This is a genomic window from Bacillus massilinigeriensis (assembly GCF_900111815.1).
Classification (GTDB): Bacteria; Bacillota; Bacilli; order Bacillales; family Cytobacillaceae; genus Mesobacillus_C; species Mesobacillus_C mediterraneensis.
The window spans coordinates 2,990,570-3,045,374 of the sequence record NZ_LT630004.1; the positions used below are offsets into that span (position 1 = coordinate 2,990,570).

General features: G+C 43.7%; 48 protein-coding genes, 4 tRNA genes and 1 rRNA gene. 12 read left to right on the top strand and 41 right to left on the bottom strand.

The window, feature by feature from the left end; all coding sequences use genetic code 11:
- Positions 1 to 362 precede the first annotated feature (362 nt).
- The 3 genes from BQ5796_RS15455 to BQ5796_RS15465 form a co-directional block, all read right to left on the bottom strand.
- On the bottom strand, positions 363 to 1,163 hold the full coding sequence (locus tag BQ5796_RS15455) for an ExeA family protein (RefSeq protein ID WP_071460621.1): 801 nt from the start codon (positions 1,161 to 1,163) through the stop codon (positions 363 to 365).
- Entirely contained in the window at positions 1,160 to 2,539 is a 1,380-nt protein-coding gene (locus tag BQ5796_RS15460) for a DDE-type integrase/transposase/recombinase (RefSeq protein WP_071460622.1), read from the bottom strand. The genes BQ5796_RS15455 and BQ5796_RS15460 overlap by 4 nt, the downstream gene beginning before the upstream one ends.
- Positions 2,540 to 2,738: 199 nt before the next feature.
- Positions 2,739 to 3,416 (bottom strand): DUF6431 domain-containing protein, encoded by a 678-nt coding sequence (locus tag BQ5796_RS15465; RefSeq protein ID WP_071458604.1) that lies wholly within the window; start codon positions 3,414 to 3,416, stop codon positions 2,739 to 2,741.
- 191 nt (positions 3,417 to 3,607) lie between these two features.
- Between BQ5796_RS15465 and BQ5796_RS15470 the strand changes: the two genes are divergently transcribed.
- Positions 3,608 to 4,009: a 23S rRNA (pseudouridine(1915)-N(3))-methyltransferase RlmH gene (locus BQ5796_RS15470; protein WP_071461035.1), complete on the top strand. Its 402-nt coding sequence runs from the start codon at positions 3,608 to 3,610 to the stop codon at positions 4,007 to 4,009.
- Between the two features lie 36 nt (positions 4,010 to 4,045).
- On the opposite strand, the gene BQ5796_RS15475 is transcribed toward BQ5796_RS15470, so the two are convergent.
- The 27 genes from BQ5796_RS15475 to BQ5796_RS15605 form a co-directional block, all read right to left on the bottom strand.
- Positions 4,046 to 5,662: a DUF2326 domain-containing protein gene (locus BQ5796_RS15475; protein WP_071461036.1), complete on the bottom strand. Its 1,617-nt coding sequence runs from the start codon at positions 5,660 to 5,662 to the stop codon at positions 4,046 to 4,048.
- Positions 5,646 to 5,879: an ABC-three component system middle component 7 gene (locus tag BQ5796_RS15480; RefSeq protein WP_071461037.1), complete on the bottom strand. Its 234-nt coding sequence runs from the start codon at positions 5,877 to 5,879 to the stop codon at positions 5,646 to 5,648. Before BQ5796_RS15480 ends, BQ5796_RS15475 begins: the two co-directional genes overlap by 17 nt.
- Positions 5,879 to 6,637, bottom strand: a complete 759-nt coding sequence (locus BQ5796_RS15485) for an ABC-three component system protein (protein WP_071461038.1) — start codon at positions 6,635 to 6,637, stop codon at positions 5,879 to 5,881. Before BQ5796_RS15485 ends, BQ5796_RS15480 begins: the two co-directional genes overlap by 1 nt.
- A gap of 246 nt (positions 6,638 to 6,883) precedes the next feature.
- Entirely contained in the window at positions 6,884 to 7,369 is a 486-nt protein-coding gene (gene rlmH / locus BQ5796_RS15490) for a 23S rRNA (pseudouridine(1915)-N(3))-methyltransferase RlmH (RefSeq protein ID WP_071461039.1), read from the bottom strand.
- Between the two features lie 90 nt (positions 7,370 to 7,459).
- Positions 7,460 to 7,624 (bottom strand): CxxH/CxxC protein, encoded by a 165-nt coding sequence (locus tag BQ5796_RS15495; protein ID WP_071461040.1) that lies wholly within the window; start codon positions 7,622 to 7,624, stop codon positions 7,460 to 7,462.
- Between the two features lie 169 nt (positions 7,625 to 7,793).
- Positions 7,794 to 9,020, bottom strand: a complete 1,227-nt coding sequence (locus BQ5796_RS15500) for a S1C family serine protease (protein ID WP_071461041.1) — start codon at positions 9,018 to 9,020, stop codon at positions 7,794 to 7,796.
- A 263-nt stretch (positions 9,021 to 9,283) separates the two neighbouring features.
- Positions 9,284 to 10,078, bottom strand: a complete 795-nt coding sequence (locus BQ5796_RS15505) for an MBL fold metallo-hydrolase (protein WP_071461042.1) — start codon at positions 10,076 to 10,078, stop codon at positions 9,284 to 9,286.
- Positions 10,079 to 10,084: 6 nt separating this feature from the next.
- On the bottom strand, positions 10,085 to 10,870 hold the full coding sequence (locus BQ5796_RS15510) for a two-component system regulatory protein YycI (protein WP_071461043.1): 786 nt from the start codon (positions 10,868 to 10,870) through the stop codon (positions 10,085 to 10,087).
- Positions 10,851 to 12,170, bottom strand: coding sequence for a YycH family regulatory protein (locus tag BQ5796_RS15515; RefSeq protein ID WP_071461044.1), 1,320 nt, complete (start codon positions 12,168 to 12,170; stop codon positions 10,851 to 10,853). The genes BQ5796_RS15510 and BQ5796_RS15515 overlap by 20 nt, the downstream gene beginning before the upstream one ends.
- On the bottom strand, positions 12,167 to 13,993 hold the full coding sequence (gene walK / locus BQ5796_RS15520) for a cell wall metabolism sensor histidine kinase WalK (RefSeq protein ID WP_071461045.1): 1,827 nt from the start codon (positions 13,991 to 13,993) through the stop codon (positions 12,167 to 12,169). Before walK ends, BQ5796_RS15515 begins: the two co-directional genes overlap by 4 nt.
- A gap of 3 nt (positions 13,994 to 13,996) precedes the next feature.
- Positions 13,997 to 14,707, bottom strand: coding sequence for a response regulator YycF (gene yycF / locus BQ5796_RS15525; RefSeq protein WP_071461046.1), 711 nt, complete (start codon positions 14,705 to 14,707; stop codon positions 13,997 to 13,999).
- Positions 14,708 to 14,883: 176 nt separating this feature from the next.
- Positions 14,884 to 16,350 carry a peptidoglycan DD-metalloendopeptidase family protein gene (locus BQ5796_RS15530; RefSeq protein WP_097678005.1) on the bottom strand — a complete coding sequence of 489 codons (1,467 nt, stop codon included), beginning with the start codon at positions 16,348 to 16,350 and terminating at the stop codon, positions 14,884 to 14,886.
- Positions 16,351 to 16,725: 375 nt separating this feature from the next.
- Positions 16,726 to 16,798 (bottom strand) — tRNA-Phe (locus BQ5796_RS15535).
- A 36-nt stretch (positions 16,799 to 16,834) separates the two neighbouring features.
- Positions 16,835 to 16,906 (bottom strand) — tRNA-Glu (locus BQ5796_RS15540).
- 12 nt (positions 16,907 to 16,918) lie between these two features.
- Positions 16,919 to 16,994: transfer RNA gene (locus BQ5796_RS15545), tRNA-Lys, on the bottom strand.
- Between the two features lie 900 nt (positions 16,995 to 17,894).
- A complete protein-coding gene (locus tag BQ5796_RS15550) occupies positions 17,895 to 19,187 on the bottom strand; it encodes an adenylosuccinate synthase (RefSeq protein WP_071461047.1) in 1,293 nt (430 codons plus the stop codon).
- A gap of 228 nt (positions 19,188 to 19,415) precedes the next feature.
- Positions 19,416 to 20,780, bottom strand: coding sequence for a replicative DNA helicase (gene dnaB / locus BQ5796_RS15555; protein ID WP_071461048.1), 1,365 nt, complete (start codon positions 20,778 to 20,780; stop codon positions 19,416 to 19,418).
- Positions 20,781 to 20,943: 163 nt separating this feature from the next.
- Entirely contained in the window at positions 20,944 to 21,393 is a 450-nt protein-coding gene (gene rplI / locus BQ5796_RS15560) for a 50S ribosomal protein L9 (protein WP_071461049.1), read from the bottom strand.
- Positions 21,390 to 23,363, bottom strand: a complete 1,974-nt coding sequence (locus tag BQ5796_RS15565; protein WP_071461050.1) for a DHH family phosphoesterase — start codon at positions 23,361 to 23,363, stop codon at positions 21,390 to 21,392. Before BQ5796_RS15565 ends, rplI begins: the two co-directional genes overlap by 4 nt.
- Positions 23,364 to 23,383: 20 nt before the next feature.
- On the bottom strand, positions 23,384 to 24,331 hold the full coding sequence (locus BQ5796_RS15570) for a YybS family protein (protein ID WP_071461051.1): 948 nt from the start codon (positions 24,329 to 24,331) through the stop codon (positions 23,384 to 23,386).
- A 149-nt stretch (positions 24,332 to 24,480) separates the two neighbouring features.
- Positions 24,481 to 24,723, bottom strand: a complete 243-nt coding sequence (gene rpsR, locus BQ5796_RS15575) for a 30S ribosomal protein S18 (RefSeq protein WP_071461052.1) — start codon at positions 24,721 to 24,723, stop codon at positions 24,481 to 24,483.
- Positions 24,724 to 24,775: 52 nt separating this feature from the next.
- A complete protein-coding gene (ssb, locus tag BQ5796_RS15580) occupies positions 24,776 to 25,288 on the bottom strand; it encodes a single-stranded DNA-binding protein (protein ID WP_071461053.1) in 513 nt (170 codons plus the stop codon).
- A 74-nt stretch (positions 25,289 to 25,362) separates the two neighbouring features.
- The gene (rpsF, locus tag BQ5796_RS15585; RefSeq protein WP_071461054.1) at positions 25,363 to 25,650 is read right to left on the bottom strand and encodes a 30S ribosomal protein S6; all 288 of its coding nucleotides are present in this window, start codon (positions 25,648 to 25,650) and stop codon (positions 25,363 to 25,365) included.
- 226 nt (positions 25,651 to 25,876) lie between these two features.
- Positions 25,877 to 26,977 (bottom strand): redox-regulated ATPase YchF, encoded by a 1,101-nt coding sequence (gene ychF, locus BQ5796_RS15590; protein ID WP_071461055.1) that lies wholly within the window; start codon positions 26,975 to 26,977, stop codon positions 25,877 to 25,879.
- A 206-nt stretch (positions 26,978 to 27,183) separates the two neighbouring features.
- Positions 27,184 to 29,169: a molybdopterin-dependent oxidoreductase gene (locus tag BQ5796_RS15595; protein ID WP_071461056.1), complete on the bottom strand. Its 1,986-nt coding sequence runs from the start codon at positions 29,167 to 29,169 to the stop codon at positions 27,184 to 27,186.
- Positions 29,170 to 29,204: 35 nt separating this feature from the next.
- Positions 29,205 to 29,399, bottom strand: a complete 195-nt coding sequence (locus BQ5796_RS15600; protein WP_071461332.1) for a DUF951 domain-containing protein — start codon at positions 29,397 to 29,399, stop codon at positions 29,205 to 29,207.
- A gap of 28 nt (positions 29,400 to 29,427) precedes the next feature.
- Positions 29,428 to 30,309, bottom strand: a complete 882-nt coding sequence (locus BQ5796_RS15605) for a mechanosensitive ion channel family protein (RefSeq protein ID WP_071461057.1) — start codon at positions 30,307 to 30,309, stop codon at positions 29,428 to 29,430.
- Between the two features lie 253 nt (positions 30,310 to 30,562).
- On the opposite strand from BQ5796_RS15605, the gene yyaC reads away from it, so the two are divergent.
- Positions 30,563 to 31,186 carry a spore protease YyaC gene (yyaC, locus tag BQ5796_RS15610; protein WP_071461058.1) on the top strand — a complete coding sequence of 208 codons (624 nt, stop codon included), beginning with the start codon at positions 30,563 to 30,565 and terminating at the stop codon, positions 31,184 to 31,186.
- A 515-nt stretch (positions 31,187 to 31,701) separates the two neighbouring features.
- Here the strand turns inward: yyaC and BQ5796_RS15615 are convergent.
- From BQ5796_RS15615 to rpmH, 11 genes are all read right to left on the bottom strand, one after another.
- Positions 31,702 to 32,415, bottom strand: a complete 714-nt coding sequence (locus BQ5796_RS15615) for a DUF554 domain-containing protein (RefSeq protein ID WP_071461059.1) — start codon at positions 32,413 to 32,415, stop codon at positions 31,702 to 31,704.
- 194 nt (positions 32,416 to 32,609) lie between these two features.
- Positions 32,610 to 33,452 (bottom strand): ParB/RepB/Spo0J family partition protein, encoded by an 843-nt coding sequence (locus tag BQ5796_RS15620; protein ID WP_071461060.1) that lies wholly within the window; start codon positions 33,450 to 33,452, stop codon positions 32,610 to 32,612.
- Complete coding sequence (locus tag BQ5796_RS15625) at positions 33,445 to 34,206, bottom strand: ParA family protein (RefSeq protein ID WP_071461061.1); 762 nt, start codon at positions 34,204 to 34,206, stop codon at positions 33,445 to 33,447. Before BQ5796_RS15625 ends, BQ5796_RS15620 begins: the two co-directional genes overlap by 8 nt.
- A gap of 158 nt (positions 34,207 to 34,364) precedes the next feature.
- Positions 34,365 to 35,216, bottom strand: coding sequence for a nucleoid occlusion protein (noc, locus tag BQ5796_RS15630; protein ID WP_071461062.1), 852 nt, complete (start codon positions 35,214 to 35,216; stop codon positions 34,365 to 34,367).
- Positions 35,217 to 35,321: 105 nt separating this feature from the next.
- Positions 35,322 to 36,038, bottom strand: a complete 717-nt coding sequence (gene rsmG, locus BQ5796_RS15635) for a 16S rRNA (guanine(527)-N(7))-methyltransferase RsmG (RefSeq protein ID WP_071461063.1) — start codon at positions 36,036 to 36,038, stop codon at positions 35,322 to 35,324.
- 27 nt (positions 36,039 to 36,065) lie between these two features.
- Positions 36,066 to 37,955 carry a tRNA uridine-5-carboxymethylaminomethyl(34) synthesis enzyme MnmG gene (gene mnmG / locus BQ5796_RS15640; RefSeq protein ID WP_071461064.1) on the bottom strand — a complete coding sequence of 630 codons (1,890 nt, stop codon included), beginning with the start codon at positions 37,953 to 37,955 and terminating at the stop codon, positions 36,066 to 36,068.
- 57 nt (positions 37,956 to 38,012) lie between these two features.
- Positions 38,013 to 39,398 carry a tRNA uridine-5-carboxymethylaminomethyl(34) synthesis GTPase MnmE gene (gene mnmE, locus BQ5796_RS15645; protein WP_071461065.1) on the bottom strand — a complete coding sequence of 462 codons (1,386 nt, stop codon included), beginning with the start codon at positions 39,396 to 39,398 and terminating at the stop codon, positions 38,013 to 38,015.
- 251 nt (positions 39,399 to 39,649) lie between these two features.
- Complete coding sequence (gene jag, locus BQ5796_RS15650; RefSeq protein WP_071461066.1) at positions 39,650 to 40,273, bottom strand: RNA-binding cell elongation regulator Jag/EloR; 624 nt, start codon at positions 40,271 to 40,273, stop codon at positions 39,650 to 39,652.
- Positions 40,270 to 41,049, bottom strand: coding sequence for a YidC family membrane integrase SpoIIIJ (gene spoIIIJ / locus BQ5796_RS15655; protein WP_071461067.1), 780 nt, complete (start codon positions 41,047 to 41,049; stop codon positions 40,270 to 40,272). Before spoIIIJ ends, jag begins: the two co-directional genes overlap by 4 nt.
- Before the next feature lie 170 nt (positions 41,050 to 41,219).
- Complete coding sequence (rnpA, locus tag BQ5796_RS15660) at positions 41,220 to 41,582, bottom strand: ribonuclease P protein component (protein WP_071461068.1); 363 nt, start codon at positions 41,580 to 41,582, stop codon at positions 41,220 to 41,222.
- 84 nt (positions 41,583 to 41,666) lie between these two features.
- Complete coding sequence (gene rpmH, locus BQ5796_RS17520; RefSeq protein WP_074033983.1) at positions 41,667 to 41,801, bottom strand: 50S ribosomal protein L34; 135 nt, start codon at positions 41,799 to 41,801, stop codon at positions 41,667 to 41,669.
- Positions 41,802 to 42,398: 597 nt separating this feature from the next.
- On the opposite strand from rpmH, the gene dnaA reads away from it, so the two are divergent.
- The 10 genes from dnaA to BQ5796_RS15710 all read left to right on the top strand — a co-directional run bounded on the left by dnaA (position 42,399) and on the right by BQ5796_RS15710 (position 54,739).
- Positions 42,399 to 43,745 carry a chromosomal replication initiator protein DnaA gene (gene dnaA, locus BQ5796_RS15665; protein ID WP_071461069.1) on the top strand — a complete coding sequence of 449 codons (1,347 nt, stop codon included), beginning with the start codon at positions 42,399 to 42,401 and terminating at the stop codon, positions 43,743 to 43,745.
- A gap of 181 nt (positions 43,746 to 43,926) precedes the next feature.
- Positions 43,927 to 45,063 (top strand): DNA polymerase III subunit beta, encoded by a 1,137-nt coding sequence (gene dnaN, locus BQ5796_RS15670; RefSeq protein ID WP_071461070.1) that lies wholly within the window; start codon positions 43,927 to 43,929, stop codon positions 45,061 to 45,063.
- Between the two features lie 162 nt (positions 45,064 to 45,225).
- Positions 45,226 to 45,441, top strand: coding sequence for a S4 domain-containing protein YaaA (gene yaaA, locus BQ5796_RS15675; protein WP_071461071.1), 216 nt, complete (start codon positions 45,226 to 45,228; stop codon positions 45,439 to 45,441).
- Between the two features lie 56 nt (positions 45,442 to 45,497).
- Positions 45,498 to 46,616 (top strand): DNA replication/repair protein RecF, encoded by a 1,119-nt coding sequence (gene recF / locus BQ5796_RS15680; protein WP_071461072.1) that lies wholly within the window; start codon positions 45,498 to 45,500, stop codon positions 46,614 to 46,616.
- A 9-nt stretch (positions 46,617 to 46,625) separates the two neighbouring features.
- Positions 46,626 to 46,868 carry an extracellular matrix regulator RemB gene (remB, locus tag BQ5796_RS15685; protein ID WP_071461073.1) on the top strand — a complete coding sequence of 81 codons (243 nt, stop codon included), beginning with the start codon at positions 46,626 to 46,628 and terminating at the stop codon, positions 46,866 to 46,868.
- Positions 46,869 to 46,968: 100 nt separating this feature from the next.
- Complete coding sequence (gene gyrB / locus BQ5796_RS15690; protein ID WP_234969399.1) at positions 46,969 to 48,879, top strand: DNA topoisomerase (ATP-hydrolyzing) subunit B; 1,911 nt, start codon at positions 46,969 to 46,971, stop codon at positions 48,877 to 48,879.
- A gap of 94 nt (positions 48,880 to 48,973) precedes the next feature.
- On the top strand, positions 48,974 to 51,511 hold the full coding sequence (gyrA, locus tag BQ5796_RS15695) for a DNA gyrase subunit A (RefSeq protein ID WP_071461075.1): 2,538 nt from the start codon (positions 48,974 to 48,976) through the stop codon (positions 51,509 to 51,511).
- Between the two features lie 97 nt (positions 51,512 to 51,608).
- Entirely contained in the window at positions 51,609 to 52,700 is a 1,092-nt protein-coding gene (locus tag BQ5796_RS15700; protein ID WP_083413150.1) for an HD-GYP domain-containing protein, read from the top strand.
- 300 nt (positions 52,701 to 53,000) lie between these two features.
- A 16S ribosomal RNA gene (locus tag BQ5796_RS15705) occupies positions 53,001 to 54,550 on the top strand.
- 112 nt (positions 54,551 to 54,662) lie between these two features.
- A tRNA-Ile gene (locus tag BQ5796_RS15710) sits at positions 54,663 to 54,739 on the top strand.
- The last annotated feature ends 66 nt before the right edge of the window (positions 54,740 to 54,805 follow it).

A 54,805-nucleotide genomic window follows, 5' to 3' on the forward strand; every position in this document is an offset into this window, starting at 1 on the left:
TTTGGCTAAATTAGGCTGAAGGAACGCTGTCTCTTCGGGCCCTTTTTGCCCCTCCTCCCGCCAGGGAATGATTAACATTAATCTATTGTCGCATGATTTTCTAAAATTGTACCGCCACAATTTTTTCCTAAAACAACAAAAAACACTGCCAACGAATATGGCAGCGTACATCATGTTAAGAGCCATTTTTAATGGCGTTTATTTCGGAAACGACAATGACGGCAACAGACTATTTTCGCCACCGTCACTTTCGTTTCCTTTTTAGTTAAGTCAAATTCGTTGGCATTATATGGTTTAAAGTTCCATTGAATTTATTTCAAATTTATATTATTCTCTAAACAGAAAAAGGACCTTTTCAGGTCCTAAAACCGGTAGTCATCTATGACTCGCTCTACCGAGTTTTCGTCTACCAGTTCCTGCTTCCTGGAAACTGCGTCTAACAGGCATTCCGTACATAAACGGTTCGTTAAGCGCGGAATGCCTCGAGTTTCCTTAAAGATTAATTTTAATGATGAATCCGTGAAAACCTGGCGGCTTTCTCCTGCCACCTCCAATTGATGTTTGATGTATTCTATCATTTCTTCGAAACTCATCCCATCAAGGTGGAAGCGGGTATTGATCCTTTGAGAAATGGCTTCCAGGCTTCTTAGACGGAGCTTGTCCCTTAATTCGGGCTGTCCAACCAAAATAAGGGCCAAAGGTGACAGGGAATCAATTTGAAAATTTGTTAGGAATCTGATTTCCTGTAACATCGATGATGACAATAAATGCGCTTCGTCAATCACTACGACGGGCGTTTTCTTTTTGTTTTCATAGATGTCTAGGAGGGCTGTTTTAAATTGTCGTTTGAGATCACTCGCCAGAAATTTGGGTTCTATTCCTACCTGGAGAAGCATTTCTCGATAAAAATCGCGGGGTTTTAAAGCTGAGTCAGATAAATAAAGAAAAACATGCTGATTTGCTTCCAATCGTTCTTTCAGTGACCTGATGGCGGTTGATTTTCCAGCGCCGACTTCCCCGGTAATCAGACCGAATGAACGCTGCTGAATCATAAATGTCAGCCGTGCCTGCAGCTCTTTATATTGTTTTGCCATGAATAAGTGTCTAGTAGGAATGTCCTTTTGAAATGGAGTGTGCTTCCATCCAAAATGTTTTGCAATCATTCTTCTTTTCCCCCTATAAGAGTTTGATAGCTTAATGACCCTCGCTTTTCCTTTTGTTTCTTTTCATGGTCGGGTTCTGTTAAATCCAAAAAGTTGAGGCCAGATTCTTCTTCAGCTCTATTTGAGGTTTCAGAAGCTACCTTTTCATGTCTTGGACGGGCAAGTTTTAAAGGAATTGCATTTTCAAACTGTTGTCCGTCAAACCATACTTCGATTGATTCCAGGTCATTAGGATCGAAACGGAGAGTAATCATTTCACCGACCAATCGGGAATCCACTTCGTATTTATTTCCCTGAAAAGAGATGCAGCCTGTCTTGTCCACTTTTCGCTCTTCTTCCCAAAAGAAGGCGTTCTTTAGTTCCTGAAAGGAGATGGAGACCGTAGGTTGCTCACACTCTTCCCAGCGATGTTTCGGCGCTTGCTTCGTTTCCCCATGTGTTCTTTCATGATAAATGGATTCTTTCCAAATGTGGAAATACCGATTTAATTGTTCAATGGATTGAATCCTTCCTGATTCGATCAGATCATAAGCCTCAGGCTTGAAGGACGTATCTACGAATCGGAAAAAACGCTCAATTTTCCCGCGCCCTTGTGGCCGTCTTGGAGTAGAGTGGGACAGTTTTATCCCGAGCTTTGCGCAGGTTGTCTCCAACGCCTTTGCGCGATAAATGGATCCGTTATCCACATAGATTTGTTCAGGCTTTCCATTAGTTAAGATGGCTTTAAAGAAGCAGTCTTCCAGTTGCGCACCTTTTTCGTCAAAGTAAAACTGCCCATGCACAATGAATCGGCTATAATCGTCAATGAATGCAAACAACTTGGCCACTCGCTTCTTATTTGAATCCTTGGGATCCGGAAGATACAAAGTATGTTGGACATCCCCTTGCCAACAGGCATTGCGATACGGAAATTCAAAGCGGCGAAACTGGTTGCCTACAGGTGTTTGTTGTAGCCGTTTTTTCGTTATACCTGCTTTCCTAAACTGTTTGGAGAGGGTGCTTTCGGATATGCTTCCCCTTGGCATAATGGCTGCCAACTCCATCATGCGGATAATTTGTTCGACCGATCTCTCTGGGCGTTCCTTTTTCAATTGAATGGCCTTTTCCAGTATCTCTTTTGAGATAGACCTTGGTGCATATCCGCCTCGTTTCACCGGCTTCAATGCCTCAAACCCTCCCTTGCGATAAAGCTGCAGATACCTTTCCAGCGTACGGATGCCGACCTTTTGCATCTCTCCATATGGATTCATATGTTCAGCCTCTGCGATGCTACGAAGCCGTTGTGCTTGTTCTCCTTTTGGGAGCTCTCTGGTGACAATTTCAGCGATCAAACCAAAGCGGTATAAGGCAATGTCATTTCTAAGCTTTTCGTCCATATAAAACTCTCCCTCTTTTTAATCAACTTCTACAAGTTTCATTAAATAACAGGAACCAATGAAAAGGGAGAGCCCAAATTCTGTGGGAACGTTCGTTTTAAATACATATTTTAGGAGGATTATACCCCGAAGGGGGGAGAAACAGGATTCGGAAAGAAAGTAGGCGGAGAGTGGGATGGGGAGTAAAGGATGGAGTGGTTTATATTTTTTCTCTTAACTGATTTATCCATTGGAAGTAACCACAGGAAGGATAGGGGGTGGTAGGATGAGAAATTTCCCATGCCAACGGGAGAAGGAATAATAGAAGTTGTTCCACTGTTAAGTGCTTAATTTTTTGAAATTCAAATGCAAATGGCTTAATTTCAACTGTTGAAGAAAGAAGGAATTGGACAAGAGACTTGAGCGGGCCCTTCCAAAGCCGATCCCATCGTTTAACAGTTTTGTAGCTTACTCCCCCTAAAACATTTTGCGAGAAGTACGTTTGAATAAAAGAATAGCTTCGACCTTTTACATACCGCAAAAGCCAGGCTCTTTGTAAAAGTTGCCCACTATGGATTTGGTAGCGGAAGAGAAAATCTGGCAATAATGAAAAAGTCTTTCCACAAGCAGGACAATACCATCGGTAGATCGGAATCCTTCTCGCCTTTTTCCCTGTGATAACCATACGATAGTACCGGCCATGCTTATATAATTTTCTATTACAATCAGGACAGTTCTCATCGCAAGGAGGTGGTACATCCTGATAATATCTTAAATATTCTCTGATTGTTCTACCAAGATACTTTATCCTAGTCATGGTTTTGGCTAAATTAGGCTGAAGGAACGCTGTCTCTTCGGGCCCTTTTTGCCCCTCCTCCCGCCAGGGAATGATTAACATTAATCTATTGTCGCATGATTTTCTAAAATTGTACCGCCACAATTTTTTCCTAAAACAACAAAAAACACTGCCAACGAATATGGCAGCGTACACACTGTTTTCATTCATAATTCTAGCGTTGCTTGTGTTTCATCTTAGAAATACAGTAGTATGAATTAGTAGAAATAAAATAATGTAACTGAGGTTTTACGATGAATATTAAAATTTACATTGTTGGAGATAAAATTGAAAAGACATTTCTCGAAGGTATAAAGGAATATGAGAAGCGTTTGAGCAGATACTGTAAAGTAAAATTACAACACTTTAAGAACGAAGAACAGCTCTTAAAAAAATTTTCAGATAAGACCTATAAGATATTGATTTCTGTTATGGGAACAACGGTAACATCAGAGGAACTCGCTGAAAAAATAAATCAATTAGGGATAACAGGCAAATCAGATGTAACTATTATTATTGGTGCTGATAATTTACCCCATGATGAAGTATTAGCCATTAGTCCAATGGAAATGGACTTAGGAATTAAAACACTCATAATGTTTGAGCAGATTTACCGTTCATATCGCATTCTCAATAATGAGCCATACCACAAATAAAAGGTGACCAAGTGGGTCACCTTTTATTTGTGGTAATTATTCATTTTCAATGGGATTATCTCGCCAATCCAGTATAAACAATAATTTATCCTTTGACAGTTGGATTACCTTTTTCTCTTTTAGGATTTTTTGTGTGTCTTCGCTATAAATATCTATTACATCAATTGCTATGAAAGCCTGTTTATTTAATTCATTATAATAACTGATAAGGTTTTCGACTGCTGCTTTCTCAATATTTTTAAACAAGAATGAATCATGAATTATAAAAGGCAATTCTGTTAAAGTAAAGATAGCTAAGTCAAAAATAATCAAATTAGTGAACGCTTTACCTGTGCCCGTATTTTCAAGATATTTATATTCATAATTGTTATAAGTTAGGTCTAATTCAGGCGGTGTCCTTTTGTCATTATGAATTGAATCATTTATTTCAACCAATTTGGAATTAATCTTTAACTTTATTTTTTTTACAATGCTTTCTTTTAGTTGACTTAAGGATGTGGTCTTTGATGCTATTCCATCAGTTACAGATTGTAACTTATTGAAGTAATCATTTTCTAATTGAAGGCTTTTTAATCTTGATGATGATTCAATTAAGCTATCAATAAATACATTCTGTTCCTCATTAGGATTTAATACCTGTTCTAACTTTTTGTTTATTTCATCAATTTCCTTATTTAATGACTCAATCTTTCGCTTTAATTCTTGTTTAGCTCGTTTAAGTTCTTTCTTCAATATTGAGCTTATTCCCTCATGAAAATCCTCAATAGACTCTAATTTTTCAATATTTACATCTGGAAAGAATTCCAAAAGTTTCTCAAAACCAACATCCGTATATTTTGTTATTTTTTTACTAGTCCTATTAAATCTTGATTTATAATAATCCCGTTCTTCAATCAAGATATTTTTTCGTTCCCTTAACTCAATTAATTCGTCAGAAATAATTTCAGAAATATTTATAACTGGACTAAACGCACTTTTGCTTAACTTCTCAATCTCACCTTTAAGATTTTCAATTTCTTTCAAATTACTTTCATAAACCTTTTTAGTAATTTTCGGAATGAATTTAAGTCTTCCTGCTTTGTTTAGGACATTTTTTGATTCGGTTAATTGTTTTATTTCTTTGTCCTCTTTAGCTAGTTTATCGTATTCATTAAATAATTTGATAAGTCGAGTAATAGTTTCAATATTCTTCTCGGAATGATGGCTATGTAGGGGTCTCTTAACATCATAATTATTTTTACCCCATACTCTAGAGAAAAGGCTAACTGCAGACCTGAATTTTAAACTATCTGATTGTAATTTATAATACTCTTTTAAGAGATTATTAAAGTCACTTAATTTAATTTCTTCTTCCTTTTCAAATTCACTATTACACTTATAAATAATATTAGGCTCTTCTGTGCCTCTAATAAAATATAATTTAACCTTTAGAAACTCTAATATGTATAAGAATTCATGGTGTCCTAATTTCGACACTACATCCTTGTTGTGAGTTATATAGGTATTACCACCATAAACAAAATCCAAAATCATTAATAATGTTGATTTCCCAATTGAATTTGAACCTAAGTTATCACCTAAAACAACATTTAGACCGTTGTGAAACTCAATTACCTTTTCCTTAAATATTTCACACCTAATCTCTTTTAACATATTTTACTACCCCTTTATTAAAGTCTACTTGGATTGCATCAAGTAGATACAAAACATCTAACGAATAAATAAATTCATCGACTTCTTCAAAATAATCTTGGGTACTTAAATACAAATGTTCGATAGTGACTTCTTTTTCTGATATTCGCTTAAGAACATATAGCATTTTCCCAATTATTGACTCACTATAACTAATTACCTTATTCGGTACTATCATTAGAATACCTCGCAGTTTTGAATAAAAAATGAGATAATTATTCCACACGCATTTAATGAACCATTTTCTGTCTTTTTTGATAACCATTCAGTAAGAAGCTCATAGATTACTTCTTGTGAAGTCTCTGTCCTGCTTAATTTTAAATAAAAAGTCTTAACTTGCGATGCAATCGTCTCAAAAGACGTCGGGTATTGCTTATCCAATTGTCGGAACTGCTCCTGTATATATAAATAATAATCCGTAATTTCGTTTCTTATTCTTCTTTTTGTTAATCCTGTTAATGTCTCATCTGCTTTATCGTCAAGCTTTAAAGCATCCATTCTTAATAGGCTCTCAGATGATACATCAGATTCTTCTACAAGAGCCATTAAGATTTGTTTTATTTCAATCTCTATTTGATAATCATAATATTTTGCTCTAGTTTTAGTTCTGCTTAACAAAAATTTTTTAATATCAACTAATTTCCTATACTCTTCAACAGTCCTTGGATTGTCAAATTTTTTGTGACAATCTCTGCAAAGAGCAATAAAGTTATCTAAATGATTTACATCCTCATGAAGTCGTTCTTCATTTTTTAATAATTCATCTTCTTCAGGAGTAGGATTCAGAGGATATATATGTGCTCCCTCAAACAATTTTTCTTTTCTACCCTTTTTCTCGTACATGAGAGGTTTGGTGCATAAAGGACAAATGCTCTCAACTTCAGATAGGAGTATAGCATTTTCATTTTGAGAAAGTTTTCTTCTATTAGTCTGCATCCACACAACACCTCAGAAATGTAACACTTCAATATATTTTATGTATTAATAGAAAACACCATTATCATTTACCATTCGACAAAAAATTCACAAATCCTCTATTTTCCATTTGTTTTGTCATAAAGAAAAAGGCGACTAAATAGAGTCACCTTTTCCTGTTATATTACTCTTTTCAATCGTGTAATAACGCCATCTGTCATATACAAAATAAATTCCACAGACTCATTAATATCTATAAAACTTGTTTTAGGGTTTGGTGTGGTAAGCATCCCCCCGATTAATCCGAAAGGCCCTGTAGATCTGCTCGACCAGGATGAGGCGCATGAGCTGGTGCGGGAAGGTCATTTTGGAGAAGCTGAGGTGCTCGTTGGCCCGGGTTAGGACTTGGTCGCTGAGGCCGAGGGAGCCTCCGATGATGAAGGCAATTTTGCTTTTTCCGTATGTAGCGAGCTTGTCGAGGTTTTGGGCCAGTTCTTCGGAGGATTTTTGTTTTCCGTTGATGGCTAGGGCGATGACATGGGCGTCTTGTGATACTTTGGCGAGAATGCGCTCTCCTTCTTTCTGCTTCACTTGCTCCATTTCGATTTCGCTCAGTTCCTCTGGCGCCTTTTCATCGGCCACTTCGATGACTTCGACTTTTGCATAGCCTCCGAGGCGCTTTAAATATTCTTCTATTCCTTGTTTTAAGTACTTTTCTTTTAGCTTTCCAACCGTCACGATTGAGATATTCACACGCCATCCCCACTTTACAAACAGTTTACAAACAAGATACCCACAGTAGTTATCCACATATTCACACCACTATCCACATTTGGTATGGGATCATTCGTTCGCCACAATATATATAGCTAGTTCTCCACAGTATCCACATGTGAATGGCTGCTTGTCCACAGCTTCTATCTTTTCAAGAATTGGTGCCGTTTCCTGCTCATCAACCGCTTCATCTAAGGCCAATTCTACATGTTCCGCGCAGCAATAGATTTTCATCTCATTCCCTCCTTTCCCCTTAGCGTTTTCTTTTTTCCTTCCGTTCAACCATTTCTTTTGATAAAAATTTATCCACAATCATTTTATCACAAACATCTTTTTACGCGAGTATAGGATATCCACAAAAAAACAGAGAGCATTTGCCCTCTGCCTTTATCCACAAATTCACTTATTCAGTTTTTTGAACGAGCGTCATATTCGTTTTCGTCAGCTTGCCGCCCCGGTAAAACTTAATATCGAGCTTGTCGCCAATTTTCTTTTTCACATAAAGATGCTTTCGCAAATCGATAACATCGTTCACTTTCTCGCCGTCCATTTCTACAATGACATCCATTTCCTTCAAGCCTGCTTTGTCCGCTGGCGAACCAGGCTCCACGCTCTTGATGGCCACACCGTAAGCAACATCCTTCGGAAGCTTTAACGCTTCCTGCTGGTAGTATGCCGGGATTTCGTTCACCGCGCGCATTTCAACACCCATGTACGGCCGCTTGACTTCGCCGAATTTCTCCAAATCATCAATGATAGGCTGGGCGTAATTGATTGGAATGGATAGCCCAATTCCTTCAACCGCCTGCTCTGCAATTTTCATCGAGTTGATTCCAACAAGCTGACCGCCGATATTAATCAGCGCGCCGCCGCTGTTTCCTGGATTAATTGCAGCATCTGTTTGGATGACTTCCGCCTGCCAGTCAGGCACACCGTCCTGATCGATATCGACAGGAATCGTCCTCTGCAATCCAGAAATGATGCCTTGGGTAACAGAGCCTGAGAAGGTTGGTCCTAGCGGATTGCCGATTGCCACGACAGGTTCTCCAGCCTTAAGAGCATCAGAATTTCCAAACTCAACGACTGTTTTTACTTTGCTGCCGTCAACCTCCAAGACTGCAAGGTCCGTCCACGGATCTCTGCCGCGCAGTTTTGCTGGCAGCTTCGTCCCGTCCTTCATGGTGACTTCCAATTTTGCAGCACCTTCGATGACGTGATTATTCGTCACGATGAATGCTTTGCCGCCAGCCTTTTTATACAACACACCAGACCCAGTAGAGCCTGTTCCTTCCTGGTTGCTTTCTTCCCAGAAGTTGGATTCCTGGATATTCGTAATGCCTACAACTGCAGGCGCTGCCTTGTCCACTGCTTTTGTAATGTCCGTTTGCACATTGAGGGAAACATTGTTCGTTGACCCGCTTTTCTTGTTGTTGTCTGGCTGTACTACATTTGATTGATTATCCGGGACAACATCGTATGGAAGGAGATCCATATCGGAAAGTGTCGGGATAGAAGCAATTACTAGTACGCTCCCTAGCAATGCGCCTCCAAGTCCTGATAAGAATGCACTGCTTCTTTTTCCTTTTTGCAGCTGCGAACGGCTTTGGTTCTCTTGATCATAATAACCCAAACTGTATCAGCCCTTTCATTCATACAACGACTGTAGAGTAGATTACTCTCTTCATAACCACATTATACAATTTTCATCCGAAAAATCTAATGAAAACCCTTATGTTTGCCTTGTAAATAGGTTAGTATGCATATTTTTTTCCCAACGAGATTCCTCTCTCCATACCCTTTATCCGAGCCATATGTTAAAGCTTTCTACTACAGCGCAAAAACTAGCATCAATATACGAAAAAAAACGCCCCTGCTCAGGCGTTTTTCACCGTATTAAACGGCAGTAAGTACGGTCGGCTTCTTCGGGTCTGTGTCATACAGATTGAACTGCTCCCCAATCAGGATACCGCGGCTTTCAAGCGTTTGCTGAACGGACATTCTTGCAAGGTCTTTCATATTATTATCGAGGCTAAGGTGCGCGAGATAAAAGCTCTTCGTGTTATCACCTGCGACTTCGCTCATTGCAATGGCAGCGTCTTCATTTGAGATGTGGCCGACGTCGCTCAAGATACGGCGTTTGACATTCCATGGATATCTCCCCATTCGGAGCATCTGAACGTCGTGATTGCTTTCGAACACATAGGCATCAGCATTGGAAATGATGCCTTTCATTCGATCGCTGACATAGCCAGTGTCTGTAACGAGCACAAGCTTTTTACCGTCCTGGTGAAAAACATAGAACATAGGCTCTGCGGCATCATGCGAGACACCGAAAGATTCGATGTCAAGCGAGCCAAATGTTTTCACCGACTCCATGCCAAAAACGAATTTTTGGTCGACAGGGATTTCTCCGATCAGTCCGTCCATCGCCTGCCATGTTTTTTCATTAGCGTATACGGGCAGCTTGTATTTCCGTGCCAAAATGCCGACGCCTTTGATATGGTCGCTATGCTCATGCGTGACGAAAAGGCCGGAAAGATTTTTAATATCTCGGCCAATTTCGTTAAACAATGCTTCCATCTGCTTCCCGCTCATGCCGGCGTCTACCAGAAAAGAATGTTCCCCATTCTCTACATAGATCGCATTTCCCGTACTCCCGCTTGCGAGAACACTAAAATGCAAAGTCATATTCTCTCACTCCGTTGTTTTATTTTCTTCGTTGCCAAATTGAATGACTTGGCCTTCAAAGGCCTGGACGAATAGATTTTCTTTGTTATCAACCTCAATGCGCCACGTCGGTGCCAGCACCTGTGATGCAGTCAGCTGGACAAGTGTCGAATAGCCGAGCTTCACATTGGTGATTTTGCTCTTCGGCTTCAGGAGGCCTTTTTTGTATAATGTATCAATTGCACTAAGTGCTGGGAGAACTTCTTGCCGTTCCGCTAGCTCTTCCTGCACTTCCAAATAAGTCTGATCGTATGCGTAGACTTCATTCTGGTCATTGTAATGGAACGTTAGCTTCCCGTTGAGATTATTGTAAAAAGTCTTACCTTGATACTGTTGAAAATAGACAATCGTTTTGCTGTGATCATCCTTCTCCCAAAACTGATAATCATCCCCATACGGTACGAATCCTTTTATAAACGGACCAAGTTCGGATGATTCAAATTTCCCGCTAAGCTTGATTGGCTTCTCCAGCGTAACCCTAAGGGAGGTGCGTTCCGCGTTTCCTGCTGTCTGCTGCTTTGATTCTTCTTTTGAAAATTCTTTCGGCTTCACGCTGAGGTAACGTTCTTTCTGTGCCGCTTCCGGAAGCTCTTTATAAGTAATTTCATCGTTCTTCAGCTTGTCCTCAATCTTCACTTCTTTCAACAGCTCGTAATTCGCTTCATTTTTTGTGTTCATGAATTGATATACGAGATAAAAATCGAGCACAAGGAAGGAAAGAATGAAAATGGTTTTAATCCTGCTCCAATCCATTATGCCTTCCTCCTTCCCCATATTTAAGCTCCTGCCATTGTCCTTCATACTCATAGAACCAGCCTGGCTCAAGGAGAATGAGCGATTTGTCCATCGGGTCGAAGGACATATAATAGCCTGGAGAAATATTGGTAACGAGTTCTTCCCTTACTTTAGGCATCTCCTTCAGGCTTGTGACCGCCTCTCTTCCTGATGGGAGCATGTCCATTTCCGGATCAGGATTGATTGGCAGTTCCAGATTGAAGCTTGGCCGCAAATACTTGCTAATCTCGCTTTGTCCCCACCATTGCCTGATTTCTGAAATACCGCTATTGTTGAAAATCGGGTATCCTTCCTTCGTATACATTCGGAAAACGACGCGATGGTTGAAATCATCCTTGTATACATACCGGTACGGATCCGTCCAGCCGCTGTGCTCATTCACGAAATCAATGCTCTTCTGCAAGAGCGAAGTAGTGCCAATAACACCATCGTTGTCGCTCAGCAGATTTACGTAGTCGATGATCCTCGAGTCCTTATTGACGCTCATCCGGCGAGATGAGTCCATATACTCCTCCCCATCTGTCACAATGCTCTTCTGTACAAAGCTCGGATCTTTGAACAACGCATCCTTCAATTTCTCAGGTTCAAGCGGATTGCTATAGTACGTATATTTCGGCAGCTTAAGGCCATCTTCCGGAAGATACACTTCATTTTCTGCCAGTTGGTAGATAAAGTATTGATCCATCCTCGCATAGCTTTTCTGAAAAAGCTCCGAAAACTCTTCTATAGCAGAAGGATTGACGTTGGCGGTATAAACGGTTTGATTTTTAGAGGAGGTAAAGTAAATCAGTCCCTCCTGTTTTTGCGCTTCTCCCGGTACGATGATCCGGTCAAAATCAAATTTAGGAATCTTCTCCTCTTCGAACGTCAGCACACGCCGGTAAATCTCCGACGGCACTCCTGCTGGAAAGAGAATTTCTGTGTTTGCCTGGCGTGCAAAGGTTTCGTTCAAATTATCCTGTTTTCCTGGATATTTTCTCGCACTGTAATACTTCCATTTTCCCAGAATGGCGACAGCTTTGTCGATGTCATAATTATCCGTTGTCCCGTAATGCTTGCCGCCTGTATGCACCATCAGAATATGCGGGCGAACGATTTTTTTCAACTCACGCTTAGAGCTGAATGCCACCTCTTCGTCTGTCGTACCGTTTTTCAACGTCTCGTATGTTGGCTGGTATGTCCAAATGCTCCATGTCATGATGCCGCTCAATACGACTAGGATTGTTAAGATTCCTGTTTTAATATTTTCATATGTCATGACCAATCATCCTCCGCTGTCGAATCATATGGAAGCGTAAAATAAATGGTCGTTCCCTTTCCTTCGATGCTGCTCGCCCAGATTTCTCCTCCGTGCGCATTGACCATTTCTTTGGCAATGGCAAGCCCTAGGCCTGTCCCTCCAAGCTTGCGTGTCCTCGCTTTGTCGACACGATAGAAGCGGTCAAATATTTTCTTCAAGTTGTCTTTCGGTACACCTACGCCTTCATCAGCAACGCTCACAAGAATCCTGCCGTCTTGTTCCTCTGTCTGGAAAGTAATTCTTCCACCCTCTGGGGAATACTTCAGCGCATTGGAAATAATATTGTAAAGCACCTGAGTGATTTTATCCTCATCAATTTCCACAAACATTGCTTGGTCCGGCAATTTGCGAATAAAAGTGACTTTCTGGTCTTTCGTCAATTCAAAACGGTCGATGATACGGTTGTAAAATACCGGGAAATTGACCCACTCTTTTTTCAAATGATAGTCCGTGCTGTCCATCTTGGAAAGCTGCAGCAAATCGTTCACGAGCCGAATCATTCTTTCCGTCTCTGTCTGTGCCGTCTGCAGGAAAGTAGGAGCGATTTCTTCATCCTGCCACGCTCCATCCGACAGTGCTTCCAAATAGCTTCGCATCGTAGTGAGCGGTGTGCGGAGCTCATGGGAAACATTCGCCACAAATTCGCGTCTCTCCATATCGATTTTTTCCTGTTCAGTTATGTCATGGAGAACCGCAATTAACCCATTCACGAAACCGCTGTCCTTCTGGATGACGGAAAAATTAACCCTAAGAATAAACGGTTCATTACCTGTCGTATAATCAAGGATAATCGATTCTTTTTCTTGGAGAAGATCCTCAAGCGAATAGTCTTCCTCGAGCCCCAAAACAGAAACAATCTGCTGCGATAGCACTGTTTCACGTGAAACATTCAGCATCTCGGCTGCCGGATCGTTGATTAAGATAATCCTTCCCCGCCTGTCCGTTGCGATAACACCGTCCGTCATATAGGAAATAACAGAGCTTAGCTTGCGTTTTTCCCCTTCTGTCGTTGCTTGGGCCTCCTGCAATTTTTTCGTCAGGTTGTTAAAGGTGAGGGCAAGCTGCCCAATTTCATCGTAGCCATACACTTTAACTTTTCGTGAAAAATTGCCTCGTGTCATTGCAAGCGCCTGTTTCCTCATATCGGAGATTGGCCTTGTAATTGTCTGTGCAAGCAGCGTCCCGAGCACCGCAGTGAACAACAAAGCAATGGCAGTTCCTGTCGCAAGAATTTTGTTGATTTCATTCATTTGTGAAAAGATGTTCTCCACTTTGGCGACGAGATACACCGCGCCGATGACTTCCTTATTTGAATGAATCGGCGTCGCCTGCACCCAAATCCGTTTGCCGGTCTTTTCATCGAGCACAATGTCGCCTTCATCCTTATCGAGGACGATGGACCGCTTGATTTTCAGTTCCGTTGTCCTCTGGCCGACAATGCTTTGATTGTTCTCATTGGATGTCCCAAGAATTCGCAGGCTCCCTCCGTCAATCACACGGATTTCAGAGATATCGGATGAATTATAATCCCTCAGTATCTTACGGATGTCTTCCTCTTTTGTAGGATCCTGCTTGCCTCGCTCCTTGACCATTTCTTCTTCAATATCGTACACAAGCATATTCACTCGCTGCTTCAGAGAGCTCTGATAGTTGGTCATCAAAGTATCCTCAAGCTTCCGGACAAAATATACCCCGATGATTTGCATCGCTACAAGAATCAAGAGTACATAGATGATGACAAACTTAAGATGGATAGAGCGAAAAAAACCAACCTTTTTCATCCCTTACTCCTGTTCCGAGTTCCTTAAATAGTATCCAACGCCTCTCCTTGTTACGATCCATGTTGGATGGCTTGGATTGTCCTCGATTTTTTCCCTTAGGCGCCTTACCGTAACATCAACGGTACGGACATCCCCATAATAGTCGTAGCCCCAGACAGTCTGTAATAAATGCTCCCTTGTCATCACTTGTCCTATATGCTTTGCCAAATAGTGAAGAAGCTCAAACTCACGATGGGTAAGCTCAATCGTCTCGCCGCGTTTGGAAACAACATATGCATCCGGATGAATCGTCAGCGAACCAATAGTTATTTCGTTTGATTCGTCTTCTTCATCCGTCTTTTGTGCAATAGCTTGATGGCGGCGCAAGTTGGCTTTCACTCTCGCAATCAGCTCCCTTGTGCTGAACGGCTTTGTGACATAATCATCTGCACCGAGCTCAAGGCCCAGCACTTTATCGATTTCCGAGTCTTTTGCTGTCAGCATGATAATCGGCATTTCATACTTTTTACGGACTTCCCGGCACACTTCCATTCCATCGCGCTGCGGCAGCATAATGTCGAGCAGGATAAGATCCGGCTCAATTTCTTCCACCATTTCGATGGCGCTGTTGCCATCATAGGCGCAAAACACCTCGTATCCTTCCTTTTTCAAATTGAATTGGAGTATATCTGCAATCGGTTTTTCATCGTCGACAACTAGTATCTTCTTATCCATAAAAAGGCTCCTTTGAGTTGATTATATTTTTATCGTCTATCATTTGTTCTTTTAAAAAATGTCCTATCCTTCTTATTCTACTGTATTGCGGGCAAAAACTGAATTCTTCTGCAAAAAACATAGCACCTTTGAAAGAAAAAAGCCTCTAGCGTACGCCTAGAGACTGTTTCTTCTATTTATTGAATATAATCGCGGGGATTGACAATCTGCCCGTTCCGATAAACTTCAAAATGGAGATGCACTCCGGTAGAGTCGCCTGTCGAACCCATTATGCCAATGGCTGATCCAACTTCAACGGTTTGGCCGGCACTCACACTGATTGAATCAAGATGTGCGTAAAGCGTCCGGAAGCCATTCTGATGATCGATGATAATTTTATTTCCATAACTGCCTGACCATCCTGCAGAAACAACCGTGCCGTTATCTGCGGCTTTGATCGTCCGGTCTCCTGGACGAGCAATGTCGATTCCTTTATGCATTCTCCCCCAACGGTAGCCCCGTTCACTGGATACATAGCCCCCGGAAGCTGGCCAGACGAGCATTCCTGTTCCTCTTGACGGAATTTCCTTCGTTCCTTTCACCGTAATCTCTGCAACCGGTTCTGCGATCACATCAGACTTCAGTGCATCCTTCTTCTCCTCCACGCCATTTACTTCCATCACTTTATAGTGTACAGTCTTTTCTCCGTTTTTACCTTTTTGCTTTAGCTTGGAATCACCTTTTGGCATCGAATCGTCCTCTTCGACTTCCTTGCTGAAAGGAACGGTTTCTCTCACAAAAATTTCTTTTTCCACTGCTACTTCTACGAGTGGCTTTTTCACCATCACCATGACTTCCTGTCCAGGTTTCAGGACAGAAGTATCGTTTAACCCGGGATTAAGCTGTAGAATCTCCTCAAGCTTAAGGTCATGCTTATTCGCAATCGAACCGAGGACATCGCCCTCTTGGACTCTATACTTTTCTTCATTCAATGATCCATTTTTCAAGAGGCTCACTGCTTCATCAACCGTCAGCACCCTTTTCGGGTCTACTTCTTCGCTTGCTGTTTCGACCTTCTTGGTTAGCTTCACATCGAGGATGCGCGTTTCATTTTCCTTCAATGGCGGAAGGGACTCCTGCTTGTCTTTTTCCTGCAGTGCTTCCATTTCTTCCTTGCTGATAAAGCTCTGCTTCAGCTTTTTAAGGACTGCTTCAGCTTCTTCTTTATCCTTCACATAGGCTGCTGACTTTCCATTAAGGATGATCGCACAAGCTTCTGTTCTGATGCTAAGCTTGCTTTGAAGCTCATCCCTTCGTTTCGCTTCATTGGAGAAAGGAAGACTCTGAAAGACTTGCTCGGGAACAAACTGCAAGTCAGGTCCCATAGTAATGTCCAGATTCTTATGGATGAGTTTCGCTATGTCCAGCTTTTTTTCTGCTATTTTTTCTATCACTGCTTTGTCGCTCGTTGTTCCAAGAAACTTATTATTCATATATACATTATAGACTGCTTGCGTTTCATTATTCGCTGCGGCTGTTTCGCTCCCTGGGACAAACGATAGGACGGATACGGCCATTACTCCCATTAGCATTTTTCCTGCTGCGGGCTTCATCATACTTGCTGCTCTGTCCTTAAGATTAGACAACTTTTCTATCAATCTCATCTGATCCTCCTGCAGGTACGTTTCACCTTCATCATACTAGTACCAATAGACTATTTTTTATGAATAACAATCCTCTTTTACATTACCATATCCCTGTTAGGAAAAAAGAATAGTTACCATCTTGTAATCTAAAAGTATCATTTTTGGTAAATGGCGTTTAATCTACCATTAGGATGGGAAAAAGGTATACTGCAAAATTTGAAGGAAAAAGTCGAAAAACGCAGGATTATCAAGGGGTTTAAACACTAGGAAGAAGAATAATTAACCAAAATACTGTTTTGGTAGTGAAAAACGGTTCATTTTACTGTTCTATTACAATGAGGTTACAAAAATAGAAAAAAAGGAACATGTACTGATTACACGCTCCCTTTTTTATGGCTTGGGACGGAATCGAACCGCCGACACATGGATTTTCAGTCCATTGCTCTACCGACTGAGCTACCAAGCCGAGATGATATAAAGTTTGTCTTTTGAATATGTAAAGTGACCCCTACGGGATTCGAACCCGTGTTACCGCCGTGAAAGGGCGGTGTCTTAACCGCTTGACCAAGGGGCCACAAAAAAAGAATGGTGAGCCATGAAGGACTCGAACCTTCGACCCTCTGATTAAAAGTCAGATGCTCTACCAACTGAGCTAATGGCTCATAATCTATGCATTTATGTCAAGTTTCGACTGAAAGTGACCTTTCGGAAACGACTTTCTTATATTAACATAGGGGGCAAATTATGTACAATAGTTTTTGTGAAAAAATATTATTCTTTTCTTTTTGGCTAAGAGATGAGAGGAACTATCCTTTCTTCCCCACGAAAGAGGTAAAATTGTCATTTTTGATTTATTTTCTTGTGAGAAATGGGGAGTTTTTGGGAAGCGGGAGCAGTTTTTGCAAAAACCAGCTGCCGTAACCGACTACACAGCTACCTTTTTCCTTGCCTAATGCTTCTAAAATAAGCTTATCTACGGTAATGACTCATTTATCTCCGGTAAACCGCAATATATCTACGGTAATCCTCCATTTATCAACGTTAAACAGCAATTTATCTACAGTAGCTTCCTATTCGTCCCCATTTTATCTTTAATTTGTAAGCTCAGAACCCATTCACCTATCAACTAAAGCGTTCCTCAACTAAAGCGTGCCTGACCCCCGGTGCGGTAAAGGGTTAAAGAGGGAATTAACTTTCAGATTCCCGAAACAAAAGTCTTCCCCAAACCCTTAAAATTGTCATTTTGAGTGGTTTTATGAGGTGAAAAGGAGGATTTTCTATGAGGGAGCACTATTTTTTGGAATAGAGAACTTCTGTAATCTGTTACATATCTAATTGAGCTGCAGTACAATACCTCTCCAATTAGAGTATCTACAGTAATCGGCGATTTATCTCCGGTAAACCGCAATATATCTACGGTAATCCTCCATTTATCAGCGGTAAACAGCAATTTATCTACAGTAGCTTCCAAGTCATTTCCAACAACTCTCTTTTGGCAGCGCACTTCATTAAAAAGAGGAGCAAAAAACCCGCCATCATGGCGGGTTTCGTTAAATTATTGATTAGTTTTGTCTCCAAGGGCTACGCACGACATTTGTCTGGTTGCGGTCAGGGCCGACAGAGAAGATAGAAAGCGGAATGCCTGTCAGCTGGGATACACGCTCGATATAGTGGCGTGCGTTTTCAGGAAGCTCTGCTAGTGATTTGCAGCCAGTGATATCTTCCGTCCAGCCTGGCAGCTCTTCGTATACTGGTTCACACTGCGCGAGCACTTTAAGGCTTGCAGGGAACTCTTCAATGATTTCGCCATTATAGCGGTAAGCAGTACAGATTTTCAATGTTGGGATTCCTGTAAGAACGTCGATGGAGTTCAACGACAGATCTGTTAGTCCGCTTACACGGCGCGCATGGCGGACAACAACGCTGTCAAACCAGCCGACACGGCGAGGACGTCCTGTAGTTGTGCCATACTCGCGGCCAACTTCACGGATTTGATCGCCAGTTGCATCGTTCAGTTCTGTAGGGAATGGGCCATCTCCAACCCTTGTCGTATAAGCTTTACATACGCCAACAGCATGAGTAATTTTGCTTGGTCCAACGCCGGATCCAATCGTCACGCCCCCTGCAACAGGGTTAGATGATGTAACAAACGGGTAGGTACCTTGGTCGATGTCGAGCATAACGCCTTGTGCGCCTTCAAACAGCACGCGGCGGCCCTCATCAAGAGCGTCATTCAAAACGACAGAAGTGTCGCATACATACTTAGCGATTTGCTGTCCATACTCATAATACTCTTCCAGAATGTCTTCGATTTTGAAGCCTTCTGAATCATACATACGCTCAAGCAAGCGGTTTTTCTCTTCCAGATTATAAGTAAGCTTTTCTTCGAAAGTCTCGCGGTCGAGCAGGTCGGCAATGCGGATACCCATGCGAGCTGCTTTGTCCATATAAGCAGGTCCAATACCTTTTTTCGTTGTACCGATCTTGTTATCACCTTTACGTGCTTCTTCTACTTCATCAAGTTTCAAATGATATGGCAGGATGACATGGGCACGATTCGAAATACGCAAATTATCTGTTGACACGCCCTTTTCGTGGATGTAAGCCAGTTCCTGTACGAGCGCTTTCGGGTCAACAACCATTCCATTACCGATAACACAGATTTTATCATGATAGAAAATACCAGAAGGAATCAAGTGCAGCTTGTATGTTTCCCCGTTAAACTTGATTGTGTGGCCTGCATTGTTACCGCCTTGGTAACGAGCGACTACCTCGGCATTTTCCGAAAGAAAGTCAGTGATTTTGCCTTTTCCTTCGTCTCCCCATTGCGATCCAACAACTACTACTGATGACATGTAAAAAAGCACCTCCAAAGATACTATGTAAAAAATAGATTCTTTTTTCCGTCTCAAACAAATCAATTCTAACAGCAAATGAACAGAAAATCAACAAAACACGAACAATAATATTAATAAAATCATAATACGTTCGTTATACCTAATAGAATTCCCATATTTTCTTTCCATCATTCAGCCAATACGCCCTGCACATAAAAAACCCCGCCTTCGAATAAGGCAGGGTGATCATGCTCCTGGCGGGACGGCTGAATCATCGAACCGTTTCTCCAGGTTAACGAATTTATTGTATTCCTTGACGAACGCCAGCTGGACGGTGCCGACAGGGCCGTTACGCTGCTTGGCAATGATAATTTCTATAATATTCTTATTCTCTGATTCTTTGTCATAATAATCGTCACGATACAGGAACGCGACAATATCGGCGTCCTGCTCGATACTTCCGGATTCACGAATATCAGACATCATCGGGCGCTTATCCTGGCGTTGTTCCACCCCCCGGGATAGCTGGGAAAGCGCTATAACAGGGACCTCTAGCTCCCTCGCCAGCGATTTAAGTGAACGAGAGATTTCCGACACTTCCTGCTGACGGTTCTCGCCAGAGCGGCCGTTCCCTTGGATGAGCTGAAGATAGTCAATCAGAATCATGCCAAGTCCGTGCTCCTGCTTGAGCCTCCGGCATTTTGACCGGATTTCACTGATGCGCACACCAGGGGTATCATCGATGTAAATGCCGGCATTTGACAAGCTTCCCATTGCCATCGTCAGCTTTCCCCAGTCCTCGTCTGTAAGCGACCCTGTCCGCAAGTTCTGCGCGTTAATATTGCCCTCAGCACACAGCATCCTCATGACAAGTTGCTCTGCGCCCATCTCCAGACTGAAGATGGCAACATTCTCCCCTGTCTTCGTAGCGACGTTCTGGGCGATATTAAGCGCAAATGCTGTCTTACCGACGGAAGGACGCGCTGCTACGATGATAAGGTCATTTCGCTGGAAGCCTGCTGTCATCCGGTCTAGCTCGAAAAAGCCGGTGGCAATACCGGTGATATCGCCTACTCGATTATGAAGCAGTTCAATATTATCATAGGCTCTTACAAGTACATCCTTGATATTATGAAACGCTCCGGCATTTTTACGTTGAGCGACTGCAAGGATGTTCTTTTCTGCTTCGCCTAGAAGAGCTTCTACCTCATCCTCGCGTGAATAGCCATCCTGTGCAATCGATGTCGCTGTTCGGATCAATCTGCGAAGAAGGGATTTTTCCTCTACGATCCTCGCATAATACTCTATATTGGCGGCAGTCGGAACAGATGCCGCGAGCTCGCTCAAATAGCTGACACCCCCGGTATCTTCGAGAAGCTTGGCAGCAGCCAGCTCTTCCGTCACTGTAATGAGGTCGACAGCCTTGCCCCGGTCATTCAGGACAAGCATGACATCAAATATCTTCTGGTGTGCCGCCCGGTAGAAATCTTCCGGGATGAGCACTTCCGAAGCGACTGTCAACGCCGATGGTTCAAGAAAAATGGCGCCAAGGACCGCTTGCTCTGCCTCGATATTCTGGGGAGGCATCCGGTCCGCTAATAAGTCGTTCACCCTGCAAACCTCCTTCGATAGAGGGGATTTCTTCTTTATCAAGAAAAAAAGTGATAGGCCAAAGAACCAATCACGTGTTTTTATCTTCATGGGAAACGCGAATGGTGCGTTTCCCTTTTCTATATTCTATCATGTTTGGGTTTTTAAAAGAACTGCCAAATTTTTAGTGCGTTTCAGCAACATGGACTTTCATGATAGCAGTAACTTGAGTGTGAAGCTTGACTGGCACCTTTGTGACACCAAGCGCGCGAATAGCATCATCAAGCTCTATTTTCCTCTTATCGAGCTTAATGCCGTGTTTTTTCGCAAGCGCTTCTGCGATTTGCTTGCTTGTGATAGATCCGAACAATCTGCCGCCTTCACCGGATTTTGCCGTCAGTTCAACAGTCAGATTTTCAATCTTTTCCTTCAAATCTTTCGCCTGCTGCAATTCCTGCTCTGCAAGTTTCTCTTCTTTCTTTTGCTGCCCTTTCAGCGAGCTTACTGCAGCACTAGTTGCTTCTACTGCTAGTCCTTGCTTAAGAAGGAAGTTTTGCGCATAACCGTCTGCAACATTTTTCACATCGCCTTTTTTACCTTTTCCTTTTACGTCCTTTAAGAAGATAACTTTCATTCTTTTATTCTCCCTTCTAAATATTCATCAATAGCACCTTGGAGCATGCTTTCTGCTTCTTCCATGGAAACTTCGGAAAGCTGGGTTGCTGCATTGGTCAAGTGACCGCCGCCATTCAAGTTCTCCATAATCACCTGGACATTTACTTCACCAAGCGACCTTGCGCTGATGCCAATGAGTCCATCGCCGCGCTTGGATATCACAAATGAAGCAGTGACACCATCCATTGTGAGCAACGTATCCGCCGACTGGGCAATGAGCACCTGATCGCATGTTTGGCTGTCATCCGCCTTTGCAATGACAATACCCTCCTGGTAAAAATAAACATTTTCAATAATTTTGGCCCGCTTGATATATGACTTGATGTCTTCCTTTAAAAATTTCTGGACAAGAACAGTATCTGCCCCGTGGCTTCTGAGGTAAGATGCGGCATCAAAGGTCCGCGAACCTGTTCGAAGCGTGAAGCTCTTCGTATCAACGATGATGCCGGCAAGAAGCGCGGTCGCCTCAAGCATTTGAATCTTGCCGTTTTTCGGCTGGTATTCCAGCAGCTCTGTCACAAGTTCGGCTGTCGAAGAAGCATACGGCTCCATATAGACAAGCATTGGATTTTTGATGAACTCTTCGCCTCGACGGTGATGGTCAATGACAATTACTTTCTCGATTCGGTTCAACAATCTTTCATCAAAAACAAGGGAAGGCTTATGCGTATCCACAACAACGAGCAAGGTGCCATCAGTCGAAAGCTCATATGCTTGTTCTGGTGTGATGAAGCGAGCATAAAGTGCTTCATTCGTCCGGATTTCATCCATCATGCGGCGGACACCTGTCTCCGCTTCATTTTTATTATAAACGATATAGCCTTCCCGTTTGTTCATTTGCGCCACTTTTAAAATTCCGATACACGATCCGATCGCATCCATATCTGGATTCTTGTGGCCCATGATGATGACCTTGTCGCTTTCTGTAATGAGTTCCTTCAAGGCATGAGAGATGACCCTTGCCCGCACTCTTGTGCGTTTCTCGACAGGGTTTGTCTTGCCGCCGTAGAACTTGACCTTGCCGTTCGGCTGTTTGATGGCCACTTGGTCTCCTCCTCGCCCTAGCGCAAGGTCCAGACTGGATTGTGCCTGTGTGCCAAGCTCCGGCAGCGAAGAGAGACCTGTACCGACACCAATGCTAAGCGTTAGTGGGACATTTTGCTTGGAGGTAGTTTCTCTCACCTCATCAAGAATAGTAAATTTCCCTTTTTCCAATATGCTTAAGATGCTTTCGTTGAAAATGCCGATATAGCGTTCCGAAGAAACCCTCTTCAGGAACACACCGTTATTCGTCGCCCACTTGTTCAAAATGGATGTGACAAGATTATTGAGATTGCTTCTCGTTTGATCATCCATTCCTTGTGTAAGATCATCATAGTTATCAAGATAAATGATTGAAATGACTGTTCGCTCATCGTTATACATTTTTTCAATTTCCGTCTGCTCGGTAACATCAAAAAAGTAAAGAAGACGCTCTTCCGTCTTATGGATTACCCGAAATTTTCGATCATGAAGCGAGATTACTTCTGACTCCACCTCTTGCTTCACAAGCGGAACGATTTCCTCCGCGACATCGTATAGCGATCTTCCAACAAGCGTATCCTCCTGAAAGCAGGAGGCCATGAATGGGTTGGTCCATTCAATATAGTAGTCATCATTGATCAGCATGATGCCAATTGGCATTTCCATCAAAGCTTCTTCTCCCACCTTCTTGACACGGTAGGATAATGTGGAAATGTAGTCTTCCGTTTCTTTCCTGAGCTTGAAGTTTGCTTGAAACAAAAAATAAATCAGGATAGCAGTAAAGACAAATCCTATTGCTCCTAGCAAAAGGTTATAGTAAGACAGCGCACCCAATAGGAACAGGGTGATAGCCATCAAACCATACATAGGATAACGTATTTGCCGCTTTTCCAAATATGAAGGCATTTACTCAGCTCCCAGTGCAGTTATTTCTGATTATTGCTTCCTAGCCGTTTCCTCAAATCGAAACCTAAATCAATTATACCTAATATCCTGATGATATATAAAATAATTGGAAACATCAGCGTCAGAGCAACACCGATAATAGCTAAAGCCTTAGGGTAGCCTTTCTGATAAACGATATAAAACAGGAAGGATAGCCCTTGGACCACCATGAGGATCTGTAGGATAAACAGAAGGTTGGTAATCACTGCGAACCAGTATGTCCCTTCTGCAGGATGAAAAAACATGGATACAATCATTGCCAGGAAGTAATACAAGAGTACGCTTTTTGGCAGCGAAAGTTCTCTGAACGGTTTCGCTTTGCTGATTGAGATGCCAAACCTCTTCAGAATTGGGAAATTAATAAGTTGGAGCAGAAAAACAAAGGCGAACGAAAAAATAACAAACATGCTTGGAATCAAGACTGTCATCATTTTGGTGCTTTCTCGCCATTGCTTAACAAATCTTTCGTCTGCTGGCTGCCCTAAACTCTCAAGCAGCTTGACAGACATATCAACCGACTCCTCTAGCGTCTGCGTCATTTGACCAATAAAATCTATTTGAAAAAATTTGACGAATACTCCATACATCCCAATGAGACTGAAGAGGAACAATAGCGATCCTGCCATGAAAGTGACAAAGCGGCTTTGCTTATTCTTTATGGCTAATCCAATGGCCAGTCCGGGCAATCCAAACATAATTACTAAAGGAAGGGATGTAACCGTTCCAATAATAAAACCGACAAACAATGCTGCCACAAAAAAAAGACCGGTATATTTAAGATTATTCCTGGCAGAGTAGAGCATGAATGGGAACGGAACAAAAAACATCGTAATCCCGCCAAGAACAGGAATGAACTGCGTGATGAATAACAGCACACCAAACACTGCTAGCAAGGCAGCTCCTTCGGTTAAACGATATGTATTTTTCACTCTTCCACCTCTTTCAGACGGCGCATGGCCCAAAAACCTTTTAAAGCCATTTTAACGAGTACAACACCGACATTCAACAGTTGTAACTTGCTTAAAATATGATAAAAGGCAGCGGGGTTTCCCACTGCCTTTTATAAGCCGTTGCTTTATTATTCGCCTGATACGTATGGCAACAAAGCCATTTGACGTGCACGTTTGATTGCAACTGTCAGTCTGCGCTGATATTTCGCGCTAGTACCAGTCACACGGCGTGGTAAAATTTTACCGCGCTCAGAGATGAATTTTTTAAGAAGATCAGTATCTTTATAATCGATACGAGTGATTCCGTTTGCTGTAAAATAGCAAACTTTGCGGCGTTTTGCACGTCCGCCTCTGCGTCCTCCACCTGCCATGATAGATTCCCTCCTAACATATTTTAATTATATCGTTCCGATCATATATGATTTAGAATGGAAGATCATCATCCGAGATGTCGATTTGGCCGCCACCTGCGAATGGGTCTTCATCCACCCGGGTATACCCCTGGTTTTGGTTCTGGTTCTGGTTCTGGCGTTGATTCTGATTTCCAAACGGGAAATCCTGTCCACCTTGGCGGGATGGCTGCTGCTGCGACCGATCCATGCCTTGGCCTCCTTGTCCTTTCGGCTCAAGGAATTGTACGCTCTCAGCAAGGATCTCCGTTACATAGACACGCTTTCCGTCCTGTCCTTCGTAACTGCGAGTTTGTACACGCCCATCAACACCGGCAAGGCTTCCTTTCTTAAGGAAGTTTGCAACGTTTTCAGCTGGTCTGCGCCAAACAACACAATTAATGAAGTCAGCTTCCCTCTCCCCCTGCTGGTTCGTAAACGGACGGTTTACGGCAAGGGTGAAAGATGCAACTGCAACGCCATTTGGCGTATAGCGTAGATCCGGATCCTTCGTCAAGCGGCCAACAAGAACGACACGGTTCATCATCAGAATCAACTCCTTCCTTCCAGCGATGTTCCACGTGGAACAATCAGTCCTGAAAGTTTCTATTTCAAATGTTCTTACTCTTCTTCTTTGATAACCATATGGCGAATGATATCTTCGTTGATTTTCGCTAGGCGGGAGAACTCTTCTACCGCTGCAGGTTCTGCATTAACGCGAACTAGCTGGTAGTAGCCATCACGGAAATCATTGATTTCATAAGCAAGGCGGCGTTTGCCCCAATCCTTTGCTTCTACAATCTCCGATCCATTATCTGTTAGAATGCCAGCAAAACGCTCAACAAGAGCCTTTTTCGCCTCATCTTCAATATTTGGTCGGATGATGTACATGATTTCGTACTTTCTCATCACTGTCACCTCCTTTTGGTCTGACGGCCCTATATGGGCAAGGAGCAATTATTCATTACTCACAATATGAAAGTATATCATAGACAATAGGAGAAAGCAATTCAAGATAAAACAAGCATTTAAAATTATTATACTTTCCTTAAATAAAACACTAACATATGTTCGTGTTTTTGTCCATTTTAAAGCATCAGAAAAAAACCGCCCCAGCATTGGAGCGGCATACGTCCTAGACATTAAAACGGAAGTGGATGATGTCTCCATCCTTCACTTCGTATTCTTTGCCTTCCAGCCTTACTTTTCCTGCCTCTTTCGCAGCACCCATCGAGCCAGCAGCCAATAGGTCATCATAGGATACTGTTTCTGCCCGAATAAATCCTCTTTCAAAGTCGGAGTGAATAATACCCGCACACTGTGGAGCCTTCATTCCTTGGCGGAAGGTCCATGCACGTACTTCCTGTACGCCTGCCGTAAAATAAGTGGCAAGGCCAAGGAGGCTGTACGTAGCACGAATAAGCTGATCAAGACCGGATTCCTCGATTCCAAGCTCTGAGAGGAACATTTCTTTTTCTTCACCGTCTAGTTCAGAGATCTCTTCTTCAATCTTCGCACAGACAACAATCACTTCTGCATTGTCCTTCGCAGCGAATTCACGTACTTGCTGTACATACTCGTTGACAGAAGGATCAGCAATATCATCTTCGCTGACATTTGCTACATAGAGCATCGGCTTCGTTGTCAAAAGATGAAGATGCTTCGCTATCTTTGCTTCCTCTTCCGTAAATTCAACAGCCCTAGCAGGTTTTTCATTTTCAAGGGCTTCCTTCAGCTTCTCAAGCACAGGAAACTCCGCCATTGCTTCCTTATCCTTTTGCTTTGCCATTTTTCCGACTCTGCCAATACGTTTCTCGACAGACTCTAAGTCAGCAAGAATCAATTCAAGGTTAATTACTTCGATATCATCGATTGGGTTTACTTTTCCGGAAACGTGGGTAATGTTATCGTCCGCAAAACAACGAACAACCTGGCAGATTGCATCCACTTCACGAATATGAGAGAGGAACTTATTCCCTAGGCCTTCCCCTTTGCTAGCTCCTTTAACAATTCCTGCGATATCTGTAAATTCAAATGCTGTTGGAACTGTCTTTTTCGGCTGAACGAGCTCCGTCAGTTTCGTCAAACGGTGATCGGGAACTTCTACGATTCCAACGTTCGGGTCGATCGTACAGAACGGATAGTTGGCAGATTCTGCTCCTGCCTGGGTAATTGCATTAAACAATGTCGACTTTCCTACATTCGGTAGTCCGACAATACCAGCTGTCAAAGCCATCCTTGTCACTCCTCAGGATTAATGTATTATCTATTTTCACATGTAAATAGCTATTTTTTCCTCTCACAATTATAGTGAGTGTCTGGCGAAAACACAAGCTGTCCACGCTGAGGCCAAATAAAAAGGCTCCCTGCTGTAGCTTATGCTCTTTTCTGCTTCAGACGCTTCGCTTTCCATGAGAAGTGCGTTGCGCCTCTGCGAACACTCTAGCAGATTTTTTCGAGATTCACTAGGCAGTCGTACAGCGTGCTGCCCATTCCGTTGTCACTTTCAAGATCTGGCGTTAGAACATTGACCGTCCCACCGAATCGCCGGCTTAAGCCTTCATCGATATTGATAGTGTTTGGATGAGCCTGTTTGAGGATCGATGCTATCCCTTCCAGCTCTCCTCTGCTGTTCCATACTCGGACGCTGTCTCCATCTTTTATATCTTTCTTCGCGGCAATGTCAACTGAAATTTCGACTTTCACATAAGGCAACTGCGGGAGTAGATGGTAATGCTGCGAATGATTCGAGCGCATTGGGTGGATGCTGAGAAGATTGTAAGGATACATTGTAGCGATACTTTCCTCCCGCCATTTCGTCTCATTTGGAAGCAGACTCTCAGCGCCTCCTTCTCCTTGATAAAACTCAAACTTCCCGCTTTCCGTTTTGAACTCGTGATCATGCCATGGCACTCGGTCCACTGGAAGCTCTGCGAATTTCTCCTGCCTTAACCTTTCAAGGCTGATTCCACGCTTTTGTAGTGGCCCAACGCCCATTTTAATGAGCTCTTCTCTTGAAAAAGAAAAATCATTTTCAAAACCAAGCCGTTTTGCTAATTCTCCCCAAATCCAAGCGTCTGTCTTTGCTTCTCCTGGTGGATTAACAAGCTTGGGTCCGTGGTTCACGTAATGATGGTACATGGAGGAATAATAAATGTCCTCTGTTTCAAAAGCTGCTGCAATAGGGAGAACATAATGGGCAAGCTTTGCTGTATCAGTTAAAAAAGAATCTGCCACAACGAGCATTTCAAGCGAGGAGAATGCTTTTTCAGCTCTGCTCGAATTCGGTAGCTGTGTGAGCGGATTTCCGCAGGTTACGAAGGCCATTTTGATTTCAGGGTCCTTCGCCTGCAACATCATTTCGGCCTGTTTCATCATCGTGAACGTTCTATGGGCCTTCTTGCGGTGTGGCAGTGTAATCCCCTCGTAATGAAAACTTTGCCCGACCTGCCGATTCGCATAGTTTGCACCGCCTCCCGCAATGCCGACATTTCCGCTCGCAGCCACAACCGCATCAATCATCCGGATGGTGCTCCCGCCATTGTGATAACGCTGCATTCCCAGCCCTATCAATGTAGAAACAGGGCGGTTTCCGTATAGCTTCGCGAGCATCGTGATGCTCTTCTGTGGAACTTCCGTCATATTGCTTATCGATTCTAGAGTAATGCTTTCGAGAAGCTTCCGAAGCTCTTCGAAACCTTGCGAACACTCAGAAAGGAATTTTTTGTCCTCGAGGTGTAGCCGAAGGAGCTCCTTCAAGATTCCCGCTGCAAGCAATCCGTCGAAGCCCGGCTTGACCGTAATATATTCATCCGCGATTTTTGCAGTAGCATTGGCAATTGGATCGATTACAACAAGCTTTGCACCCCGGCCTTTTGCCTCTATCAATGTTTCGTATAGGTGCATATTCGTCCTCGCGACATTCCTGCCCCAGACGATGATGCTCCTGCTCTCGAAAAGTTCTCCTGGAGCATGGCTGTATGCATCACCAAAATCCTGACATTGCGCCTCGATTCCTGCTCCCCAGCAAATGGAGCCGATAAGCTCCGTAACCCCTCCGAAACAGTTGAAAAAGCGGCTGTCAAGATTAGTGAGGAACCCCGCGTTTGCATAGTCATGGCTGTGGAGGATGGAAAGAGATCCATACTGCTGTTTATACCGTTTCATCTCTGCTGCAATTTCATCTAGTGCATCTTCCCACGAGATACGCTCAAAACTGCCGTTCACACGCTTTAAAGGATAGCGGAGCCTCTCTGGAGAATTCACCCTCTGCTCAAGCATCCTGCCTCTGCCACAGATTTTCCCTTTTGTAATCGGGTGTTCCTCATCACCTTCCACCTTCGTTACCTTTCCGCCTTCTACCTCTACCTTTAAACCGCAGCTGTCCCAGCAGTTCAGCGGGCAAGCTGAATGAAATACTTCTGCCATATTCATCCCCCTGACGTGAAAAAAAGAAGCAGGAATCAGTCCTGCCTCTCGAGAATTTTTTTGACTTTACGCGTGAATTCTTTTCTAGGAATCATGACGCTGTGACCGCAGCCCTCACATTTAATGCGGATATCCATCCCAAGCCTGATCACTTTCCAGCGGTTCGTCCCGCATGGATGGGCTTTCTTCATTTCGACCACGTCGTTCAACTGAAATTCCTTCTGCTCCACATTCGTTACCTCCAAATTGCCAATTGTATTATTGATTACCAGCACTCTTCTCCTGCCTTGTATACATGACCATATGCGGGTACGGAATTTCAATACCATGCTCATCAAGGGTATGCTTAATCTCTTTCCGGAGCTCCCTACCAATGTAAAAATGCTGCATTGGCAGCGTCTCTGCCACAATCCTCAACAATATTTCAGAGGAACCAAAGTTTTGGACGCCAAGCAGTTCTGGCGGCTTCACCAACTCCTCATACTTTTCAGGGAGCTTTTCGAGAAGCTCCTGTAAAACTTTTTCTGTATAATCTATGTCACTATTATAAGATACACCAATATCGAGTACTGCTACGCTGTTATAAAGGGAGAAATTTGTAACTTCGACAATGCTCCCATTCGGAATGATATGAAGTTCCCCCGTAAACGTTTTTATTTTTGTCGTTCTCAGTCCGATTTCTTCCACTGTACCCTCAAATTGGCCAATTCTTACAAAATCCCCTACGGAGAATTGATCTTCAAAAATGATGAAGAAACCTGTAATGACATCCTTCACGAGGCTTTGGGCACCGAAACCGACGGCTAGGCCTACAATTCCCGCACCAGCGAGCATTGCTTTCACGTCAATGCTCAAGATAGTCAAGATAGTGATGATGGAAATAAAATACACCGCGTAGGTGAGAGTATTCTCCAATAGTTTAACAAGCGTTGCTTCCCGGCGTTCCGATACAAGAACGAGCGGTGCTTTTGTCCTCATTTTGAAAAAATTGCGGATAGCAACTTTCCCGATTTTAATAACGAGTCCTGCAAGAATCATAATAAGAACTATTTTCAAAGCTCCTACACCGATAGAAGTCCAAAGCTTATCATCCGTAACGGTTTCTGTAACTGCTTTTATAGATTTTTCGGTATCCGTCATTGTCTCACCTGCCATAATCAAATAAACCGATTTATTTTATCAAGTTTTATAATTAAGAGAAAAGCCAAAAAATGTTGGAATCTCTATGAAGACCATTGTAACATCATGAGCTTGTTCCATGCAGAAATTTTGCCTGATAAAATCATGCTTTTGCAGGGAAAAGATACCCGTTTAATTCTTTCTCTTTTCAGGTATGTATAGATTACAAAAATTTTCCGTATACTGATACTACAAAATTGAAGGAGTGGAGCCAATGAATCTTAAATCTCATTTTTTTGATAAAAAAAGCCCCGGAACAAAGATTGACCACGAAGAGGAGCAGGCCGAAGGAAAAATTGCCGAAAGCCTCCTTTCTTGCTTGCCTGCGATAACAAGTCGGCCAATTGTTTTTGTCTGCATTGGGACAGACAGGTCAACGGGCGATTCATTGGGTCCGCTTGTCGGCACATTGTTAAAGGATCAGGATATTTCCCCCTTCCATGTATACGGAACGTTGGATGATCCCATCCATGCTGTCAACCTTTCCGACAAGCTTGCGGAAATAGAAAAGAAACATTTGAACGCATATATCATCGGCATAGATGCTTGCTTGGGACGCATGAAAAATGTCGGCAGCATCACAATTGCAGCAGGGCCGGTTAAGCCGGGGGCAGGGGTCAACAAAGAATTACCGGAGGTTGGCGAAGCTCACATAACTGGAATTGTGAACGTAAGCGGCTTCATGGAGTTTTTTGTCCTCCAAAATACAAGATTAAATCTCGTATTGAACATGGCGAAAGCTATTGCAGGCGGAATCGTGAATGCGAGCAAAAACCCTCCCGCGAAAGCAAGCTTCTCAACACTGCAGTGGGATTATAAGCAGGGGCAAATGCATTAAAGCATACAGCACCACTGTTAAAAAATAAAAAGGTATCCATTGATTAGTTTTGATGATTTGGCATACCTTTTTGTGCTCGGGGGATGGGTTGGATTGGGTTGAATTGGGTTGGTAGTGTCATAATGCGGTTAGGTTGCTATGCTTGGGGGCGGGATATTTTTACATTTATTATAAAAATAGTAATATAGTTCCAGCGACTGTAGATAAATCTTCGTTTACCGTAGATAATTTATCATTTACCGTAGATAAATGACTGCTTACCGTAGATAAATCGAACTTTACCGTAGATAACTAGTTTTCAGGAAGAAATCATGCTTTGTGTGATCGATTACACATTTGAAATTATCACGTTTTCTGCAAAATCTTCGTTAAAATGCTCCTTTTCCTTTAGTCTTGTTCAATTTAAATATAAAGAATAGTTTAATTAAAAGATGTTCGCTATAAAAGAGAAGCCTAAAAACTAAATTCACCACGATTCTCATCGAGTTTGACTGCAACTTAAAAAGAGGACTTCTTTAAAAATACAAATCATAGCAATAGATTCCAAACACAATCATTGCTGTAACAGCGATGCCCGGGAGCATGTTGGCAACGCGGATTTTTGTCAGTCCGACCAAGTTCAACCCAAGGGCGAAAATCATCAATCCGCCAGTCGCAGTGAGCTCAAGGATGAAGCTGTCCATCAATTCCTTCGGGATAAAACGATCAATTTGCGTTGCAAATATCGCAATCGTTCCTTCATAGAGGATAACTGGCACTGCTGAGAAAATAACTCCAATTCCAAGCGTTGTCGCCAGAACGAGGGCAGTGAAGCCATCAATCACTGCTTTTGTATAAAGGACATCATGATCTCCACGTATACCGCTATCCAATGCTCCGATGATAGCCATGGCACCGATGACAAAAATGAGCGTTGCTGTTACAAATCCTTGGGATATGCTTCCAGTTTCACTTGATCCTACCTTTCTCTCAATCCAGTTTCCCGTGGCATTCAACCTTTCCTCTAACTGAAAATATTCCCCGATAGCAGATCCTGCCACAAGGCTCAGAATCACAATAAGGTAATTCTCACTTTTGAAGCCCATCTGAAGACCAAGCACAATTACGGACAGGCCGATTCCGTACAGGATAGTGGTCCGCATGTTTTCCGGAATGCGATGAAGGAACCTCCCTATAACTGTCCCAATAACAATCAATATACCATTTACTATTGTGCCTAATAGAAACATTCAACTTCACCTGCTGCTGATTATTTCGAATTCAAAAATTCAATAATCATACGTTAACATGAACTTGCCCCTTTTTCCATAAGAAAAAAAGCTTTCCGTATGGCAAGCCTCCATTAGAAAAATCCCCTATTTTATAGAAATAGGGGATACAATATATATTCTTTAACTCCTATATATCAGAGAATATAAAGCTATCATTTCTGTTCATCAAGGATTTCCAGTATTCTGTCCAGATCTTCCTTTGAAAAGAACTCTATTTCTATTTTCCCTTTATTTTTCGCCGTCTTGATCTTGACCGTTGTACCGAAACGTTCCCGCAAAGTATGCTCACGCTCCCGGATAAAGACATCCTTTTCCGGTTTTGCTTTCTTTGTTTCACGTGGAACATTCTCATTGTATCTTTGGATTAACTGTTCGAGCTGGCGGACATTCAGCGCTTCCTTTACCGTCCTATCAGCAAGTTCGGTCAATTTCTCTTTCCTTCTTAAACCAAGCAACGCACGGCCATGACCCATGGTGATTTTCCCTTCGGAAATCAGTTTCTGGATTGCCGGTGGGAGTGATAACAGACGAATATGGTTAGCGATATGTGGCCTGCTTTTTCCTAAGCGTTTCGCCAGTTCCTCTTGGGTAATCCCCAGCTTTTCCATCAGCATCTGATACGCGGCACCCTCCTCAACGGGATTCAAATCCTCCCGCTGCAAGTTCTCGAGCAGTGCAAGCTCCATCATTTGCTGTTCGCTGAAGCTTCGCACCACTGCGGGGACTGTTTCCAGGCCAGCTTCTTTTGCAGCACGGAACCGTCTTTCACCAGCAAGAATTTCATAACCCTTGATGCTCTTCCGGACAATAATGGGCTGCAGTATACCGTGTTCCTTAATGGAGAGCTTAAGCTCTTCAATGGAATCTTTCTGAAATTCTTTTCGCGGCTGATAAGGGTTTGGACGAATCTCCTTCAGTCGGATTTCCTGTATTTCTTCCTTTTCCGCTTCCATGCTAAAAAAAGCATTCAATCCTTTTCCCAATCCTTTAGCCATTCGCAGCCACTTCCTTTGCAAGATCTAAATAAACCTCTGCTCCACGGGACTTTGGATCGTAAATGATGATCGGCTCTCCATGGCTTGGAGCTTCACTAAGCCTGATATTGCGAGGGATAATGGTTCTATAAACCTTGTCCTGAAAGTACTTTTTCACTTCCTCGATGACTTGAATACCGAGGTTTGTCCGAGCATCCAGCATCGTCAAAAGCACACCTTCAATTTTCAAATCATGGTTCAAATGTTTTTGCACAAGCCTTACTGTATTCAATAGCTGGCTAAGGCCCTCGAGAGCGTAATACTCGCATTGCACAGGAATCAGAACAGCATCTGAAGCAGTGAGGGCATTGATGGTGAGAAGACCGAGCGATGGAGGGCAATCGATCAAGATATAATCAAAATCATCTTTCACTTCCTCCAAGGCGCGTTTCAGTCTCACTTCCCGGGAAATAGTCGGTACTAATTCTATTTCCGCCCCTGCAAGCTGAATCGTTGCCGGGATGATATAAAGGTTTTCCACAGAGGCTGCATGAATGACCTTTTTAGCCTCCACATCATCAACAAGCACGTCATAAATGCACTTGTCCACATCCGCTTTATCGATCCCTACTCCACTCGTCGCATTGCCTTGTGGATCCGTGTCGACAAGCAGCACTCTTTTTCCTATGTATGCTAAGCAGGCGCCCAGGTTGACCGATGTCGTTGTCTTGCCGACACCGCCTTTCTGGTTAGCAATCGCAATGATTTTGCCCACAATACCACCTACCTTTTAAACCCTTTTCTGATAAAAACAATCTGTAACCTATTTTAGCAGATATTTTATAAGAGAATGGCATTTTTCAAAAAAAGACATAAACTAGCAAACTAGCAGAAATACAAAAATGAGGAACAGATAGCTCTGTCCCCCTGAAATTATTTCTTCTTAGGAATTCGGATTGTAATTTGGTAAAAATCTTCGAGATCCTCTTCTTCCGCATTAAGACTGATGCCTGAATCAGATACCATAGAGAGAGACTGGCGGATGGTGTTGACCGCAATCCGCATGTCCTTGCTGAAAGCCTTGCGCTTTGGCTTTGGCTTCTTGTCTCCTGACGAAAGCATTTTGACGACTCTTTCCTCCGTCTGCTTCACATTCAATGACTTTTCAATGATTTCGCCTAGCAGCTGGACTTGCTTCTCATGGTCCTTCAGGACAATCAAGGAGCGCGCATGCCGCTCAGTGATGCTCTTGTTGAGGAGAGCCTCCTGCACTTCTTCCGGGAGCTTCAGCAGCCGAAGCTTGTTTGCAACAGTCGACTGCCCCTTGCCAAGGCGCTGGGCTAGCGCTTCCTGCGTCAAATCATGGATTTCAAGCAATTTTCCGTAAGCAATTGCTTCTTCAATCGGTGAAAGTTCTTCCCTTTGAAGGTTCTCTATCAAAGCGACCGAAGCCGTCTCCGTATCGTTAAGATTCTTGATAATTGCCGGGACTTCTTCCCACCCAAGGCTTTTCATCGCCCTCCAGCGCCGTTCACCTGCTATAATTTCATACTTGCCTTGTTCAAATTCCCTGAGAACAATCGGCTGGATGACACCATGCGTGCGAATTGTTCTGGCAAGCTCTTCAATTTTTTCATCGTCAAAGACCGTCCTTGGCTGGAAACGGTTTGGGACGATATCATGTATCGGAATCTTCCTGATCTCTTCATTTTCAGTCGATTTATCTGATTCTAGCGGTACTTCCTTTTCTCCCAGACCAAAAAAGCGCGAAAAAGAAGGCTTCATTCCCCTGCACCACCTTTATGAAACTCCCTGTTAACTATTCTTTCTATGAATGGCCAATTCCTGCCTGCAGTCCCATTATACCTCAATTTTCGCAATCGAAGTAGCTTATTCGATTGGGTTCTTGTTTGGCGTACCCGGCTTTCTGGGATACTGCTTCGGTGTTTTCTTATCCTTGGAGATGACCATGATGTTCCGCTCGCTGCCTTCCCCAGGCAGGGAGAAGGCATGAACAGATGCCAAGTTTCCTCCTAAGACAAACACAGCTTTCTTCGCAGCCTGCAGTTCTTCCTCAGCCTGGGCTCCCTTCATCGCAACGAAAGATCCGCCGATTTTTACAAGCGGAAGGCAAAGCTCACTGAGGACGGATAGCCGTGCTACCGCTCTCGCCATGACCACATCGTACTGTTCTCGGTGCTCAGGCTTCTTCCCAAAAGTTTCTGCCCGGTCATGCACAAAGCGTGTCCCTTTAAGGCCCAGCTCGCTTGCTAAATGTTCGAGAAAAGTGATTCGCTTGTTAAGGGAATCAACAATCGTCACCTCGAGGTGTGGAAATGCAATTTTAAGCGGGATACTTGGAAATCCTGCCCCCGCCCCGACGTCACAAATCGAAATTTGCTTTGTGAAATCGAAGTAAAATGCAGCCGAAATGGAGTCATAAAAATGTTTCAAATACACTTCTTCTTCTGCCGTGATTGCGGTGAGGTTCATTTTCTCATTCCATTCGACAAGGGTTTCAAAATAGATTTTGTACTGGTCCATTTGCCCTTCGGAAAGCAGAATTCCTTTTTCGGCTAACGCTGCCTTGAATTGATCTGGATTCATCGGCTGTTCCTTTCTGCATGTTTTGCTTTATTCGTTCGGGATGCGGGCAATCCTGCCTTGTTCAATGTAGACGAGCAGAATCGATATATCTGCAGGATTTACCCCGGAAATCCTTGATGCTTGTGCAATGGAAAGCGGTCTTACCTGCTTCAGCTTCTGACGTGCTTCTGTGGCAATTCCCGTGATAGCATCGTAATCGATATTATCGGGGATTTTCTTATTTTCAAGCTTCTTCAGGCGCTCTACCTGCTGAAGCGATTTTTCAATATAGCCCTCGTACTTAATTTGGATTTCCACTTGCTCGCATACTTCAGGATCAAGCGGAACTTCCGGTGAAGCAAACTTCACCACATGGACGTAGGATACTTCTGGACGCTTTAGAAAATCAGAAGCTCTTACACCGTCCTTCAATTCACTGCCGCCAAGAGATCGTATCAGTTCTTGCATTTCCGCTGTTGGCTTTAGAATAATAGAGTAGAGACGTTTTTTCTCCGCTTCAATCTCAGCTTTTTTCTTCAGGAAGCGATCGTAACGGTCTTCTGAAATAAGTCCAAGCTCGTGTCCCAGTTCGGTAAGACGCAAATCAGCATTATCATGGCGCAAAAGCAGTCGGTATTCTGCCCTTGATGTCAATAGTCGGTATGGTTCATTTGTCCCTTTTGTCACTAAATCATCGACCAATACACCGATGTAAGCATCGGAGCGGCTAATGATTACTTCCTCTTTACCAAGCGCTCTTCTACCAGCATTGATACCCGCCAACAAGCCTTGTCCTGCTGCTTCCTCATAGCCTGAAGTACCATTGATTTGCCCTGCAGTATAAAGATTTTTAATTTTTTTCGTTTCCAAAGTTGGCCATAGCTGTGTTGGCACAATTGCATCGTACTCAATCGCATATCCAGGGCGCATCATGCGGACATTTTCCAGTCCCGGAACGCTTTTTAAAATTTGCTGCTGCACTTCTTCCGGCAAGCTTGTCGATAGTCCTTGTACATAGACTTCCTCTGTGCTGCGGCCCTCTGGCTCGAGGAAAATCTGGTGGCGCGGCTTGTCGTTAAAACGGACGACTTTGTCTTCAATCGATGGGCAGTAACGAGGCCCTGTTCCTTTAATCATTCCAGAGAACATTGGGGAACGATGAAGATTGTCATCAATAATCTGATGCGTTCTTTCGTTCGTATATGTCAGCCAGCATGGAAGCTGGTCGGTGATATATTGAGTTGTTTCATAGGAAAAAGCACGCGGCTCCTCATCGCCAGGCTGGATCTCCGTTTTTGAATAATCGATAGAAGAACCGTGGACGCGCGGCGGCGTCCCTGTCTTAAAGCGAACAAGGTCAAATCCGAGTTCCTCAAGATGCTCCGAAAGCTTGATCGATGGCTGCTGGTTATTCGGTCCGCTGGAATATTTCAATTCACCTAGGATGATTTCTCCACGAAGAAAAGTCCCGGTCGTGATGACGACAGATTTCGCATGATAAACGGCACCGGTCATCGTAATGATTCCCTTCACGCTTCCGTCCTCGACGAGCAGCTGCTCCGCCATGCCCTGAACCATTGTCAGATTCGGCTCATTTTCAAGCGTTTTTTTCATTTCATGCTGATAGCTGAATTTGTCTGCTTGCGCACGCAAAGCGCGGACGGCAGGTCCTTTACCTGTGTTCAGCATCCTCATTTGAATATACGTTTTATCGATATTGCGGCCCATTTCACCGCCAAGCGCATCTATTTCCCTGACCACGATTCCTTTTGCAGGGCCTCCTACTGACGGATTACATGGCATGAATGCGACCATATCAAGATTGATAGTGATTAAGAGCGTTTTTGCTCCCATCCTTGCTGCTGCAAGGCTTGATTCGCAGCCTGCGTGTCCTGCGCCAATGACGATGACGTCATAGCTTCCCGCATCATATTGCATATTGGCTGCCTCCTTCTGTTTCAAAATAGGTTTCTTCCAATGGCGTTGCTGTAATCATTATTTCCCAAGACAGAATTGAGAAAATAGCTGGTCTATTAACGTTTCGTTTACACTGTCTCCAATGACCTCTCCAAGAAGCTCCCATGATCGTGTAAGATCTATTTGAATGATATCAATCGGCGTTCCAGCATGTACTCCGTTGATGGCTTCTTCCATGCTCTTTTTGGCTTGGGTCAAAAGTGCGATATGGCGGCTATTAGAAACATAGGTCATATCCCCTGCTTCAATTTCGCCAGCAAAGAATAGCGAGGCAATTGCTTCCTCGAGTTCATCCACACCGCGGTCTTCTTTCAGAGAGGTTGTCACCATTTTATAAGAACCTGCTAACTCCTTGACTTCTTTAAGATCGAGCTTTTGAGGAAGATCCGTTTTATTGACAATGACGATGACGTCCATCCCTTCTGCCGCTCGGAAGATGTTGCGATCTTCTTTTGAAAGCTCTTCCGAATAGTTCAGAACTAACAGGATTAAATCCGCTTCCTTCAGAACTTGACGCGACCGTTCGACTCCAATTTTTTCGACGATATCTTCCGTTTCCCGGATTCCTGCAGTATCGAGCAGCCTTAATGGCACTCCTCTGACATTTACATATTCTTCAATAACATCTCTTGTCGTACCAGGGATATCTGTAACAATCGCCTTGTTTTCCTGAACAAGGCTGTTTAACAGCGATGACTTTCCAACATTTGGCCGTCCAACAATCACGGTGGCCAGTCCTTCGCGTAAAATTTTTCCCTGCTGGGATGTTTGCAGAAGCTTCCTGATTTCCTCTAGGACGTAGCCTGCTTTTTCAAGGAGCATGCTATGAGTCATTTCCTCAACATCATCATACTCCGGATAATCAATATTCACTTCTATAGTCGCTAGCGTTTCCAGAATCTCTTGGCGCAACTTTCGAATCAGCCGTGATAAGCGCCCTTCCATCTGCCCAAGTGCAACGTTCATTGCTCTGTCTGTTTTCGCCCTGATCAAGTCGATAACAGCTTCTGCCTGTGAAAGGTCAATCCTTCCGTTCAAAAATGCCCGTTTAGTGAACTCGCCTGGTTCCGCAAGCCTTGCTCCTGCATGAAGCACAAGCTGCAGCACCCTGTTTACTGATACAAGGCCGCCGTGGCAGTTGATTTCAATCACATCTTCCTTCGTGAATGTCTTCGGACCTCGCATCAGCGAAACCATGACTTCTTCTGCTACCTGCTGGGTGTCAGGGTCAATGATATGGCCGTAGTGGATTGTATGTGAAGCCACTTCAGCTAGGCGCTTACCGCCCACTCCACGGAACAGCTTGTCCGAAATAGAAATAGCTTCATCCCCGCTCAGCCTTACAATGGCAATCGCTCCCTCTCCCATCGGAGTGGAGATGGCTGCAATTGTATCGAATTCCATCCTTTTCACCTCAATTCAAACAAGAATTTATATATTATAACGAGCCGTCTCGATCTTCAATCTATTAACAAAATTAGAGAATACCACACCGTTCGTTAAAATAACAGCGTGCCTCTCGTGCTTTATCCACAAACACAGAAATAAACATAGTTTATTTTAACTTATCCACATGTGAATAACAATAAAACGAAATTAAAATCGTTTTCTCCACAGAAAAAAATCCGGTGCATAACCGGATTTTTTAATACAAGCTATTTTCTTATTGGCGATATGATGATATGACGGTTAGGCTCATTGCCGTCCGAAAAGGTTTTGATTTTCTTGTTGGCAACAAGCGCAGTATGAATAACTTTCCGCTCGTAGGAAGGCATCGGCTCGAGTGCCACATCTTTACCTGTGCTTACTGCCTTTTCTGCAAGTCGACCAGCCAGCTGAATGAGTGTTTCATTCCTGCGTTCGCGGTATCCTTCAGCATCTAAAAGCACTGTATAAAAAACATCAGAATGCCTATTCATGACAAGCTGGGTCAAATGTTGAAGCGAATTAAGGGTTTGGCCACGTTTTCCAATCAAGAGAGCAATCTTTTCACCGCTCATGATGAAATGCACATGCTTTCCTTCTTGTTTTACCTCTACTTCAATGGGCGCTTCCAACTTTTCACCAATTGCTTTTAAATAATTGACAGCTTCCTCAAACGGATCGATTTTGATTTTAACATTTACGATCGCAGGCCTGGAACCGAAAATTCCGAATAAGCCTTTTTTTCCTTCATCGACCACTTCCGTTTCGACTCGGTCAGCTGTTGTTTCCAACTGGGAAAGTGCTATTTTTACTGCTTCTTCGACAGTTTGTCCTTTAGCAGTTACTTGTTTCACTTCTTTTTTCCTCCCGCATTGCCGGATGCAGCTTGGGCTTTCAGATCCGGACCTTTAATGAAGTAAGTCTGGATAATCATGAAGAGGTTACCGACTACCCAATACAGCGAAAGTGCTGCAGGGAAGTTAATTGCAAATACGACAATCATGATTGGCATTAACCAGAGCATCATGGCCATTTGCGGATTTTGCCCTGCTGTGCCAGCCATCATCATTTTTTGTTGGATAAATGTAGTGATACCAGCCACGATTGGCAGGATATAGTATGGATCCTTTTCGCCAAGATCAAACCATAGGAAGCTGTGTTCAGCAATTTCTCTTGTTCTCGAAATAGCATGGTAAAAACCAATGAGTATTGGCATTTGGACAAATACTGGAAGGCATCCTGCCAGCGGGTTAACCCCATGCTTCTGGAACAGTGCCATTGTTTCCTGCTGCAGCTTTTGCTGTGTCTTCTGGTCTTTTGAGCTGTACTTTTCTTTGAGGCGCTGCATTTCCGGCTGAAGTGCCTGCATTGCCTTCGAGCTTCTCGTCTGCTTGATCATTAATGGAAGAATCGCCAACCGGATTATGAGGGTGACGACAATGATAGACAAGCCGAAGCTTCCCCAAAGGATGTCAGCCATTTTCGTAATAAGCATGGACAGCGGGTAGACGATATACTCGTTCCAGAAGCCTGTGCTCTCAGCAGTGATAGGCTTATTGTACTCGGTACATCCCGTCAATAATGCCATGAGAAAAAGCAGGCCAGCTATTAAAAATAGTCTTCTTTTCAAGCTTATATTCCTCCTGACCGTGATAATTCACGTTAATAGCAATTTTATCGTTTTCATGCAGGCAGAAACAGGCCCTACATGGAGCCAGTCCAATCATGCTGCATTCTCTGACATGTATTTTATCATCTTTTTGCAGAAAGTGCTTTTAAAATCTAATTATAGAAACCTTTTTACTCATTATGAAGCTTTTCCGTCTTTTTCAAAACCCTTGCAACCTTCAGGACATGTTCCAGGCTGTTTTTCACCTCATGCATGCTCATCGTTGCAGCTGGTTTTCTTGCGATGATGACATAGTCATTCCCTTTATATACTCGGTCGTTCAGTTCCAAGAAAGTCTGCCTGATATATCGCTTGACCTGGTTTCTCACAACCGCGTTTCCAATCTTTTTGCTCACTGACAAGCCAACACGGTAATTCTCCTGGCCTTCCTTCTTCAGAACATAAACAACAAATTGACGATTCGCGAAAGAATTTCCTTTTTTAAAAGCTTCCTGAAATTCTTTGTTCTTCTTAATGCGGAGCTCTTTTCTCATTATGATCCACCTTTGTATTCAGCGTTCTTTGAAAAAACTGTTATCACAGTCAAAGAGAAAAAAGACCACTGACAGTTCAGTGGTCTAAGCTGATAATACTTTTCTTCCCTTGCGACGACGGCGAGCAAGAACGTTGCGGCCGTTTGATGAGCTCATGCGGCTACGGAAGCCATGAACTTTGCTATGCTTACGTTTATTTGGTTGATAAGTTCTTTTCATTATATGACACCTCCCTGAGGAATAACTATTACAGACAGTCTTACTAATTATAAGGATGCCCTCCCTTAATTGTCAATAGCAACGGAGATATCCATCCTGGGAAGTTTTTCATGAAGCTATTATCCTTCCATAACCGGCACGAATCTTGATCGTAAAAATTGGGTTCCAACCTTTGTCAGAAGGGATTGTGGACAAAAAACGACAGCTTTTCAATTATCCACAATGCTTATTGACAGCTTTTTCACAGAATCAGAGGCTGTGGACAATTTTTCTCCACACTGTTACACTATTGTGGATAAGATATGGAAAACCATTGCGCCACTTGCAAATTTTTGATATTATATTTGTGTTTTCACTCTTGATAACAATGTACGTTGTTTTGAGTTACCCACAGTTTGTGGATAACCTGTGGACAGGTTGTTCAGCCCTGTATAAAAAGTTTGTCCACAATAGGTGGATATTGTCGAACGTCCCCTATTCTTCCTTATTATATATTTTTCCACATTTATAGTTTCGTATAATTATAAATTCAGGGTTATACAGCTTGTATAACCCCCGGGCTGCCATGGACATTTTTCAAAAAGGGAGGGAAGAACGTTGGAAAATATAGCGGATCTCTGGAACCAAGCCTTGTCCAAGATAGAAAAAAAAATCAGCAAACCAAGTTATGATACTTGGCTGAAGTCGACAAAGGCCCATTCTCTTCAAAGGGACACGCTTACCGTCACTGCTCCGAATGAATTCGCCCGCGACTGGCTGGAAGAACGATATTCCCAGCTGATTACGGAAATTCTCTACGACATTACTGGGGAAGATTTATCGGTGAAATTCATCATTCCGCAGAACCAGCATGACGAGGATGTTGAGTTGCCTCCACCGCCAAGAAAAAGGACGAAGGATGATGACCATCAAGATTTGCCGCTTAATATGCTGAATCCGAAGTACACGTTCGACACGTTTGTCATCGGATCAGGCAACCGGTTCGCACATGCTGCATCTTTGGCGGTGGCAGAAGCACCGGCAAAGGCTTATAATCCGCTGTTCATCTACGGGGGAGTCGGACTGGGAAAAACCCACTTGATGCATGCCATTGGCCACTATGTGAAGGAGCATAATCCATCGGCAAAAGTGGTTTACCTTTCTTCTGAAAAGTTCACAAACGAGTTCATCAACAGTATTCGGGACAATAAAGCTGTTGAGTTCCGGAACAAATACAGGAAAGTCGATGTACTCCTGATTGATGATATTCAATTCCTTGCCGGAAAAGAATCGACGCAGGAGGAATTCTTCCATACTTTCAATACGCTTCATGAAGAAAGCAAGCAAATCATCATATCGAGTGACCGGCCGCCAAAGGAAATTCCGACACTCGAAGATAGGCTCCGCTCCAGGTTTGAATGGGGATTGATCACCGACATCACTCCGCCAGATTTGGAAACTAGAATTGCAATTCTTAGGAAAAAAGCAAAAGCAGAGGGACTTGATATTCCAAACGAGGTGATGCTTTACATAGCAAACCAGATTGATACAAATATCAGGGAACTAGAGGGCGCGTTAATCCGGGTTGTAGCATATTCTTCACTCACCAATAGAGACATCAATGCGGATCTTGCGGCTGAAGCGTTGAAAGACATCATACCGAGTTCAAAGCCAAAGGTCATTACCATTCACGATATCCAGCGGGTAGTGGGACAGAACTTCAATATAAAGCTGGAGGACTTCAAAGCGAAAAAACGGACAAAATCCATCGCTTATCCGAGGCAAATTGCCATGTATCTGTCCCGCGAACTGACGGATTTTTCCCTTCCGAAGATTGGGGAAGAATTCGGAGGCCGCGATCATACGACAGTCATTCATGCCCATGAAAAAATTTCGAAACTCCTTGCGACCGACTCACAGCTTCAAAGGCAGCTGAAAGAAATCAACGAACAATTACGTATATAGGATAATGTGCATAACTTTTGCAAGCTTACACACAGTCTGTCCACATGTGGATAGGCTGTCTTTCCTTTCAACATTGGACTTATCCACATACTAACAGGGCCTACTAGTACTTTTACTATTTTTTATAAAAATAATAAATATGCTCTTTAGCAAAAAAATATACCTGAACGGAGGATGAAACATGAGATTTATCATCCAGCGGGACCACTTATTGCAAAGCGTCCAGGATGTCATGAAAGCAGTAACAAGCAGAACAACTATTCCGATTCTTACTGGCATCAAGATTGTCGCAAACGAAAAAGGGGTGACATTAACAGGGAGCGATTCTGATATTTCCATTGAATCTTTCATTCCGAGGGAAGAAGAAGGAAGCGAAATCGTTGAAATTAAAAGAAGCGGCAGCATTGTGCTTCAAGCGAAATTCTTCAGCGAAATAGTAAGGAAACTGCCTACTGATACAGTTGAAATTGAAGCAGGTGAAAATCTGCAGACAGTCATTCGTTCGGGAAAATCGAATTTTAATCTAAATGGATTGGATGCGGAAGAATATCCGCACTTGCCGCAAATTGCCGAGGATAGAGTTTTCAGTATTCCAACGGATCTTCTGAAAACATTGATTCGTCAGACAGGATTCGCAGTGTCCACCTCAGAAACACGCCCAATCTTGACAGGTGTAAACTGGAGAGTGGCTGATGGTCAGTTAACCTGTATTGCAACAGACAGCCATAGACTTGCATTGAGAAAGGCATCGATTGAAGCTGGAGGGGAAGAAACCTACAATGCAGTCATTCCTGGAAAAAGTCTCAGTGAGCTGAGTAAAATTCTTGATGATACGACAGAAAAGGTTGAAATTGTTATTACTGACACTCAAGTATTATTTAAAACAAAACATCTGCTGTTCTTTTCAAGGTTGTTGGAAGGAAATTACCCTGACACAAGCAAATTGATTCCTGCTGAGAGCAAGATAGATGTGGTCGTAAACACAAAGGAATTCCTGCATGCAATCGACAGGGCTTCTCTTTTGGCTAAAGAAGGACGAAACAATGTCGTCAAGCTATCAACGATTGAAGAGAAGTCGGTTGAAATTACGTCTAATACACCGGAAATCGGGAAAGTAACAGAGGAAGTAGCAACAGAATCCATCGAAGGCGGAGAACTTGGGATTTCATTCAATGCTAAGTACATGATGGATGCTTTGAAAGCACTTGAAGGCAGTGAAATCAAAATCAGCTTCACTGGTGCGATGAGACCTTTTGTTATCCACCCTGTTAATGACGACACAACGCTTCAGTTAATTGTACCTGTCAGGACATATTAAAATAAAAGCCGCCAGAAACCTGGCGGCATTTTTTCCACCCTGAGAAGCGCAGAGTTATTTTGCTTAAAGGGGCATAATAGCTACAGACATTCTTTTACTTTGTCAGAACGTTTTTTTTTAGTAAAATAAAGTATTGGATGCATTTTGGAAAAGGGTGAGTATATGCAAAATGAAATGAAGATTGATACGGAATATATCACGATGGGCCAATTTTTAAAGCTTGCTGAAATCATTCAATCTGGCGGAATGGCCAAATGGTTTTTAAGTGAGCACGAAGTTTTCGTAAACGGAGAGCAAGACCAAAGAAGGGGCAGAAAACTACGCGACGGGGATATTGTGAAGATTCCCGGATTTGGCGAGTTTCTTGTTACGTCCTAAAGAGATTTATATAACGAGATTGAAATTGATGCTTTAACCAGGGGATGGTCCGTTCCATGTATATTGAAGAATTGTTACTGAAAGATTATCGCAACTATGGGGAACTCGAAGTCCGTTTTGAAAACAAGGTCAATGTGATCCTCGGAGAGAATGCTCAGGGTAAGACAAATGTGATGGAATCCATCTACGTGCTTGCGATGGCAAAATCTCATAGGACTTCAAATGATAAAGAACTTATTCGCTGGGACAATGATTATGCTAAAATAGAAGGACGGATAATGAAATCTCGAGGCCCGCTGCCGATGCAGCTTGTCATTTCCAAAAAAGGAAAGCGGGCGAAAGTAAATCATCTCGAGCAGAGCCGGCTAAGCCAATACGTCGGTAACATGAATGTGGTGATGTTTGCTCCAGAGGATCTGAACCTTGTAAAAGGCAGCCCCCAGGTGAGACGACGTTTTATCGACATGGAAATTGGCCAGGTTTCCCCTGTGTATCTTCATGACATGGGACAGTATCATAAAATCCTTCAGCAGCGGAATTCTTATTTGAAGCAGCTTCAAGTAAGAAAAATGCAAGATATGGCGATGCTCGATATCCTGACAGACCAGTTCATCACTGCTTCAGCGAAAATTGCCGCAAAGCGGTTTGAGTTTTTAAAGCTCCTCCAGCAGTGGGCTGAACCGATTCACCATGGCATTTCACGTGGTCTTGAGAAACTGGAGATCGATTACAAGCCTTCTGCCGATGTATGTGATGGACAAGATTTGTCGAAAATGATGAAAGTTTACTATGAAAAGTTTGATAAAATAAAAAACAGAGAGATTGAACGTGGCACGACCATGTTTGGCCCACACCGAGACGACCTCGCTTTTATTGTCAACGGTCGGGATGTGCAGACTTATGGCTCTCAAGGGCAACAGCGGACAACAGCGCTATCTGTAAAGCTCGCTGAACTTGAACTCATCAATAAGGAAATTGGCGAATATCCGATTCTCCTTCTGGATGATGTCTTGTCAGAGTTGGATGATTACCGCCAATCCCATCTGCTGAACACCATCCAGGGAAAAGTGCAGACTTTCGTAACAACGACAAGTGTTGATGGCATTGATCATAGCACTCTCAGAGAAGCTGCAACATACCGGGTTGATACCGGCAAAATGGAAAAAATCCAGTGAGGTGAATCCATGTATTTGCACGTAGGAGAAGATACGTTAGTCAGGTGCAGTGAGATCATTGCCATTCTGGACAAGGAAAGCGCAAGCTCCTCTCCCTATCTGGAAGAGTTCCTTCACAGCCATGAAGTCGTCACGCTTTCAAAGGCAGGATATAAGTCCATCGTCGTGACATGCAATAAAGTTTACTATTCCCCTCTTGCTTCAGGAACATTGAAAAAACGTTCAAAAAAAATATCCGCACAGGAATTTTAAATAGATCTAGCCAATTGAGCTGCCATCGCGGCTGCTCGCGGCAAAAAAAGATTTGCTAAGGAAAGTGTAGGTGACCGATGTGACAATGGAGCAGCAGAATATGCAAGGCCAGTCGTATGATGAAAACCAAATACAGGTTCTTGAGGGTCTCGAGGCAGTCCGCAAACGTCCTGGTATGTATATCGGTTCAACAAGTTCAAAAGGTTTGCACCATCTAGTCTGGGAAATTGTGGATAACAGTATTGATGAAGCGCTCGCGGGTTATTGTGATGAAATCAATGTCATCATCGAAAAAGACAATAGCATCACAGTAAAAGATAATGGACGTGGAATCCCGGTTGGAATTCATGAGAAGATGGGAAGACCGGCAGTGGAAGTCATCATGACAGTGCTGCATGCGGGCGGAAAGTTTGGAGGCGGAGGTTATAAGGTATCCGGCGGCCTTCACGGCGTTGGTGCTTCTGTCGTTAATGCTCTGTCTACTATTCTGGAAGTGTTCGTCCACCGTGATGGCCATATATACTATCAAAAATTCGAGCGCGGTGTACCAGCTGCCGATCTGAAGATTATCGGGGAGACAGACCACACTGGAACAACGATCCACTTTGTTCCTGATAGTGAAATCTTCACAGAAACGCTCGAATATGAATACGACATCCTTGCCACAAGGCTTCGTGAGCTCGCATTCCTGAACAGGGGAATTAAGATTGTCATTGAGGATAAGCGAAACGAAGAAGGAAAACGGAATGAATACCATTACGAGGGCGGCATTAAATCATATGTGGAACATTTGAACCGTACTCGTGAAGTCCTTCACGAAGAGCCTATTTTTATTGAGGGTGAAAAGGATGGCATTTCGCTTGAAGTAGCCCTTCAATACAACGATAGTTTTGCTAGCAATATTTACTCTTTTGCTAATAATATTCACACGTATGAAGGCGGAACACACGAATCTGGTTTTAAAACAGCTCTTACGCGGGTGATCAATGACTATGCGAGAAAGAATCGGATTTTCAAAGAAAGTGATGATAATCTGTCGGGGGAAGATGTGCGCGAAGGTTTGACTGCTATCGTTTCAGTCAAGCACCCTGATCCGCAGTTCGAAGGCCAGACGAAGACGAAGCTTGGAAACTCCGAAGTAAGAAATGTTACCGATACTACTTTCTCGGAACACTTTGAAAAATACTTGCTCGAGAATCCGTCAGTAGCTAGAAAGATAGTCGAAAAAGGCTTAATGGCAGCGCGGGCGCGGCTTGCTGCAAAGAAGGCACGCGAGCTAACAAGGAGAAAAAGCGCCTTGGAAGTTTCCAGCCTTCCAGGAAAACTTGCTGACTGTTCGTCAAAAGACCCATCCATCAGCGAACTGTATATTGTTGAGGGTGATTCTGCGGGCGGATCGGCTAAGCAGGGACGGGATCGCCACTTCCAGGCAATCCTTCCGCTCAGAGGGAAGATCCTGAATGTAGAGAAAGCGCGTCTTGATCGCATCCTTTCGAACAATGAAGTTAGAGCATTGATCACGGGAATCGGTACGGGTATCGGAGAAGACTTTGATCTCGTGAAAGCCCGCTATCATAAGATTGTTATCATGACGGATGCGGACGTCGACGGTGCTCATATCCGTACGTTATTATTGACTTTCTTTTATCGATATATGAGAAAAATCATCGAAGCAGGCTATATTTACATTGCTCAGCCGCCATTGTTCAAGGTCCAGCAGGGCAAGCGGATTGAATATGCATACAACGAGCGAGAACTGGAACAGCTTCTTGCTGATCTTCCGGCACAGCCAAAACCTGGTTTGCAGCGCTACAAAGGTCTTGGGGAAATGAATCCTACACAGCTATGGGAAACAACGATGGACCCAGACAATCGCCTTCTTCTCCAGGTAAGTCTTGAGGACGCCATCGAAGCGGATGAGACATTCGAAATGCTGATGGGAGACAGAGTTGAGCCGCGGCGCCAGTTCATTGAAGAGAACGCGGTGTATGTTAAAAACCTTGATATTTAACAGGATAGATAGTTTGTCTATCCTGCTTTGCATTTTTGAATGAGAAAAAAAAGATGCCCGCTGAAGAAGCCGGCATCAAGGAGGTTTCTACCAGATGGCTGAGACGCCTAATCCACGCGTGAAAGAAATCAATATCAGTCAGGAAATGCGTACTTCTTTTCTTGATTACGCGATGAGTGTTATCGTTGCCCGAGCTCTACCGGATGTTCGGGATGGACTTAAACCGGTTCACCGCCGAATACTTTATGCGATGCATGACCTTGGCATGCACTCAGACAAACCATTTAAAAAATCCGCCCGTATTGTCGGCGAAGTAATCGGTAAATATCACCCGCATGGTGACTCTGCCGTATATGAAACAATGGTGCGCATGGCGCAAGACTTTAACTATCGCTACATGCTCGTCGATGGCCATGGAAATTTCGGTTCAATTGATGGCGACTCCGCTGCTGCGATGCGTTACACAGAAGCGCGGATGTCTAAAATCTCTATGGAACTTCTTCGCGATATCAATAAAGACACAATTGATTACGCGGATAACTATGACGGGTCCGAGAGAGAGCCAGTCGTACTTCCAGCAAGATTCCCAAACCTTCTTGTAAACGGTACATCTGGTATCGCGGTAGGAATGGCAACAAACATCCCGCCCCACCAGCTTGGTGAAGTAATCGATGGTGTACTCGCTATCAGTCGTGATCCTGATATGAATATCCAAGAATTAATGGAAATTGTACCAGGGCCCGACTTCCCTACAGGGGGATTAATTCTTGGTAGAAGCGGCATCCGAAAGGCTTATGAAACAGGACGCGGATCAATAATCATGCGTGCAAAAGTGGAAATAGAACAGAAATCGAACGGCAAAGAAGTTATCATTGTCAGAGAAATTCCTTACCAAGTGAATAAAGCTCGGCTTATTGAAAAGATTGCAGAGCTTGTGCGCGATAAAAAGATAGATGGTATTACCGATCTGCGTGATGAATCAGACCGCGACGGATTAAGGATCGTCATTGAAGTCCGTAAAGATGCGAACGCTAATGTGCTTTTGAATAACTTGTATAAGCAGACAGCACTGCAAACAAGTTTCGGCATCAATACGCTTGCGCTAGTCGATGGACAGCCAAAGGTTCTGAACTTGAAGCAATGCTTGCAATACTATCTCGACCATCAGAAAGTAGTCATTCGCCGAAGGACTGAATTCGAACTTCGCAAGGCAGAAGCAAGAGCTCATATTCTTGAAGGCTTGCGTATTGCACTGGATCACCTGGACAGGGTCATTGCCCTTATCCGTGGTTCCCGCACAGCTGATATTGCCCGTGAAGGACTCGTACACGAATTTGGCCTATCGGAAAAACAAGCACAGGCTATCCTGGATATGCGCCTTCAGCGCCTAACAGGCTTGGAGCGGGATAAAATTGAAGATGAGTACCAGTCTTTGATGGTGTTGATTGCAGAATTGAAGGCAATCCTAGCAGACGAAGAAAAGATCCTGGAAATCATTCGAGAAGAATTAGAGGAAATCAAAGAACGCTTTAACGACAAGAGACGGACAGAAATTGTTTCCGGTGGCCTTGAAATGATTGAGGATGAGGACTTGATTCCGCAAGAAAATATCGTCATCACCCTTACTCACAACGGCTATATTAAACGTCTCCCTGTGTCTACCTACAGATCGCAAAAGCGCGGCGGCCGAGGCATTCAAGGCATGGGGACAAACGAAGACGATTTCGTCGAACATCTCATTACAACATCAACGCACGATACGATCCTTTACTTTACCAATAAAGGGAAAGTCTATAGAACAAAAGGTTATGAAATTCCTGAATTCAGTCGGACAGCGAAGGGGATTCCGATAATTAACCTTCTTGGTGTAGAAAAAGGGGAATGGGTCAATGCAATCATTCCGATTGAAGACTTCGCCACTGACTGCAATTTGTTCTTTGCGACAAAAGAAGGCATTTCGAAACGGTCGCCTCTTTCTTCTTTCGCTAATATTAGGAATAACGGCCTTATCGCTCTTAACCTCCGCGAAGGAGATGAGCTGATTTCTGTCCGACTGACAGACGGAACGAAAGAAATTATCATTGGAACGAAAAACGGCCTTCTTATCCGCTTCCCTGAAACGGATGTCCGATCAATGGGCAGAACAGCAACAGGCGTAAAAGGCATTTCACTTTCGAGCGGTGATGAAGTGGTTGGAATGGAAGTATTGGAAGATGGAGCAGAAATTTTGGTCGTAACAAAGAATGGCTTCGGAAAGCGAACGCCTTCTGAAGAATACAGAATACAAGGACGCGGTGGCAAAGGGATTAAGACATGCAATATCACTGATAAAAACGGTAGCCTTGTCACCATGAAAGTAGTTAAGGGAGAAGAAGATCTGATGCTGATTACCACTGGAGGCGTTCTGATCAGAATTCCTGTCAGCGGTATTTCTGTCACTGGAAGGAATACTCAAGGCGTAAAATTAATTAGTTTGAATAAGGCTGAAAACGAGTATGTGGCGACAGTTGCCCAAGTCAATAAAGAAGATGAAGCAGAAGAGATACTAGAGGAAGATGCGGCTAATACAGCGGATACGGGTGGAGCAACCCCTGAAATTCCTGATGAGGCCTCCACCGGCGAAGAATTGTAGAAATTTACCTGAGAAAGGAGCACAAATCAGTGCTCCTTTCTCTTCGTTTATGATGTAAAATATTCCTGTAAAAGAAATAATTAACCGGGGTGGCGTCGTGCGTGTAAGTATAGAGGAACTGCATATAGGCTGCATCCTTTCTGAGGATGTTTATAGCAAAACAAACCGACCAATCGTCGTTGGACAGACAGTCCTGACAGAAGAATTAATCGCGGTCCTGAAGTCTTTTATGATTAAAGAAGTTGAAGTAGAAAAGACTCTCGTATCAGGACTGCCCTTCCTGCCTTCCAAAGTGCTGGCTCCAGTGCAAGAAACGGAGCCGCAGGAAAAAGGAGAAGAACAATTGAATTTTTTCGACACTTTTCTAAGTACTAAAGTGCTTTTTGAAAAAGAATTTTCCTCTTGGCAATCAGGCTTTCCAGTGGACATATTTGTCATAAGGAACTTATTGCTTCCACTGATGGATATGATTGATAAAGAATCTTCAAACCTTTTCCGGCTCCATCATCTCACAACAAATGAAGATTATCTCTATCATCATTCCCTTGCGACAGGACTTATTTCTGCCTACATTGCTAAAAAGCTCGGGTACAACAAGGGTGACATCATCCAGGTTGCATTGGCTGGCTGCCTTGCGGACTGCGGGATGGCAAAAATTAATGGAAGGATATTAAAGAAGGACAAGACCTTATCCGGGGGAGAATTTGAAGAGGTAAAGAAGCATCCAACATATAGCTATCAAATGGTTAAAAACAGCACGCTGCTTAAGGAAAATGCAAGGATTGCAATCATACAGCACCATGAGCGTCTCGATGGTAGCGGCTACCCATTTGGCGAGAAGGATGCAAGAATCCATGAGATGGCAAAAATTATTGCAGTTGCGGACGTCTTTCATGCGATGACCTCTGAGAGAGTGTTCCAATCTAAAATGTCCCCTTTCAAGGTGATCGAGACGATCGATGAAGATTACTTTGGAAAGTTTGATGTAAGGGCAGTGAATGCATTGAAATCCATTTTCATGAATTACTCAGTCGGCAGCATTATCAAGCTATCGGATGGTCAGCAAGCGGAAATTATGTTTGTGGACGATAGACACCCTGCAAGACCGATGGTTAAACTGCTTAAAACAAACGAGATTATTTCGCTCACAAAGAACCGCCATCTTTATATTGAGGAAATTTTGGGATAGGCTGGCGTGTCCAGCCTCCTTATTCCTCTTGCCTTTAAGAAAAAACTCAAAAAGTATTGCTGAATCTGCTAATGCCTGATATAATCTTCAAAGTCAGCAGCACAAAACTTAGCGGAAAAACAAATGTTAAATTAGTTGTTGACACATTAGAATTCAAATGTTATATTATTAAAGTCGCTTCTGGGCGACAGAGAAATAAATTGCTCTTTGAAAACTAAACAAACAAGCGTCAACAAACAATAATATGATGGTCACTGACCATCAGCCAACGTTTTATTTGATGAGCTAATCACTCACTCTTTTATGGAGAGTTTGATCCTGGCTCAGGACGAACGCTGGCGGCGTGCCTAATACATGCAAGTCGAGCGGACAGAAGGGAGCTTGCTCCCGGAAGTCAGCGGCGGACGGGTGAGTAACACGTGGGCAACCTGCCTGTAAGACTGGGATAACTTCGGGAAACCGGAGCTAATACCGGATAATCCTTTCCTTCACATGAAGGGAAGCTGAAAGACGGTTTCGGCTGTCACTTACAGATGGGCCCGCGGCGCATTAGCTAGTTGGTGAGGTAACGGCTCACCAAGGCAACGATGCGTAGCCGACCTGAGAGGGTGATCGGCCACACTGGGACTGAGACACGGCCCAGACTCCTACGGGAGGCAGCAGTAGGGAATCTTCCGCAATGGACGAAAGTCTGACGGAGCAACGCCGCGTGAGCGAAGAAGGCCTTCGGGTCGTAAAGCTCTGTTGTCAGGGAAGAACAAGTATCGGAGTAACTGCCGGTACCTTGACGGTACCTGACCAGAAAGCCACGGCTAACTACGTGCCAGCAGCCGCGGTAATACGTAGGTGGCAAGCGTTGTCCGGAATTATTGGGCGTAAAGCGCGCGCAGGCGGTCCTTTAAGTCTGATGTGAAAGCCCACGGCTCAACCGTGGAGGGTCATTGGAAACTGGGGGACTTGAGTGCAGAAGAGGAGAGTGGAATTCCACGTGTAGCGGTGAAATGCGTAGAGATGTGGAGGAACACCAGTGGCGAAGGCGACTCTCTGGTCTGTAACTGACGCTGAGGCGCGAAAGCGTGGGGAGCGAACAGGATTAGATACCCTGGTAGTCCACGCCGTAAACGATGAGTGCTAAGTGTTAGGGGGTTTCCGCCCCTTAGTGCTGCAGCAAACGCATTAAGCACTCCGCCTGGGGAGTACGGCCGCAAGGCTGAAACTCAAAGGAATTGACGGGGGCCCGCACAAGCGGTGGAGCATGTGGTTTAATTCGAAGCAACGCGAAGAACCTTACCAGGTCTTGACATCCTCTGACAATCCTGGAGACAGGACGTTCCCCTTCGGGGGACAGAGTGACAGGTGGTGCATGGTTGTCGTCAGCTCGTGTCGTGAGATGTTGGGTTAAGTCCCGCAACGAGCGCAACCCTTGATCTTAGTTGCCAGCATTCAGTTGGGCACTCTAAGGTGACTGCCGGTGACAAACCGGAGGAAGGTGGGGATGACGTCAAATCATCATGCCCCTTATGACCTGGGCTACACACGTGCTACAATGGATAGAACAAAGGGCAGCGAAGCCGCGAGGTGAAGCCAATCCCATAAATCTATTCTCAGTTCGGATTGCAGGCTGCAACTCGCCTGCATGAAGCCGGAATCGCTAGTAATCGCGGATCAGCATGCCGCGGTGAATACGTTCCCGGGCCTTGTACACACCGCCCGTCACACCACGAGAGTTTGTAACACCCGAAGTCGGTGGGGTAACCTTTTGGAGCCAGCCGCCTAAGGTGGGACAGATGATTGGGGTGAAGTCGTAACAAGGTAGCCGTATCGGAAGGTGCGGCTGGATCACCTCCTTTCTAAGGATATAGTCTTTTAGGACTATCGGAATGCGAACCTTCGGGTTCGTAAGTTGAGTGCTTGTTTGTTTAGTTTTGAGGGAGCAATAACTCTCTATATTTTCCTGTTTGTGGGCCTATAGCTCAGCTGGTTAGAGCGCACGCCTGATAAGCGTGAGGTCGATGGTTCGAGTCCATTTAGGCCCACCATCCCATAAACGGGGCCTTAGCTCAGCTGGGAGAGCGCCTGCTTTGCACGCAGGAGGTCAGCGGTTC

Bases quoted from the DNA above. Each gene is read 5' to 3' on its own strand.
- BQ5796_RS15455 (WP_071460621.1), bottom strand. From the start codon at position 1,163: ATGATTGCAAAACATTTTGGATGGAAGCACACTCCATTTCAAAAGGAC.
- BQ5796_RS15460 (WP_071460622.1), bottom strand. From the start codon at position 2,539: ATGGACGAAAAGCTTAGAAATGACATTGCCTTATACCGCTTTGGTTTG.
- BQ5796_RS15465 (WP_071458604.1), bottom strand. From the start codon at position 3,416: ATGTTAATCATTCCCTGGCGGGAGGAGGGGCAAAAAGGGCCCGAAGAG.
- BQ5796_RS15470 (WP_071461035.1), top strand. From the start codon at position 3,608: ATGAATATTAAAATTTACATTGTTGGAGATAAAATTGAAAAGACATTT.
- BQ5796_RS15475 (WP_071461036.1), bottom strand. From the start codon at position 5,662: ATGTTAAAAGAGATTAGGTGTGAAATATTTAAGGAAAAGGTAATTGAG.
- BQ5796_RS15480 (WP_071461037.1), bottom strand. From the start codon at position 5,879: ATGATAGTACCGAATAAGGTAATTAGTTATAGTGAGTCAATAATTGGG.
- BQ5796_RS15485 (WP_071461038.1), bottom strand. From the start codon at position 6,637: ATGCAGACTAATAGAAGAAAACTTTCTCAAAATGAAAATGCTATACTC.
- BQ5796_RS15495 (WP_071461040.1), bottom strand. From the start codon at position 7,624: ATGAAAATCTATTGCTGCGCGGAACATGTAGAATTGGCCTTAGATGAA.
- BQ5796_RS15505 (WP_071461042.1), bottom strand. From the start codon at position 10,078: ATGACTTTGCATTTTAGTGTTCTCGCAAGCGGGAGTACGGGAAATGCG.
- BQ5796_RS15510 (WP_071461043.1), bottom strand. From the start codon at position 10,870: ATGGATTGGAGCAGGATTAAAACCATTTTCATTCTTTCCTTCCTTGTG.
- BQ5796_RS15515 (WP_071461044.1), bottom strand. From the start codon at position 12,170: ATGACATATGAAAATATTAAAACAGGAATCTTAACAATCCTAGTCGTA.
- walK (WP_071461045.1), bottom strand. From the start codon at position 13,993: ATGAAAAAGGTTGGTTTTTTTCGCTCTATCCATCTTAAGTTTGTCATC.
- yycF (WP_071461046.1), bottom strand. From the start codon at position 14,707: ATGGATAAGAAGATACTAGTTGTCGACGATGAAAAACCGATTGCAGAT.
- BQ5796_RS15530 (WP_097678005.1), bottom strand. From the start codon at position 16,350: ATGAGATTGATAGAAAAGTTGTCTAATCTTAAGGACAGAGCAGCAAGT.
- BQ5796_RS15550 (WP_071461047.1), bottom strand. From the start codon at position 19,187: ATGTCATCAGTAGTAGTTGTTGGATCGCAATGGGGAGACGAAGGAAAA.
- rplI (WP_071461049.1), bottom strand. From the start codon at position 21,393: ATGAAAGTTATCTTCTTAAAGGACGTAAAAGGAAAAGGTAAAAAAGGC.
- BQ5796_RS15565 (WP_071461050.1), bottom strand. From the start codon at position 23,363: ATGCCTTCATATTTGGAAAAGCGGCAAATACGTTATCCTATGTATGGT.
- rpsR (WP_071461052.1), bottom strand. From the start codon at position 24,723: ATGGCAGGTGGAGGACGCAGAGGCGGACGTGCAAAACGCCGCAAAGTT.
- ssb (WP_071461053.1), bottom strand. From the start codon at position 25,288: ATGATGAACCGTGTCGTTCTTGTTGGCCGCTTGACGAAGGATCCGGAT.
- rpsF (WP_071461054.1), bottom strand. From the start codon at position 25,650: ATGAGAAAGTACGAAATCATGTACATCATCCGACCAAATATTGAAGAT.
- ychF (WP_071461055.1), bottom strand. From the start codon at position 26,977: ATGGCTTTGACAGCTGGTATTGTCGGACTACCGAATGTAGGAAAGTCG.
- BQ5796_RS15595 (WP_071461056.1), bottom strand. From the start codon at position 29,169: ATGGCAGAAGTATTTCATTCAGCTTGCCCGCTGAACTGCTGGGACAGC.
- BQ5796_RS15605 (WP_071461057.1), bottom strand. From the start codon at position 30,309: ATGACGGATACCGAAAAATCTATAAAAGCAGTTACAGAAACCGTTACG.
- yyaC (WP_071461058.1), top strand. From the start codon at position 30,563: ATGAATCTTAAATCTCATTTTTTTGATAAAAAAAGCCCCGGAACAAAG.
- BQ5796_RS15615 (WP_071461059.1), bottom strand. From the start codon at position 32,415: ATGTTTCTATTAGGCACAATAGTAAATGGTATATTGATTGTTATTGGG.
- BQ5796_RS15620 (WP_071461060.1), bottom strand. From the start codon at position 33,452: ATGGCTAAAGGATTGGGAAAAGGATTGAATGCTTTTTTTAGCATGGAA.
- noc (WP_071461062.1), bottom strand. From the start codon at position 35,216: ATGAAGCCTTCTTTTTCGCGCTTTTTTGGTCTGGGAGAAAAGGAAGTA.
- rsmG (WP_071461063.1), bottom strand. From the start codon at position 36,038: ATGAATCCAGATCAATTCAAGGCAGCGTTAGCCGAAAAAGGAATTCTG.
- mnmG (WP_071461064.1), bottom strand. From the start codon at position 37,955: ATGCAATATGATGCGGGAAGCTATGACGTCATCGTCATTGGCGCAGGA.
- mnmE (WP_071461065.1), bottom strand. From the start codon at position 39,398: ATGGAATTCGATACAATTGCAGCCATCTCCACTCCGATGGGAGAGGGA.
- rnpA (WP_071461068.1), bottom strand. From the start codon at position 41,582: ATGAGAAAAGAGCTCCGCATTAAGAAGAACAAAGAATTTCAGGAAGCT.
- rpmH (WP_074033983.1), bottom strand. From the start codon at position 41,801: ATGAAAAGAACTTATCAACCAAATAAACGTAAGCATAGCAAAGTTCAT.
- dnaN (WP_071461070.1), top strand. From the start codon at position 43,927: ATGAGATTTATCATCCAGCGGGACCACTTATTGCAAAGCGTCCAGGAT.
- yaaA (WP_071461071.1), top strand. From the start codon at position 45,226: ATGCAAAATGAAATGAAGATTGATACGGAATATATCACGATGGGCCAA.
- recF (WP_071461072.1), top strand. From the start codon at position 45,498: ATGTATATTGAAGAATTGTTACTGAAAGATTATCGCAACTATGGGGAA.
- remB (WP_071461073.1), top strand. From the start codon at position 46,626: ATGTATTTGCACGTAGGAGAAGATACGTTAGTCAGGTGCAGTGAGATC.
- gyrB (WP_234969399.1), top strand. From the start codon at position 46,969: ATGCAAGGCCAGTCGTATGATGAAAACCAAATACAGGTTCTTGAGGGT.
- gyrA (WP_071461075.1), top strand. From the start codon at position 48,974: ATGGCTGAGACGCCTAATCCACGCGTGAAAGAAATCAATATCAGTCAG.